General features: G+C 63.8%; 54 protein-coding genes (1 of these 54 only partly in view). 21 read left to right on the forward strand and 33 right to left on the reverse strand.

Features of this window, described 5'->3' with window-relative positions:
* Positions 1–22 precede the first annotated feature (22 nt).
* The 3 genes from dinB (at position 23) to H0P51_RS27685 (ending at position 3,510) form a co-directional block, all read left to right on the forward strand.
* Positions 23–1,222 carry a DNA polymerase IV gene (gene dinB, locus H0P51_RS27675; protein WP_180919274.1) on the forward strand — a complete coding sequence of 400 codons (1,200 nt, stop codon included), beginning with the start codon at positions 23–25 and terminating at the stop codon, positions 1,220–1,222.
* 177 nt (positions 1,223–1,399) lie between these two features.
* On the forward strand, positions 1,400–2,254 hold the full coding sequence (locus tag H0P51_RS27680; RefSeq protein WP_180915947.1) for an SDR family NAD(P)-dependent oxidoreductase: 855 nt from the start codon (positions 1,400–1,402) through the stop codon (positions 2,252–2,254).
* Between the two features lie 212 nt (positions 2,255–2,466).
* Positions 2,467–3,510: a zinc-binding dehydrogenase gene (locus H0P51_RS27685; protein ID WP_180915948.1), complete on the forward strand. Its 1,044-nt coding sequence runs from the start codon at positions 2,467–2,469 to the stop codon at positions 3,508–3,510.
* A gap of 15 nt (positions 3,511–3,525) precedes the next feature.
* On the opposite strand, the gene H0P51_RS27690 is transcribed toward H0P51_RS27685, so the two are convergent.
* The 15 genes from H0P51_RS27690 to H0P51_RS27760 form a co-directional block, all read right to left on the reverse strand.
* Positions 3,526–3,906: a hypothetical protein gene (locus H0P51_RS27690; protein WP_246398259.1), complete on the reverse strand. Its 381-nt coding sequence runs from the start codon at positions 3,904–3,906 to the stop codon at positions 3,526–3,528.
* 14 nt (positions 3,907–3,920) lie between these two features.
* Positions 3,921–4,379, reverse strand: coding sequence for a hypothetical protein (locus H0P51_RS27695; protein ID WP_246398261.1), 459 nt, complete (start codon positions 4,377–4,379; stop codon positions 3,921–3,923).
* Between the two features lie 63 nt (positions 4,380–4,442).
* On the reverse strand, positions 4,443–5,033 hold the full coding sequence (locus tag H0P51_RS27700; protein ID WP_180915949.1) for a hypothetical protein: 591 nt from the start codon (positions 5,031–5,033) through the stop codon (positions 4,443–4,445).
* Positions 5,030–5,707, reverse strand: coding sequence for a hypothetical protein (locus H0P51_RS27705; protein ID WP_180915950.1), 678 nt, complete (start codon positions 5,705–5,707; stop codon positions 5,030–5,032). The genes H0P51_RS27700 and H0P51_RS27705 overlap by 4 nt, the downstream gene beginning before the upstream one ends.
* 24 nt (positions 5,708–5,731) lie before the next feature.
* A complete protein-coding gene (locus H0P51_RS27710) occupies positions 5,732–6,376 on the reverse strand; it encodes a hypothetical protein (RefSeq protein WP_180915951.1) in 645 nt (214 codons plus the stop codon).
* 44 nt (positions 6,377–6,420) lie between these two features.
* Entirely contained in the window at positions 6,421–7,380 is a 960-nt protein-coding gene (locus tag H0P51_RS27715) for an MlaD family protein (RefSeq protein ID WP_180915952.1), read from the reverse strand.
* A complete protein-coding gene (locus tag H0P51_RS27720) occupies positions 7,377–8,306 on the reverse strand; it encodes an MlaD family protein (protein WP_246398934.1) in 930 nt (309 codons plus the stop codon). Before H0P51_RS27720 ends, H0P51_RS27715 begins: the two co-directional genes overlap by 4 nt.
* A gap of 131 nt (positions 8,307–8,437) precedes the next feature.
* Positions 8,438–9,529 carry an MlaD family protein gene (locus tag H0P51_RS27725; RefSeq protein ID WP_180915954.1) on the reverse strand — a complete coding sequence of 364 codons (1,092 nt, stop codon included), beginning with the start codon at positions 9,527–9,529 and terminating at the stop codon, positions 8,438–8,440.
* A complete protein-coding gene (locus H0P51_RS27730; RefSeq protein ID WP_180919277.1) occupies positions 9,529–10,488 on the reverse strand; it encodes an MlaD family protein in 960 nt (319 codons plus the stop codon). Before H0P51_RS27730 ends, H0P51_RS27725 begins: the two co-directional genes overlap by 1 nt.
* Complete coding sequence (locus tag H0P51_RS27735) at positions 10,485–11,534, reverse strand: MlaD family protein (RefSeq protein WP_180915955.1); 1,050 nt, start codon at positions 11,532–11,534, stop codon at positions 10,485–10,487. Before H0P51_RS27735 ends, H0P51_RS27730 begins: the two co-directional genes overlap by 4 nt.
* Positions 11,531–12,385, reverse strand: coding sequence for an MlaD family protein (locus H0P51_RS27740; RefSeq protein WP_246398265.1), 855 nt, complete (start codon positions 12,383–12,385; stop codon positions 11,531–11,533). Before H0P51_RS27740 ends, H0P51_RS27735 begins: the two co-directional genes overlap by 4 nt.
* A 201-nt stretch (positions 12,386–12,586) precedes the next feature.
* The gene (locus H0P51_RS27745; protein WP_180915957.1) at positions 12,587–13,450 is read right to left on the reverse strand and encodes an MlaE family ABC transporter permease; all 864 of its coding nucleotides are present in this window, start codon (positions 13,448–13,450) and stop codon (positions 12,587–12,589) included.
* Positions 13,450–14,355 (reverse strand): ABC transporter permease, encoded by a 906-nt coding sequence (locus tag H0P51_RS27750; RefSeq protein ID WP_180915958.1) that lies wholly within the window; start codon positions 14,353–14,355, stop codon positions 13,450–13,452. Before H0P51_RS27750 ends, H0P51_RS27745 begins: the two co-directional genes overlap by 1 nt.
* Before the next feature lie 405 nt (positions 14,356–14,760).
* Positions 14,761–15,441: a helix-turn-helix domain-containing protein gene (locus tag H0P51_RS27755; RefSeq protein ID WP_180915959.1), complete on the reverse strand. Its 681-nt coding sequence runs from the start codon at positions 15,439–15,441 to the stop codon at positions 14,761–14,763.
* Positions 15,442–15,513: 72 nt separating this feature from the next.
* A complete protein-coding gene (locus tag H0P51_RS27760) occupies positions 15,514–16,695 on the reverse strand; it encodes a thiolase family protein (protein ID WP_180915960.1) in 1,182 nt (393 codons plus the stop codon).
* Positions 16,696–17,160: 465 nt separating this feature from the next.
* Between H0P51_RS27760 and H0P51_RS27765 the strand changes: the two genes are divergently transcribed.
* The gene (locus H0P51_RS27765) at positions 17,161–18,627 is read left to right on the forward strand and encodes an aldehyde dehydrogenase family protein (protein ID WP_180915961.1); all 1,467 of its coding nucleotides are present in this window, start codon (positions 17,161–17,163) and stop codon (positions 18,625–18,627) included.
* Here the strand turns inward: H0P51_RS27765 and H0P51_RS27770 are convergent.
* From H0P51_RS27770 to H0P51_RS27790, 5 genes are all read right to left on the reverse strand, one after another.
* Entirely contained in the window at positions 18,624–19,649 is a 1,026-nt protein-coding gene (locus H0P51_RS27770; RefSeq protein ID WP_180915962.1) for an LLM class F420-dependent oxidoreductase, read from the reverse strand. The genes H0P51_RS27765 and H0P51_RS27770 overlap by 4 nt on opposite strands.
* A 47-nt stretch (positions 19,650–19,696) precedes the next feature.
* Positions 19,697–20,464, reverse strand: a complete 768-nt coding sequence (locus H0P51_RS27775) for an SDR family NAD(P)-dependent oxidoreductase (protein WP_180915963.1) — start codon at positions 20,462–20,464, stop codon at positions 19,697–19,699.
* A gap of 139 nt (positions 20,465–20,603) precedes the next feature.
* Complete coding sequence (locus tag H0P51_RS27780; protein WP_180915964.1) at positions 20,604–21,329, reverse strand: acetoacetate decarboxylase family protein; 726 nt, start codon at positions 21,327–21,329, stop codon at positions 20,604–20,606.
* Between the two features lie 17 nt (positions 21,330–21,346).
* Complete coding sequence (locus tag H0P51_RS27785) at positions 21,347–22,477, reverse strand: LLM class flavin-dependent oxidoreductase (protein ID WP_180915965.1); 1,131 nt, start codon at positions 22,475–22,477, stop codon at positions 21,347–21,349.
* Positions 22,478–22,548: 71 nt separating this feature from the next.
* Entirely contained in the window at positions 22,549–23,289 is a 741-nt protein-coding gene (locus tag H0P51_RS27790) for an SDR family NAD(P)-dependent oxidoreductase (RefSeq protein WP_180919278.1), read from the reverse strand.
* A gap of 147 nt (positions 23,290–23,436) precedes the next feature.
* On the opposite strand from H0P51_RS27790, the gene H0P51_RS27795 reads away from it, so the two are divergent.
* Together H0P51_RS27795 and H0P51_RS27800 are read left to right on the forward strand one after the other, a co-directional pair.
* On the forward strand, positions 23,437–24,729 hold the full coding sequence (locus H0P51_RS27795; RefSeq protein WP_180915966.1) for a cytochrome P450: 1,293 nt from the start codon (positions 23,437–23,439) through the stop codon (positions 24,727–24,729).
* Between the two features lie 67 nt (positions 24,730–24,796).
* Entirely contained in the window at positions 24,797–25,447 is a 651-nt protein-coding gene (locus H0P51_RS27800; protein ID WP_180915967.1) for a TetR family transcriptional regulator, read from the forward strand.
* A 7-nt stretch (positions 25,448–25,454) separates the two neighbouring features.
* Here the strand turns inward: H0P51_RS27800 and H0P51_RS27805 are convergent, their stop codons facing one another.
* The 5 genes from H0P51_RS27805 to H0P51_RS27825 all read right to left on the reverse strand — a co-directional run bounded on the left by H0P51_RS27805 (position 25,455) and on the right by H0P51_RS27825 (position 31,169).
* A complete protein-coding gene (locus H0P51_RS27805) occupies positions 25,455–26,993 on the reverse strand; it encodes an acyl-CoA synthetase (protein ID WP_180915968.1) in 1,539 nt (512 codons plus the stop codon).
* Positions 26,990–28,594: an AMP-binding protein gene (locus H0P51_RS27810; protein ID WP_180915969.1), complete on the reverse strand. Its 1,605-nt coding sequence runs from the start codon at positions 28,592–28,594 to the stop codon at positions 26,990–26,992. Before H0P51_RS27810 ends, H0P51_RS27805 begins: the two co-directional genes overlap by 4 nt.
* Positions 28,591–29,559: an alpha/beta hydrolase gene (locus H0P51_RS27815; RefSeq protein WP_180915970.1), complete on the reverse strand. Its 969-nt coding sequence runs from the start codon at positions 29,557–29,559 to the stop codon at positions 28,591–28,593. The genes H0P51_RS27810 and H0P51_RS27815 overlap by 4 nt, the downstream gene beginning before the upstream one ends.
* The gene (locus tag H0P51_RS27820; RefSeq protein WP_180915971.1) at positions 29,529–30,350 is read right to left on the reverse strand and encodes an enoyl-CoA hydratase/isomerase family protein; all 822 of its coding nucleotides are present in this window, start codon (positions 30,348–30,350) and stop codon (positions 29,529–29,531) included. The genes H0P51_RS27815 and H0P51_RS27820 overlap by 31 nt, the downstream gene beginning before the upstream one ends.
* A 102-nt stretch (positions 30,351–30,452) precedes the next feature.
* A complete protein-coding gene (locus tag H0P51_RS27825; protein WP_180915972.1) occupies positions 30,453–31,169 on the reverse strand; it encodes a TetR/AcrR family transcriptional regulator in 717 nt (238 codons plus the stop codon).
* 178 nt (positions 31,170–31,347) lie between these two features.
* Here H0P51_RS27825 and H0P51_RS27830 point away from each other — a divergent pair, with 178 nt between their 5' ends.
* From H0P51_RS27830 to H0P51_RS27875, 10 genes are all read left to right on the forward strand, one after another.
* The gene (locus tag H0P51_RS27830) at positions 31,348–32,568 is read left to right on the forward strand and encodes a 3,4-dihydroxy-2-butanone-4-phosphate synthase (protein WP_180915973.1); all 1,221 of its coding nucleotides are present in this window, start codon (positions 31,348–31,350) and stop codon (positions 32,566–32,568) included.
* Between the two features lie 88 nt (positions 32,569–32,656).
* Entirely contained in the window at positions 32,657–34,324 is a 1,668-nt protein-coding gene (locus H0P51_RS27835) for an AMP-binding protein (RefSeq protein WP_180915974.1), read from the forward strand.
* Between the two features lie 257 nt (positions 34,325–34,581).
* Positions 34,582–36,006, forward strand: coding sequence for an amidohydrolase family protein (locus tag H0P51_RS27840; protein WP_180915975.1), 1,425 nt, complete (start codon positions 34,582–34,584; stop codon positions 36,004–36,006).
* Positions 36,003–37,334, forward strand: coding sequence for a cytochrome P450 (locus tag H0P51_RS27845; protein ID WP_180915976.1), 1,332 nt, complete (start codon positions 36,003–36,005; stop codon positions 37,332–37,334). The genes H0P51_RS27840 and H0P51_RS27845 overlap by 4 nt, the downstream gene beginning before the upstream one ends.
* The gene (locus tag H0P51_RS27850; RefSeq protein WP_180915977.1) at positions 37,331–38,113 is read left to right on the forward strand and encodes an SDR family NAD(P)-dependent oxidoreductase; all 783 of its coding nucleotides are present in this window, start codon (positions 37,331–37,333) and stop codon (positions 38,111–38,113) included. Before H0P51_RS27845 ends, H0P51_RS27850 begins: the two co-directional genes overlap by 4 nt.
* A 12-nt stretch (positions 38,114–38,125) precedes the next feature.
* A complete protein-coding gene (locus H0P51_RS27855; RefSeq protein ID WP_180915978.1) occupies positions 38,126–38,929 on the forward strand; it encodes an enoyl-CoA hydratase/isomerase family protein in 804 nt (267 codons plus the stop codon).
* Between the two features lie 41 nt (positions 38,930–38,970).
* Positions 38,971–40,260 carry an amidohydrolase family protein gene (locus H0P51_RS27860; protein ID WP_180915979.1) on the forward strand — a complete coding sequence of 430 codons (1,290 nt, stop codon included), beginning with the start codon at positions 38,971–38,973 and terminating at the stop codon, positions 40,258–40,260.
* A 47-nt stretch (positions 40,261–40,307) separates the two neighbouring features.
* Positions 40,308–41,558: an acyl-CoA dehydrogenase family protein gene (locus H0P51_RS27865; RefSeq protein ID WP_180915980.1), complete on the forward strand. Its 1,251-nt coding sequence runs from the start codon at positions 40,308–40,310 to the stop codon at positions 41,556–41,558.
* A complete protein-coding gene (locus H0P51_RS27870) occupies positions 41,558–42,673 on the forward strand; it encodes an acyl-CoA dehydrogenase family protein (protein WP_180915981.1) in 1,116 nt (371 codons plus the stop codon). Before H0P51_RS27865 ends, H0P51_RS27870 begins: the two co-directional genes overlap by 1 nt.
* 6 nt (positions 42,674–42,679) lie before the next feature.
* Positions 42,680–43,108 carry a nuclear transport factor 2 family protein gene (locus tag H0P51_RS27875; RefSeq protein ID WP_180915982.1) on the forward strand — a complete coding sequence of 143 codons (429 nt, stop codon included), beginning with the start codon at positions 42,680–42,682 and terminating at the stop codon, positions 43,106–43,108.
* A gap of 15 nt (positions 43,109–43,123) precedes the next feature.
* Here the strand turns inward: H0P51_RS27875 and H0P51_RS27880 are convergent, their stop codons facing one another.
* A complete protein-coding gene (locus H0P51_RS27880; protein WP_180915983.1) occupies positions 43,124–44,128 on the reverse strand; it encodes a PHP domain-containing protein in 1,005 nt (334 codons plus the stop codon).
* Entirely contained in the window at positions 44,128–44,553 is a 426-nt protein-coding gene (locus H0P51_RS27885; RefSeq protein WP_180915984.1) for a hypothetical protein, read from the reverse strand. Before H0P51_RS27885 ends, H0P51_RS27880 begins: the two co-directional genes overlap by 1 nt.
* Positions 44,554–44,592: 39 nt before the next feature.
* On the opposite strand from H0P51_RS27885, the gene H0P51_RS27890 reads away from it, so the two are divergent.
* A complete protein-coding gene (locus H0P51_RS27890) occupies positions 44,593–45,441 on the forward strand; it encodes an LLM class F420-dependent oxidoreductase (protein WP_180915985.1) in 849 nt (282 codons plus the stop codon).
* Between the two features lie 144 nt (positions 45,442–45,585).
* Here H0P51_RS27890 and H0P51_RS29060 read toward each other — a convergent pair whose 3' ends face one another.
* The 4 genes from H0P51_RS29060 to H0P51_RS27905 all read right to left on the reverse strand — a co-directional run bounded on the left by H0P51_RS29060 (position 45,586) and on the right by H0P51_RS27905 (position 53,235).
* Positions 45,586–45,720: a hypothetical protein gene (locus tag H0P51_RS29060; RefSeq protein WP_281374070.1), complete on the reverse strand. Its 135-nt coding sequence runs from the start codon at positions 45,718–45,720 to the stop codon at positions 45,586–45,588.
* 180 nt (positions 45,721–45,900) lie between these two features.
* Positions 45,901–47,355, reverse strand: coding sequence for a glutamate synthase subunit beta (locus H0P51_RS27895; RefSeq protein ID WP_180915986.1), 1,455 nt, complete (start codon positions 47,353–47,355; stop codon positions 45,901–45,903).
* Complete coding sequence (gene gltB / locus H0P51_RS27900) at positions 47,348–51,931, reverse strand: glutamate synthase large subunit (protein ID WP_180915987.1); 4,584 nt, start codon at positions 51,929–51,931, stop codon at positions 47,348–47,350. Before gltB ends, H0P51_RS27895 begins: the two co-directional genes overlap by 8 nt.
* A gap of 1,013 nt (positions 51,932–52,944) precedes the next feature.
* Positions 52,945–53,235 carry a hypothetical protein gene (locus tag H0P51_RS27905; RefSeq protein WP_180915988.1) on the reverse strand — a complete coding sequence of 97 codons (291 nt, stop codon included), beginning with the start codon at positions 53,233–53,235 and terminating at the stop codon, positions 52,945–52,947.
* On the opposite strand from H0P51_RS27905, the gene H0P51_RS27915 reads away from it, so the two are divergent.
* The gene (locus H0P51_RS27915) at positions 53,154–54,278 is read left to right on the forward strand and encodes a MinD/ParA family ATP-binding protein (protein WP_246398941.1); all 1,125 of its coding nucleotides are present in this window, start codon (positions 53,154–53,156) and stop codon (positions 54,276–54,278) included. The two genes, H0P51_RS27905 and H0P51_RS27915, sit on opposite strands and share 82 nt — an antisense overlap.
* Here the strand turns inward: H0P51_RS27915 and sigI are convergent.
* On the reverse strand, positions 54,267–55,163 hold the full coding sequence (gene sigI / locus H0P51_RS27920) for an RNA polymerase sigma factor SigI (protein WP_180915991.1): 897 nt from the start codon (positions 55,161–55,163) through the stop codon (positions 54,267–54,269). The two genes, H0P51_RS27915 and sigI, sit on opposite strands and share 12 nt — an antisense overlap.
* Positions 55,164–55,289: 126 nt before the next feature.
* Here sigI and H0P51_RS27925 point away from each other — a divergent pair, with 126 nt between their 5' ends.
* Complete coding sequence (locus H0P51_RS27925; protein WP_180915992.1) at positions 55,290–56,144, forward strand: NAD(P)H-binding protein; 855 nt, start codon at positions 55,290–55,292, stop codon at positions 56,142–56,144.
* Positions 56,137–56,592: a nitroreductase family deazaflavin-dependent oxidoreductase gene (locus H0P51_RS27930; protein WP_180915993.1), complete on the forward strand. Its 456-nt coding sequence runs from the start codon at positions 56,137–56,139 to the stop codon at positions 56,590–56,592. The genes H0P51_RS27925 and H0P51_RS27930 overlap by 8 nt, the downstream gene beginning before the upstream one ends.
* A gap of 120 nt (positions 56,593–56,712) precedes the next feature.
* On the opposite strand, the gene H0P51_RS27935 is transcribed toward H0P51_RS27930, so the two are convergent.
* A complete protein-coding gene (locus H0P51_RS27935; protein WP_180915994.1) occupies positions 56,713–57,003 on the reverse strand; it encodes a WhiB family transcriptional regulator in 291 nt (96 codons plus the stop codon).
* 533 nt (positions 57,004–57,536) lie between these two features.
* Here H0P51_RS27935 and H0P51_RS27940 point away from each other — a divergent pair.
* Positions 57,537–57,553, forward strand: the 5' end (the start) of a protein-coding gene (locus H0P51_RS27940; protein WP_343061804.1) for an FHA domain-containing protein. It continues 904 nt past the right edge of the window; only the first 17 of its 921 coding nucleotides appear in the window; the start codon lies at positions 57,537–57,539; the stop codon falls past the right edge of the window.

The following is a 57,553-nucleotide window of genomic DNA, read 5'->3' on the forward strand; positions in this document are numbered from 1 at the left end:
TGTCGTACCCGCATGCGAACATCTGTTCGTGCGCGGTGAGGCCTCGATCCTGCACGCGGATCTGGATTCGTTCTATGCCTCCGTCGAACAGCGCGACGACCCCGGACTGCGGGGCCGTCCGGTCATCGTCGGTGGCGGGGTAGTGCTGGCCGCCAGCTACGAGGCCAAAGCCTACGGCGTACGCACCGCGATGGGCGGGAGCCAGGCGAGGCGACTGTGCCCACAGGCGGTGGTAGTGCCGCCGCGCATGCGGGCCTACTCCAAGGCCAGCGACGCCGTCTTCGAGGTGTTCCGGGACTGCACTCCACTTGTGGAACCGCTGTCGGTGGACGAAGCCTTCCTCGACGTCCGCGGGCTGGGCCGGGTGTCCGGCACGCCGGTGCAGGTCGCCGCGCAACTGCGTGCCGAAGTGCGCAGGCGGGTCGGCCTGCCGATCACCGTCGGCGTCGCACGGACCAAGTTTCTGGCCAAGGTGGCCAGCCAAGAGGCGAAGCCGGACGGGCTGCTGTTGGTCCCACCGGACGGCGAGCTGGCCTTCTTGCACCCGCTGCCGGTGCGCCGGCTGTGGGGCGTGGGGGCGGTGACGGCCGAGAAGCTAGGTGCGCACGGCATCACCACGGTCGCACAGGTCGCCGAGCTGACGGAATCGATGCTCGGCTCGATGGTCGGTCATGCGATGGGCCATCAGCTGTACGCACTGTCGCGCAACATCGACCACCGACGGGTGAACACCGGGGTGCGGAGACGATCGGTCGGCGCCCAGCGAGCACTCGGCCGCGCCGGTGGCACCATGTCGCCCGCCGAACTCGACGCGGTGGTGATCAACCTGATCGACCGGATTACCGGACGGATGCGCGCCGCTGGGCGCACCGGTCGCACTGTGGTGCTGCGATTGCGGTTCGACGACTTCACCCGGGCTACCAGGTCCCAGACGATGCCGTGGGCCACGTCGTCGACGCAGCCGATCCTGGCCGCGGCCCGACGGCTAGTCGCGGCCGGGGCGGCGTTGATCGCCGAAAAGGGGCTCACCCTAATCGGATTCGCGGTATCAGGTATCGACCGCAGCGGCGCACAACAACTGACATTTCCATTCGACGGAGAATCGCGCGCGGTTGATGCCGCCATAGACGAGGTTCACCGTCGCTATGGGAAGTCCGCGCTCACCCGCGCGGTGCTGGTCGGCCGTGACCCGGGGCTGGAGATGCCGCACCTACCCGACTGACAAAGCACCGCGAAGCACTCGCCGCCCAAGCCTTGCCAACACGGGCAAAATTATGACAGTATCTCCTAGTATGAAGCGTCTTTCAGAAGCAGACAACTCGACTTGGGGCCGGTCATCGGGCGCCGAGACACTCTTGGCCCCTGCGAAATTGGGCGTTCTGGAGATCGGGGCGGGCGCATGACCGCCACGGCTTCCCCGCTACCCGGCCGGCAGCCGCGGCTCAGCGGCAAGGTTGCGATCGTCACTGGCTCGACACGAGGGCTCGGTGCCACCATCGCAGCTCAACTTGCCGAAGATGGCGCGCGGGTCGCGATCACCGGCCGGTCGGCCGACACCGGCAACCAGGTGGTGGCCGCGATCCAGGCGAACGGAGGTGAGGCTCTTTGGGTCCCACTTGATGTCACGAACGAATCGAGCGTGATCGACGCGGTCGCAACCATCGATCGTCATTGGGGCCGGCTGGATGTGGTGGTGAACAACGCTGCGGCCACCGACGCCATCGAGCAGGGCGGCGACGGGCGGTGCGAAGAGCTTGAACTCGCGGCATTCGACCGCATCATCCAAGTCGGGGTGCACGGCGCGTTCTTGGTGACCAAACACTGCATCCCGTTGCTCCGACGATCGGGCGGAGGGTCGGTCGTCAATATCTCCTCAGTAGCGGGAGCCGCGGGTGTGCCCCACATGTGCGCCTACTCCGCGTCCAAGGGGGCTCTCGACGCCATGACTCGCCAATGGGCCCAAGACCTGGGCGGCGACGCCATCCGGGCGAACTCCATCACCGTGGGCTTCATGGCTTCGGGCCCCGCTCAGGAAGCGATTCTCGAGCACCCGGTTCTCGGGCCGATGTTCGAGTCCGCAACTCTGTTGCGCCGTCGTGGTAGCGCCGCAGATGTGGCGAATGCCGCCGCTTACCTAGCGTCTGCAGAGTCGGCGTTCGTTACCGGCACGAGGCTGGTTGTCGACGGCGGCGCGACGGCCCGATCAGGCTTCCCCGATGCCGACGCCGTGTTCTTGGCGTCGGCGGCGCCCTAACTACCGTTCCCACCGGAGCTGCTAGCCGCGCCGGTGCCATCAATACGACAGTTACTACTACTTACCAGTTACAATTATATTCTTCTATCATCTATTTTTAGTTCGCGGCCTGCCCTTCGCCGTCGTCCATGACGCAACGGGCCTACCCATCGGCAAGTCGATGACGACCGCGAACGCAATACCAAAACCGACCCGGAAGGTGGGGAGAGCTGATGCGTGCCTCAGTACTCAGGAACGGACGGATGCACTTCCGGGACGACGTGCCCGAACCTGTGCCGGGCCCCGGCCAGGTGCTGGTCGCAGTACGCGCATGCGGGATATGCGGTTCCGACCTGCATTTCGCGAGCCACGGCGCCGACGTGCTGTCCTTAACTGAGCAGATGACGGGTGGTGCCGGCGACGGTGGTATGGGGATCGACTTGAAGGAGGGCATGGGAGTCGACCTCGATCGCGACATCTTCATGGGACACGAATTCTGCACCGAGATCCTCGAAGCCGGACCCGACACCGACACCTATCGACCCGGAACTTTAGTCACTTCGATTCCGGTGCTGTTGTCGCCCAACGGCGTTGAGCCACTCGTGTACTCCAACGCCACGATCGGCGGCTACGCCGAGCGGATGCTGCTTTCGGCGCCGATGCTGCTGCCAATCCCCAACGGCCTGCCTCCCACGCATGCCGCCCTGACCGACCCGATGGCCGTGGGATTGCATGCCGTCAACCGGTCCGGAATCGAGCGCGGCGAAACGGCGCTAGTACTGGGCTGCGGGTCGATAGGCATCGCCATCATCGCCGCACTGCGTGCACGCGGCATCGAAACGATCGCCTGCGCCGACTTTTCGCCGAAACGACGCGAGCTGGCCAGCGCCATGGGCGCACATCAGACGATCGACCCTGCACAAGGCTCACCATTCGACACGGTCGCGCCCGCAGTCGTCTTCGAGGCTGTCGGGGTACCCGGCATCATCGACGATGTGATGCGCCGAGCAGCGCCGGGCAGCCGAATTGTCGTCGCCGGCGTGTGCCTCCAGCCCGACACGGTGCACCCATTTTTCGGCATCGCCAAGGAGATCAGCCTGCACTTCAGCCTGGCCTACGACGCGGGTGAATTCGCGGAGTCGCTGCGCGCAATCGCCGAAGGCGAGATCGATGTCGCCCCGATGATCACCGGCGAGGTCGGACTCGACGGTCTCGGTACCGCTTTCGAGGACCTGGCCGATCCGGAGCAGCACTGCAAGATCATCGTCACTCCCTGATCGCACCGACGGTACTCAGGATCTGAAAGGCGTGCTCCCGTAGCATGCGGCATTGCCGACATCGAGGGTGTTCTCGCAGATGATCTTGGAGCGGTAATAGATTCGCACCGTGACCCACTGACCGGGACGCCATGCCGGCAAAGCCGCGATGCTGCTGCGCCAGTCGGCGCGAACCTCCGCGCCGTCCGTGGAGGCGCTGTGGGCATCGATCACCGCCACGCTGGTTCGCCATGGCAGCGGCACGCCTTCCAGCACCTTGCGCTGAGAGTGGTCGAAGTATTCGACATTCGCATTCGCGATATCACGTGAGACAACCTCATACGTCACACTGTCGTCAGCGCGGGCGGCCGGGGCCGTCAGGAGAAGCGAGGCGCACATGATCGACGCGAGCGCCACGGGCCGCAGAGAGATCATTTGTCGCCCGCCAATATCACTGTAATCAGCGTGTAGCCGTTGGTTTCGTTTTGCCGCACGCTGACCCCGAAATCTTTGTAGGAACAATCTGGAATGGTCTTATAGCCTTCCAGCAGAACACCTTTCAAGGCATCGGCCGCATTCTTGTGCGAACCCTGCAGCCGGAACGCCTTGTTGCCGCCGTAGCCGAGATCCTTCAACCCGGGCAGTGGGTCGTCGATCGGGACATGCGTTGCGGCGTGGTTGATGTAGTCGTCGGTCGATCGATTGACGATGTCGGCCGCCTCTTCGACTATCGCGTTGTCGCGCAACGGTGGACATGACGTGCCCGCGCGCATGGACGCTACCGCGTCTTTCACCGTGGCGACCGAATCGGCGAACGCGGACGGTGCCGACAGATTCGCCCCCGACGCAAAGGTCAGGATCGCTGCTGCAATTTTGAGCGACGGGTGCACTTCACCTCCTCGGGTAATGCCCCGGTCAGGGGCGGCCGGCCGGCAGGGTTGATGGTCGAACTATCAAGGCGGACAGGATCCGTAGGCGTTGCAAACATAGGAGCGCCGATCGTTCCAGCCTTTGAACCAAGTACCGGCCGGGGTGATCAGGAACTTGAACTCACCGTGTCCGCAATACGTATTGCTGTCGGGCGTGATCGCACAGGTCGTAGAGTTGTAGCTAACGAAGCTGCGGCGTGGCAGGGTGCGCTCGGCTTGACCGGCAGGAAATTGCATGGCGGCGGTCCACCCATGGTGTACGGCACGATTGCCGTTGAACCACGCGATGTGCGTGTCGTCCGGCGGCGCCCCGGGGATGTCGCCGGCGCAGCCGAAGCCACCCCCGTCCCAGATACCGCAGTTTAGGCCGGAGGGTGTCAAAAACCAGACACCTCCGGGCAGGGAGAATCCGTCCGGGTCCAATTGGTTGTACCACGCCGAGATGTACTCAATGTCCGGGAATGGAGCGACCGGCACGTCGGCGGGCGGGTCCGCGTGTACTGCAGTCTGGCAAGACAGCGTCGCTCCGATCGCCAAAGCAGTCGCCACCGCCAATTGCCGGATGCCGAGATAAATACGCACCTTCACACTCCGCCGGTCATCCATGTCTGTCACTGGCAGACATGGGAACGGTGGATCCTGCTGCCCCAGCGCAGGACTCGCTGCACCGATGGTCCGGTGAACCAGTCCGGCTGATGGCTCTTGATGCCGTCGCTGACGTTCGACAGGTGCTGCCACAGCAGGTAGAAGCTCTTGGCTTCGTAGAGCGGAAAATAGGCGTCGTCGGCGAAGTCTGAGGACTTGGTGAACGCCTGTACCCGCGGCGCCAGGAAGGCCACCGACTGGTCGATGTTGGTGGTGACTATGTCCGCCTGCTGCTGCAGGTCACCGACGCTATAGTCCCAATCCGAACCGGCACCCGTTATCACGCCCGGCCCGTTCGGTGTGATGCGGTGTGCCTGCAACCCGTTGATTTGTCGGGTCAATTCTTCGTATTGCGCGTTGAACCACTGGCACGCCTCGCGCTCGGCATTGATGTCCGCCTCGGTGACGCTTCCCCTCGTTTGGTCATACGGGAAGGGGAACTTCGGCACCCAGTTCGACGGACCGGGCGTGATGACCGACAACGGCTGAGCCGGCCTGTCATAGGCGTCGTATTCAGCCGGGTCTGCCCGGGAAATCGGTCCCGTCAAGGTCGCCGAATAGGACAACACAATTAGCGAGCAAACGAGCGCACGAAGTCGCCTGCGAATCGCGGATCGATTCGTTAGATTCCGGCACGTTGACATTTCTCACCCAGTCCCGCCGGCGACCTATTTCTTGCCCAGCGCGTCGCCGACGCCACCGATGTCGACAATCTGCCAGTCTTTGGTGCTATCGATCGTGACGCTGTAGGTCGCCGTGGACTGTAACGGTTCCGGAGCCTGCATGGTCTTGGTAAGCACGCTCACAAAAGAGTCGACGACGTACGTCCCACCGTTTACTGAACGCACCTTGGCCATGAGCGGACGCGCCGTTGAATTCCATTGCAGGGGCACGAGAATCTGTTCCATCGATGTCGCGGCCTTGGTCAGTTTGTCCTTGAGCTCAGGGCTGGTACCGGCGACGAGTTTCGTCCTCCATGCAGGCAGGTCCTGAAAGTTCATTGCCGCCGCCTCGACCGCGTAGTCGAGTGCGACTTTCTCGGCGCGACTGATGCTTTCAGACCGACGGACCTGCTCCGCGAGCCGATGCTGCGCACCCATATAGGACCAAGTCAGCACGCCGATCACTCCAACAACAGCGACGATCGCCATAACGACCCCGAAGCCCCGCAGCGAAATCGTGAGCTGGCGCCTTGTGGGCTTCGAGGTACGCGGCGTGGGCTCGCTCTGCGCCTCGTCCTCTGTCGCCGTCTCGGCGGAATCCTCCTCGTCCCCAACCACATCCACAATATCGGGTTCTGCAGTTTCAATCATCGCGTACCTTTCTGATTCGCGGTTCGGCCAGCCAGGCCGACTGGCTAGTTCTGGGGTACGGCGACGTGGAGCGTGATCGCCCCGTCTTCAGGCAGTGCCGCCAAGATATTGGCCAGGATCTGACTGGGGTCGAAGTTCAGCAGTGCACCGGCAATGCCTTTGACCTTCGGCAGGAACGCTTCGCCGAGCACTCTGAAGTCACCACCATTGTTGTCCATCAGCTTCTGCAGACGGCCTACCAAATGGTCCAGCCGATAGAGGTTTTCCGGTCCGTGTCCGTAGTCGTAGACCAAGGCTCCCACACCGTCGACCACTGCTTGTGAAGCTTTGGCAAGCGCCTGAACTCCGGGTGTGACCCCGGCCAGCGTGGGGCCCAGCCATCCGGCATTGCGCAACAGAGTCTGAAAATTGCCCAGCAGCACCCTGCCGTGGCCGTGCAGATCGGCGACGGTGTTTCTCAACAACTGCCCGGAACGGGCAAGGTTCGGCAAGACTGAATTCGCCTGCGGCAGTGCCGTATCGACTTCACCGATCATGCGCTCGACGGCACTCGGGTCGAGCTGGTTCAGAACCCGCACGACGCTGACTGCAAGCTCCGTTATCGACGGTGGTTGTTTCACCGAGTCCGGCGCGATGTGCTGACCGTTGCGCAAGACCGGCCCATCCGGACGGCGCGGGATCAGGCCGATATAGGACTCACCAAGTGCGGACAGATTGTCCAGTCGCACATCGCAATCCGCGGGGATCCGGAAGTGGCCGTCGACATAGAAGTTGACAGTTGCTCCGTCGACGGACGACGCGATGTTACTCACCTTGCCGACGGGGACCCCGCGCAGCAGAACATTCGAACCCACCACGAGTCCGTTGACATCTGCGACCGTCATCGAGAGATTGGTCCGGTCGGGGGGAGGTTTGATCGGCATGCCGAGCGAGCCGATGTACCCGACTGCAAACGCGATCATTGCACCGAATGCAATGAACGACAGCAGGTCTCGCAACCTCATGGTGTCGCACCCAAGATCCGTAACACGTCCTGCACCCTTCCCGACAGCTCCCGCCCGTCAGGCCCGATTATCGAAGTGATGTTGATCGCCGGATATTTGTCTGCGGGAAGGAATGAACCGGTGAATAGTTGCCGCCATGCCGGCCACTCTTCTTCGAAGGCCCATTTGGAATGCTGAAAAGCACCTAGCGCATTGCCCAGTGACGAAAACAGCGGGACCAACCAGTAGCCGTTGCTGTACACGCTGCCCATGGATGGCAGGAGCGTTCCGACGTAGCCCCAGACCGAGAAAATGTGGTCAAAGGCCCTCATGCCGTCTTTGGAGAACAGCCGCTGGTATGTCGGAATGTGGTTCGCCATGACATCGGTTGTTGCGGATAGGCCGGCGAGCCACTGGTCCACCAGATTCATGTTCTCCGACAGGTCGCCGAGATCGTTGGCGACCTGGGACGCAATTTTGCGCACCGTCCCCTCTCCGGCCGGCGTGACTCTGTTGATGCCGATGATCGTGTTCTGTATGCGCTGAATCGACCCGCTGGACAGGAAATTCGCCATATGCGCAATCGTGTCTTCCAGAATGGGCGGAGGGGTGGTCTGCGTCAGCGGAATTTTCCCGCCCCGACGCAATGCGGGGCCCGGCGTCTGGTCGTCTTGGGGTCGATCGAGAGAGACGTAAATATCACCCAATACGGTGGCTTGCTGCAGTGATGCATGGATATTCGACGGCACGGTGATGCTGGAATCGATCTGCGAGGTGACGTCGACTTCATGCGTCGTGACGGCGATATGGGTCACGACACCGATCGTCGTACCGTCCATCACCACTTTTGCACGGTCTGGCAAATTCAGGACATGGTCGAATGCGATCACGATGTCGTAGCCGCCCCGGAAGGAATTGCCTGGCTGCGGCAAAGCGTTGACATTGATCGATGCGCATGACGAAATTGCGAGGGCGCTGGCCGTGACGGCGGCGCCCCGGCAGATACGGTAGGTGAACGACGCGCCCTTGGGTCGGCGGACGCGGGGCGAAGCTGCGATCGCTGAATTAGTCCGACGGTTCATCGGCTCGCCTCAGCGAAAACGTACTGCAGCAGCGCGACGTCAACCGCATACGGCTGGCCTGCCACATCCGCACAACTCCCGGGCATGGAGGCGTTCATGATTCCGCAAACGGCAAGTCCATTAGGCGTCCGGATGCGATACATCGGTGGCCGATAGGTGATGTGGAATTCGCGATTGTTGTAGTGATTGGCGATCGTGTTGATCCACCACGGAACCGGATTCAGCAAATTCGCCAGCCGCGGAGCATGTGCACTGACCTTCCGCACCGCCATTGAGGTCGCGTCGAGTGTGAACTGAAGCTCCTCACCGAGGTTGCTCTCGATGTCGCCCGCCGCATCAACCAGGGGGATCAGACCACCGAGCACCCGGCTTCCGCCTTCAACGGCCTTGGCGACGTCGCCGGTGTTCTGTTCCGCATTCAGCATGACCTCTTTCAGCGGGCCCCTGATCTCGACGAGCAGCGAAGTCAGTTCGGCAAGATTGTTGATGACGGATCCGATATCGCCTATGGCTTGATCGGGGCTGTCCAGCACCGCCGACACCTTGGTCATCAACTCGTTGATGCCGGTCCCATTGCTGTGCAGCGCCTGATCGAGCGCGTGAAGGGTGTCACCGACATTCGTCGAACCGTTGGGGTTCACGGTGTTGATGAAGTTGGCGGCCGAGCCAATCACCTCGGACAGACTCTTCGGGGTCGACGATCGGGCTAATGGAATACACTCACCGGCCCCCAGCCGCGGGCCCGGGGCTGGGTTTCCCACCAGTTCCAGTGACCGATCCGCCAGGATCGAGGTGGATCTGATAATTGCCTTGACGTCATGGGGCAATGAACGTCGTTCTGTCACCGTGAAATTCACGCGTACTTCGGTGGAACCGGCAGCGATGTTAGTGACTTTGCCGATTTGATAGCCCATCTGCGTGACGGGATTGCCGACGTAGAGTCCGACGCTATCGGGCATCATCGCGCAGTAGTCGGCATGGATCGCCGGGGTGCTCCGCGCGCAGGACCCGTCCAAGGCGGCCACCCCCAGTGCCGCGAGCGCGACGCCGACTGCCCGACGGAAGCGTCGTGAACTCAACGAAGGCATCAGCACGGACTTCCTGGTATCGGCATGCAAAGATCAGTGGCCAGCAGTTCCGCTGGCGCCTGCTGCGCGTCCAGGATCCGTTCGATCTTGTTCCGCCCCAGACGGAGCGCCCTGATAATCACCCCGTTGCGGTCGGACCACATCCTGGCTTTTCCCAACCAGTCGCGTACCTTGGCCAAAAACTCGCCGCGATGATTTTGGTAGAAGCGTCCAACTGGCGCGAGAGAGTCGATGAGATCACCCATGCCCTGCAATGCGCTTGCAAACCCCTCACTATAAAGAGTCGTTGTTTGCTCGATAATCGACATCTTTCGGACCATGTCTCTTAGCTCGTCTCCGAAATCCCGCAATGATCGGATGTACTCATCGGACATATCCAGGATTGCTGTCACCTGTCCCCGTTGATGCTCAATAGTGGACATCAGACTGTTTCCCGCGTCGATTACCGCCGTGAGCATTCCCTCATTCGTCCCAGTCAGCCCGTTCTGAATCTGGTTGAGCGATTCGTTGATGGGTTTTGGATTGACGGCGTCGATGACCTGTTTCGAGTCCGCCAAAGTTCGCATCAGGTTGTAGGGCATCGTCACGCGTTCTACGGGAATAGGCTTAGTTCCAAGCGGCTTATCCCCCAGCGACACAAGATTCACGTAATAGCCACCGACGACGGTGAGCATGCGGACCTGTATCTGCGACTGGTCACCGACAAATGCACTGCTGTCGACGTGCGCTCGAACCCGCACCTGGTTCGGTTCCAGTGCGAGGTCCGTGACCTTGCCAACGTTGATCCCGGCTATCCGGACCTGGTCACCCCGCCGGATAGTGGCCGCATCCGTGGTGTAGAAGGTGATGTCTTTCTGGCCGGGCGGGTCCAGATAAACCATCGCGGTCACGAGCGAAACAACGCCAAGAAGGACAAGCGCGCCGGCACCCCAAAGAGTCGAGTTTCGCAATATCTTCATCGGTTGCATAAGACCACTCTTCGTCCATTGAGAAGTATGTCCATTTGCTCCGGCAGCTGGGCCCGCCCTTGAGAACACGGCTGCGGCTCACCCGCCCGCGACGGTGGCGGAATGTTCTCCCACATGACCGGAACTAATTTGAACGCGTCCGTGAAGTCATCGAGCACGGTGAACGCGCGATCCAAACCCGCATCAATGTCGGTCGCATCGTGATTCGGTGTCCCATAAACGAATTGGGCACCGCTGTTGGCCCCGCGGGGAAAGCCGATATTCGTCAGAATCCGCAGCACTGCATCGGTGAATTCACCACCGTAGACCTGGGACTTTCTGAATTCATCGAGCACGTCCAGGGCGCCGTTCATAGGGCGGTTGACCCAGTCCACAAGCTGAATCAAGTCTTTCGAATGCGTTTTCATCGTGGCGGCCACGTCCGAGAGATTCCGCATCAAGGTCGAGATGGTTCGCTCGCGGTCGGAGACGAACCTCGTCAGCTTGCGAATGCTCGTCAGCATCGGTGCCAGGCCACCGCCGTCACCGGAGAGGTAAGTGGCCGCATTCGCGGTGAAGGTGTTCAGCTCGTCCGGATTCAGTGTCGCGAGCACCGGTTGCAGGCCGTTGAACAACGCGGTGATGTCAAAGGACGGTTCTGTCATCGCGGTGGACACATGGTTCACCAGTGCCGCCGGCGTGTAATTTTCGGTGGGATTCTGGATATCCACGTATCGCAAGCCGGTAAGCGCCTGGTATTTGATCGCGAGCCGAGTGCCTGACACCACGCCGTAACGCTTCTCGAGCGTAAAGCGGACCGCGGCGATGCTTTGACCGCCCCGGCGTTGCAGTTCGACCGACTGCACCTTCCCGACCCGAACACCGCGCACGCGAATGTCGGCGTCCAAATGCAATCCGGAGGCGTCAGTGAAATCTGCCGTGTACGAACGCACATCCGTCGCAGTGGGTTGCGTAATGGTATTCGCCACCAGAACGAACAAGACGATCGCTACCACCGCGCTCAGCGCGAGGCGCCACGAAGCGGCCGGAGGCTTCATCCCGCCCCCCCTGCGGCCGCAAGCGGTGCGGCAACACCGGGCAGGCTATCGAGCACTATCCGAACCTGCAGAGCACGCTGTTCGGGCGTCCCACCGTACATCTTTTCAAGCCGGGAACGCAGCTCGACGAGCATCTGCGAGATGCCCTGCGGCCTGATCAACGGCGGCACCACATCCGTGAGCAACGTGATCGAATCAATCATCGGCAATAGATCACCGACGTGCGTGCTCTCCAATCTGCCCATGGCGCCGAACAAGCCGACCGAAGCCTCTTTCAGATATGCATCAAACATACGTTTGAAGGTTTCGTCATCCACGTTCCAGGTTCCATAGTTCGCGTAATTGGTCCCGCTGATTGATGAGGCGGCAAAGTCCGTCAATGCATTTAGCAGGGGCGGAAACGCGGTACTCAGTCCGGTCGCGTTGGCTAGTAGCTGTGCCGTCCGTACCGTTTGTGTGTCCGCGACTGCGTTGGCAGCGATTAACATCGTCTCGGTTATCGGAGCCAACGCGTCGGTGTACTGGGCGGTTCGGTCGATCACCTGGATCAATCGCGTGGTCAAAGCGCCGGTGGATAACCTGCCGAGCCGCGAGAGCAATGCCTGCAGAGTGAAGTTGCCCTCGGGCTTTACGGCGATCCGGACACCGCTTCGGAGCGGTTTGCCGCCCTCGCGTGCGATCAAATTGATGCCGGTTACACCGAAATAATTGATCGGCTGAAAGTCAATACCCATTGTGTCGGTTAGTCCGGTCACGGGCGCTTTGTGCAGATCGGTCTCGAGTCGAACGCCGCCGCGTGGTAGGCCGGAGATTGCCGTGACTTCGCCGACCTTGACCCCGTGCAGGACCACCGCGGTACCCTTCGCGACGCCCTGTCCGACATATGGGGTGTCGATTACCACCGAGATTCGATTGCCGGGCCGGCCGCCGAAAGGCGTGCCGACCCAGAACAGGACACCCAGCACAACGAGAAATGAGGTCACTGCCACGCCGACAGTGATTAGTGTTCGCTTCTCTTTCTCTTCGGAAGCTTGGAATAACATTTCGCGCCCCTAGCCCTTGAACACGAATACCGGTTGTACGCCCCACAGCGTCACGGTCAATGTGAAATCTAGGACCATGATCGTGACCAGACTGGTCCGCACGGCACGTCCCGACGCGCGGCCAACGCCAACCGGTCCGCCCTCGGCGAAGTAGCCGTAGTAGCAATGGACAAGCGTTACCGCTGCGCAGTAGATGGCGACTTTGATAACGGAGTATGCGAGGTCCCTTGGTGTCAAGAACTCGACAAAATAGTGGTTGTATGTTCCGCCGGGCTGGCTGTGGAACACCCGAATTACGGTGTCCATTATCGCGAAATTTGTTACCAGCGTTATTGCATAACCCGGAATAACGCACGACATGGCCCCGACAAGACGGGTTCCAACCACAAAAGGTATGGGTCTGAGCGCCATCGCCTCTACGGCGTCGATTTCTTCGGAGATGCGCATGGCTCCGATCTCTGCCGTCATTCTGCATCCCGCTTGAGCCGCGAAGGCGATACCACCGACCAGCGGCGCGATTTCACGAACGCTGCCAATTCCAGCGACAATTCCGGCCAGGGATCCGAAACCGATGATGTTCAGGACGGCGAACGACTCGACCGCCAGCGACGCACCCACTGCAATACCGAGGAGCAGCAAGACGCTTACTACGCCGCCGTCGACGATGATCGAACCGCGGCCCCAGGCCAGGCTGTTCATTTGCTGCAACGTCTGTCGCCGGTACTTCTTGAGGGTCAGCGGTAGTAGCCATAGGGTTTGCGCGATGAACACCGTCCACTGACCAACCGTCTGAAGAATCGTGCTGACCGGCCTGCTGATTGCGACAGCCTTGGCGAAGTAGGGACTGGGAGCGGCAGTAGTTGCGGCGGTCATCAGGCCACTTCCATCGGTACAAACATCGTCTGGAGTTGCGTGATAGCGAGATTCGCGAAGACGATGCAGACGACGTTGATGACGACCGCGGAATTCACTGCGTCCGCCACACCCCGCGGACCGCCTTTCGCCTCCATGCCGCGCAGTGACGAAACGATTGCCACGATCGCGCCGAAGACAACGGTCTTGCCGATGGCGAACCAGACGTCGGCAACCTTGGCAAATGTTCCGAAAGACATCCAGAAGCTTCCTGGCGCCACATCGGAGGCTCCGACGGCCATGATGAAGGCCGCCGCGGTCCCGGCCACCACGATGAGGATGCAGAGAATCGGGGATATCAACAGCAGCGCCAGAAATCGCGGTACTACCAACCGGCGTACCGGGTCGACGCCGAGAACCCGCATTGCGTCGAGCTCCTCGCGAATTGCCCGTGCACCGAAATCCGAAGATATGGCGGACGCGGCTGCGCCGCCCATCAGCAGTCCGGCGGTGATCGGCGCACCCTGCCGAACGACGCCTACTCCCGCCGCGGCTCCGAGCAGGGAGCTTGCCCCCAGCTGATTGACAAGCCCCGATGTCACAACGGTTGCCATGGCACCGAATGGAATTGCCATCAGCAGGCCGGGCGTCGCTGTGACCTTGAGCAACGTCCATGCCTGAACCACGACCTCGCCGATCGGGAGCCGCAAGGAGATGGCGTCGGTCACGACATAGCGCAGCACAGATGCGAAGAGCTGCATGCCGCGACCTGTAGTGGCTGCACTTCGGCTGGGAATCGTGGCGACGTGCAATCCCCCCCGCCGCGCGCGTGCCGAATAGGTGTCGGTGATCGGTTTGTTCTGCTGACCGGAGCTTGACTTCCCAAGCTGCTGCGGTCGGTATTCACCGACGCGAGTGGTTGTCATCGGCCACCGTCGCAACGCGGCGACGTCGTCCCCCGGCGCTGTGGTTGCGCGCCGGGCACGGTATCCGTGTTGTGCTGCTGCACAGCGGGAATCGCTCCTGGGCGGACCGGTGGAACATCCATCGCTGTCTAGCCTCCATGCTAGTAGGCACCACACTTGCTCGCAGACTTTATTGCGTGAACGCTCACTCGTCAACGGCTTTCTGCGTGAACGCTCATTCTTTAGCGCAGCGGTTTCGTCGGCGCTCGATTCGGATTGCACCCAAGCCGGCAGAACAGCCTGTCCCGCGGGGTGGATGAGCCGTCACCCTGACGTTAAGGGCCTTAACGAAGAGCGCGCGCGACGAGGGGTGCGGAGATGCGAGACGGACCCCAGCGCGGTCCCAGGGTCAGAATCCATGCCAGCTCACTCCACAGCCGTTGGCAGCCGGGGCCAGAATCCGCGTTGCGTGATGTTCGCGAGCGCGACAATGGTTGTCGCCAAATCGCTTTCGGCCCGATATCGCTTGTCCAGAGAGACCGCAATCGATATGCCCAGGCAAGCCAGGACGACCTCACGCGCTGTGTAGTCAATCGCGTGCTCGTCATAGATCCGCTGCCAGGCGGCGGCCAACTCGTCGACCGCTTCGGTGAAGGGGCCCTGATAGAACGCGCGGGCACGCTTGGTCTCACCGAAGAGGACCAGCCCCATTAGCGGAAAGACCTCTTGCATCGCCGTGATCGTGGTGGTCCAGAACCGTTGGGTGAGTTCAGGAATGTCGCTGTCATTGGCCAGTATCGGGTTAAATTGACCAGCTTCGTCGAGGATCGTGGCGACCGCGGTCCGCAGCGGCTCGACAATCGCTTCGAAGAACAGTTCGTCCTTACTCACGAAATGCTGGTAGATCACGCTCTCGCTGACCTTCGCCGCTCTCGCGATCGCGCTGATCGTGGTGGTATTCGGGTCACCTGTCCTAGAGAACGCGCGGCGAGCAGCCACCAAGATCACACGTCGGCGTTCCGGCGCCTTGAGCCGCCGCCTGACCGTGTTGGCTCGCCGGTGCTGCGGCTCTTCGTCGCCTTCAGAGTGGGCACTGCTGTTCGTCACCGAGTTCACGCTGCCCCTCGTGCTTTGCAGGGTCGGCCGGAGGATTGTTTGCGCCACTGCATCGGGCCGGTCCTAGGGACGCTCGATGATCACGGCGGCGGCGGCACCGCCCAGCTTCCAGTTCACCGAAAGGCCGAACCGGCCGCCAGTGTCTTCCAGCGCAGTCAGCATCGTGGTCAGCTGTCGAACGCCCGCCGCCGGACCCGCGTCGCCGAGCGCGATCGCGCCGCCACGCGGGTTGAGGAACTCCGGGTGCACTCCGACAGCGGCCTGCCATGCCAAAGGAACGACGGCCAACGCCTCATTCACTTCGACGTGGTCTAGCTGGGCGGCCATTACACCGGCTCGGTCCATGGCTACGAGACTCGCCTTTGTGGTTCCCGCGCAAGCGAATTCGGGAGCGGCGGTGACGAGGGCGAAGGAACGGAACCGCGCGCGCGGAGTGAGACACAACTCCCGGGCGCGCTGCTCCGACATGATCAGCACCGCGGCGACACAGTCGGCTGGTGGCGCCGCGTGCGCTTGGTTCACCTGGAGATCCGACCCGCCTCGGGCATCGAATGACCGATGTTCACCCGAGCGATGGTCCCGTACGAGGTATTCGCCCGTTGCGATCTCGTCGGAAATCCCGCACTCGGTATTACCCTCCCCGCGCAACCGGACTGGAGTGACTTCGCGGTTGAATTCACCTGCCCGGTTCACGGCCGCGGCCCGGTCGAAAGAGCGCAACGCGAATGCGTCCAGTTCCTCGCGGGCAATACCGCATCTTTGCGCCATCGCCTCGGCAGCGATTGCTGCCGAATTGGCCTCGCGCGCATTGCAGGAGAATTGCTTTGCTGTGCGGGGATCGCTGCCCTGCCAGCGCGGACGTGCGCCAGCACTGCACATGCTCTGGATGCCCGCCGCAATCACGACCTGATAGGTCCCCGCCAACAGACCTTGCACGGCAATGCGGGTAGCCAGTTCCGATGAACCCGCGACTTCGATCGCCGTCGCCGGAAGGGGTTGCGAGGTCACCGCGCCGTGCCAGACGCGACGCCCAATGGCGGGCGAGTGTTTTGCCTCCCGCGCGGAGCAGGCGGTGATGACGGCCTCTATTTCAGTGGGGTCGATGCCGACTCGGTTGACCAAGCCCGACAGGACTTGAGCCAGCAGGTCGGTGGGATGGACGAGGCGCAGCGGGCCGCCGGTCGCGCTAGTGCCCATCGGACTGCGCACCGCATCGATGACGACAGCGTCGGTGATGGCGCTCATGCTGGTTTCGCGGTGTCTAGGAAGGTGAGATGCGGCACCCAAGTCACATCCGGATACCCATCCGCCGCGATCCGTCTAGTCACCGCCGTCACCTCGGTCACCTCCGTCACGGGATCGATGATGACAGCGAAAGGCGCCGTCCGCAATACGTTAATGAGTGAACGCATATTTATTATGGCGATCGGACGGTGACACTTGCTCCATATCTCGAAGCCACCACGGTCTGGTTGCAGCCTGCTTCCAGCTATCTCGGCCGTACGGCAACCCCGGCGTATCGCCGTAGCGATTCGCAGACCCCGCCGTCGGCGCCGCGTAACGTATCCCGGCTCGCCGCAACTGGACGGGGCACCCGGGCAGCGAGTCTCGATACCCGGGCGACCACGGCCGAAGCCCGCTTTGACGAATGAGCGTTCACGCAATAGAGTTTGGCGCAACTAGCGTTGGCAACTATGATGAGGTGGCCCAATGGCGATAAGTGCGGGTGTACTTCCACAGGCGTTGTGCCTCATCGGAGACGAATGGGTCAGCACTGATTCCGGGGGGGTCCACGCACACGTAAACGCCCACTCCGGCCGGGTTCAGCAGGAAGTCGGGCTGGCGGGTCCGGCCGAAGTCGATGCCGCGGTCGCTGCGGCACGTGCCTCTTCCGACGGCTGGCGCCGCACACCAGCAAACATCCGACGGGAACTACTGCACAAGCTCAGTGCGCTTCTGCTGGATCACGCCGACGAGCTTGCCGACATCGCAACACTCGAGAACGGAACGCTGCGCGCATTCACTCCGAAGATTGCGGCGAGCGTGCCCGCAGAGTCGTTTGCCTACTACGCGGGCTGGTGCGAAAAGCTGATCGGAGAGACCCATCCGGTTTACCCGGCAAACGTGCTCGACTACACCCGGCTGGAGCCTTACGGGGTCGTCGCCGTCGTCGTTCCCTGGAATGCCCCGTTGTGGGCCGTCGGCATAGCCGGTGCACCCGCGCTGGCCGCCGGGAACTGCATCGTCGTCAAACCGCCCGAATTGACCCCGTTCACTTCTGTCCGGTTCGGCGAACTTGCGCTGGAGGCCGGGCTGCCGCCCGGCGTCGTCAACGTGATCCCGGGAGCGGCTGCAGCGGGTGATGCTTTGGTGCGTCATCCGGGTGTCGACAAGATCGCCTTCACCGGCGGGGCGGTAACCGGGCGAGGAGTGTTGCGGGCCACGGTGGACAATCTGACCCCCGTATTACTGGAATTGGGTGGGAAGTCGGCCAACATTGTCTTCCCCGATACCGACGTCCGCAGTGTGGTGTCCAACGCCGCCTATTACGGAGCAGTGGCCTACAGTGGCCAGGCTTGCAGCCTCCCGACCCGGCTGCTGCTGCACCAGGACATCTATGACGACGCGATTGACACGATCATCACGGTCCTGAACAACATCAACGTCGGCGACCCCGCCAGTCCGCACAGCCAAATGGGGCCGATAGTCAACGACGTGCACACCCGGCGCATCCTCGCGATGATCGAGGACGCCATTGCCGATGGCGCAGAAGTGCTGACCGGCGGCGCGCGCCTCGGGGGCGAACTCAGTGACGGCTGCTACATCGCGCCGACCGCCCTCGCGGTGGATCCGGCGGCGCCGATCGCAACGCAGGAAGTGTTCGGTCCGGTGCTTTCCGTGCTGAAATTCCGGGACGAAGACGAGGCCACCAGCATCGCGAATGATTCAGCTTTCGGGCTGGCCGGATATGTGTGGACCGACGATCTTCGCCGTGGGCACCGCGTCGCCGCGGGGTTGGCCGCCGACTTCGTCGGAATCAACGGATATCCGGGCCCCGGCATGCCACCATCAGTTCCCTTCGGCGGTCGCAAAGGCAGCGGGTGGGGCAAAGAGGGCGGCTGGGCCGGAATCGCAGAGATGCTTCGCGTCAAAAATGTCTACGCGGTGCTGGACTAGAGCCAGCTGCGTAGCCGCTCCAGGTCGCCGACCGGGTCCGGTCCGATCGGATGCACATTCAGGATCGTCACACCGGCCTGTCGATACGCAGCTAACCGCTCCTTGACGTATCCCCTCGGCCCGATCAGTGACATACCTTCCAGGAGTTCGGCCGGCACCGCCGCCGCGGCTTCATCCTTGAGGCCCGCGAGGTAGAGGTCCTGGATGCGTGCAGCCGCACCCTCATGACCGAGTTTGGCGGCAATGTTGAAGTAGAAGTTGCGTTTTCGGGCGCCCATCCCACCGATGTAGAGAGCAAGCTCCGCCCGCAACCTGTTTCGCAGGTCGGTGACGTCCTCCCCGATTGCCAGCGGGCCGCCCGCGGCGATCCGTAAGGGGCTCAGCTCTTCGGCGCGGGCGGCCAATCCGCGTCGTAGTGCTTCGCCCCAGATCTGGTCGACATACTCCGGGACGAACATCGTCGGGAGCCACCCGTCGGCAACTTCCGCGGCGAGTTGAACGTTCTTGGCCCCCAGTGCCGCAACGAAAATCGGGATCGATGGACGAATCGGGCAGTTGATGATCTTGAGCGGCTTACCCAACCCGGTGCCCTGACCCGACGGCAGCGGAATCGGGTAAATACCCTCGTTGCGCAGTACCTCACGCCGCCACACCCGTCGGCAGATCTCTATGATCTCCCGGGTGCGTTCCAAAGGCCGGTCGTAGACCGCACCGTGCCAGCCCTCGACGACCTGCGGCCCAGATGCGCCCAGGCCAAGCAGCGCACGGCCGTCAGAGAGATGGTCCAGCCCGGCCGCAGTCTGCGCGAGCAGCGCAGGCGAGCGGGAGTACAGAGGCAGAATCCCAGACCCGATCTGTACCCGCTCTGTGCGGGCGGCTAGGTAACCCATCATCGTCACGGCGTCATAGCCATAGGCCTCGGCCACCCAGGCCACGTCGAGCCCGGCCTTCTCGAAAGTCCTTACCCGCTCTATCGTCTCGCGTACATTGCCCGCGTAACTGACGGTGGTACCCAGCTGCATCTAAACCTTCCCGGACGCTCGTTGCCAAATAAAGACGCCGCGGAACGCTACCGGGGTGGCAGACGGACGGCGCCGTCGAGCCGAATCACCTCTCCGTTCATGTAGCTGTTTGTCACCACTTCCACGGCGAGTGAGGCGAATTCGTCCGCGTACCCGAGCCGTTGCGGAAACACGACGCTCGCACCGAGTTTCGCCTTGAATGCGGTGGCATGTTCGCCGGTGCCGTAGATCGGGGTATCGATGAGCCCAGGGGCGATGGTGTTGACCCGGATGCCATGCGCGGCCAGATCGCGGGCCATTGGCAGGGTCATGCCGCATATGCCTGCCTTGGCGGCGGAGTAGGGAGTCTGTCCGATCTGCCCGTCGAAGGCTGCAACCGAGGCGGTGTGCAGGATGACACCGCGTTCACCGTCGGCCTGGGGTTCGGTTCGCGTCATCGCGGCGGCCGCCAGCCGGGCGCAGTTGTAACTGCCAATCAGGTTGACGCGGATGACGAACTCGAACTTGTTCAGCGGGATTGGCGTTCCGTCACGGTCGACGATCCGGCGGGCCGGCCCAAGGCCCGCGCAATTCACCAGCACCCGCAGCGGCGCGGCGGCTGTCGCGGCATCGACCGCGCCCTGCACCTGCTCTTCATCGCTGACGTCCGCGAGGGCGAAACTTCCGCCGATCTCCGCGGCGACATCGCGGCCGATGTCCTCCTGGCGATCCAGGATCACGACGTGGGCACCCCGGGCCGCGAGGCCACGTGCGGTTGCGGCGCCTAGACCGGAGGCACCGCCGGTTACGATCGCTGATGAGGCGGTAATGTCCATCGGGTCTCCTGGGTCGGAAATGAATTGCGGGTTCGACTGTGCGCCGGTCCACGATGGCCGAAGATGCAGCGCAGCTTGGGCTTTCGCGCTCAGGCCTGTGTTAGGCGGGCCGGCCCGGTTCCGCCTAACACAGGGGCCGTTATTCGTCGATCTTGTCGACACCCCGGATCGGAGACGTGTCCCAGTAGAGCGCGTAGACAAGCTTCGGCAGGGTGATATCTGCCGCGACGAGCGATCCGGAAACCCGAAAGATCGGAAGTACGCCGCGCTCGCCCCAAGCAGCCGCGTCGAATGCGCGCATCCGCGGCTCGCCGCGTTCGGCCTTTTCCGGGACGATCACCGGCTCCACTTGCAGTAGGCGAAGACCGCGCGGGCTGTCAACCGTATGAAGATTGGGATCGAAGATCACGTCACCCGGTCCGACGGGAACCGGGTCGAGCAGTCTGACGTCCAACGTGACTTGCTCTGATTCGGTGACTATCAAGGCGATCTCGTCGAAACGCCGGCGCAGATTCACCGTCCCTGGGCGGCACGGATAGCCCCAGCCGCGCTCTAATGCTTCTGCCGCATCGGCGTTGTCAACCACCGCCGAGACGACGAATGACCGAAGACGGTGTGCTGCACGGCAGCCAAGCCGAAGCTGAACGAGTTGGAAAGCACCCCAAGGACTTTTCGGGCACTGATAGGCCATGATCGTCGCAGTCGGCGGGAGGGAGGGGTGCAGCGCGGGTGGCAGCAGGTCGTCGACCGCAGCAGGGTCCACTTCGAACATGACGCTGTAGATCGTGGCACCCTCGAGCAGCACCGGTTCGGCCGCAAAGCTGGGTAAGCGGGTGGCCCGTGCGGATAACGTGGCCTCACTCATGGAACCGCTTCTGGGCATCAGACCACCGCCGCTTCCACGGCCTGCGCGGAGGAGCGCTCACGACGGTCGAATTCGGGCATTACTTCGGAGGCGAACAATCGCATGCTGGCCAGCACGTCTTCCTGGGGAAGGATCTCGTACATGTTGAGTAGGAAGTTCACCCGGTCGACGCCCACCGACTCCCAACGCTTGAGCTCTGCAATGATCCGCTCGGGATCACCGAGGGCCATCCCCTCGGGCATCGCTGGGAGCCCGGGTTCACTGGGTTTGGCGTGCTTAGCCGCCTCACGAAGGGCCGACAATAGACCCCCGGTCGGATAAGACTGACTTGGAAAGGCATCGCGCGCCATTACGATCTGGGCGGCCAGGTAGTTGAACATTCCAGCGATCTTGCGGCCCGTTTTCATCCCAGTCTTGCGGTCTTCATGGCAATACAAAAAGTTCGTCGTATTGACCTGGTTGACCACCATCTTGCCCACTGGATCGCATTGCTGGATGCGGGCGCGGTAGTTCTTGATTCGCTTCTCCTGCTCCGCGAAACCACCGAAAGTCAAACCGAGACTCCCGCAGCCGCGGGAGGCGGCTTCCAGCTCAGTACCCGGTGAGGTGACCGCCACCCACAGCGGCGGATGCGGTTGTTGAATGGGTTTGGGCAGGACACATCGCGGGGGGCACGAGAATGTCTGCCCATCCCAGGAAAACCGCTCCTGGGTCCACATCTGCGGAAAAGCCCGCAGGTATTCGTCCCACGATTTCTTCGTACGTTCCGGATTTGCGCCAAATGCGCCCAGCTCCATCCAGCTGGCCGACCGACCGGTTCCTACGTCGACGCGGCCGCCGCTGATGACGTCGAGGACCGCGATCCGTTCTGCGATTCGGATGGGGTGGTTGATTTCTGGTACGCACACCACGATGCCGTGGCCGAGCCTCAAGCGCGTCGTCTGTGCGGCGATCGCTGAGAGCAGAACCTCTGGCGACGAGCAGTGCGAGTACTCCTCGAGGAAGTGGTGCTCGACCGCCCAGGCGATCTCGAACCCTAGTTCATCGGCCAACCGAGCTTGTTCCAAGCAGTTTTCGTAAACGGCCTTCTCAGCCCCGACAGTCCAGGGCCGGGGAACCGATAGTTCGAAGACGACCCCGAACCGCATGCTTACCTCCTTGACGATTCCATAATAGGACTCACTACTAAGTAGGAGACACTATCACATTCTTTCGGGCGCTACACCATGGTCAGCCCACCACTTGCGCTAAGTACTTGGCCGGTGATGAACGAGGCGCGACTCGAGGCCAGGTAGACGATCGCGTCAGCGACCTCCTGGGCGGTGCCGAGCCGTCGGAACAGGTTCGCGCTAGCGAGTCGTTCTTGCATGCGCTCTGGCTGACCGGAGTAGTACAGGGGCGTATCGGTTGGGCCCGGGCACACACAGTTCACGGTGATGTCGAAACGGGCCATCTCGCGAGCCAGGGACTTCGTGAACGCGAGGACGGCGCCTTTTGCGCCCGCGTAGACGGAGTCGCCGAGGCTGCCAACCCGCCCCGCGTCGCTGCCGACGTTGACCACCCTGCCGCGGCGCCGCTCGATCATCGGGCCTAGAAACGCGTGGCAAACCTGAACCGTGCCAAGGTAATTGATCGCCACTAGGCGGTGCCACAGCTCAGGTGGGTTTTCCATGAACGGCTGGTTCGTCGACCACCCTGCGACGTTCGCGAGGATCGAGACTGGTCCAACCGATTCCTCGATATCTGCGGCGAGATGTCGGACGGCGTCGAAGTCGGTGATGTCGACCTCTCGCGGTACCGCAACCTTGCCGGCTGCACGTATCCCGTCCGCCGTTGCCTGGGCCCCGGAGGCGCTGAGATCGGCGATCACCACGGTCGCGCCCAGCTCCGCATACGTCAGCGCGGCGGCCTTTCCAATGCCCGAGCCACCTCCGGTGACGAGGGCGATCTCACCGGTCATATCGATGAATGTCATCGCGCCAGTTAACATCATTTCATAGTTGTATGCAATTGACATTGACAGTCATGTTTGTATGCTGAAGAAGGTGGGGCGGTAGCCGGTGCTCACCACACTCGGACTGCCGGATGACGACGGGATGGGGTGGACATGTTGGCAACCGGGCTCGATGAGGGATTCGACGAGATCATCACCGCACTGCCGCAATCACTGATCGGCCCCAGTGACCACGCACTGCTGGCCGGCCTGGACGAACTCGACAGCGATCCATACTCGATCCTGACCACGCTTCGCCGAGAGCACGGGCCGGTGCTGCGGTTCGGCGCCGATGGCACCTATCACGGTGTGCGGATCCCGAACGGTTGGATGCAGGACGAGAACCATCCTCAGTTCATCGTGCTGGGATGGGATGCACTCCGCGAGATAGTGCAGAATCCCGCGGTGTTCCACAGCGGCGACGGAGCGGGCGGGCCCTCCGTCGAATCGCTGGGCGAGATCGTCACGTTTCTAGATGGGGATGCCCACGACAAGCATCGCCGTCTGCTCAACCAGGCTTTTGGCCGGCGTGCGATCGAACGCATCCGTGAGACCGTCATCGACCCCATCGCGCTGTATTTGGTCCGCCGAGCCAAAGACCGCCTGCAGCAAGGACAGCCGGTCTGCTTCGGCAAGGACATCGGGCTCCCGATGGCGTACAAGACCATGACCTCGCTGCTCGGACTGCCGCACGATCGGTTCGCCCATTTCGTCGAGATCAGCTCGGCTCTGCATCAAACCGCCGCCGATGCCGAGCGCGCCATGCATGCCGCGGCTGAACTGGCCGAGATGTGGCGAGAGCAACTCGCGCAACGCCGTCGGCAGCCCCGAGAGGACCTGCTGACCTGGATGGCTCAGGCCGAGGAGCAAGGCAAATTCACCGACGAGGAGGTTGTCCGATACGCGACGATCTTCTTGCCGGCCGGTGTCGACACGACCTCGCGCCAGATTGGCCTGACCGGGCTGGCGCTGCTCTCGCATCCCGATCAGTACGCGGCGGTGGTGCACGACCACTCGCTGATCGACGCGGCGATCGACGAAGCCACGAGGTGGTCGCCGAGCGCAATGCTGGTACCCCGGCGCTGCATGGAAGGCACCGTCGTGGCCGGGGTCCCCATTCCGAAGTTGTCTTCACTGACCCTGTGGACGTCGATTGCCAATCGCGACCCCGCGCGGTTTCCCGATCCTGACGTGTTCGACATTCATCGCGGTCCAAAGCGCAATCTCGCGTTCAACGCGGGAGTACACCACTGCCTCGGTGTCAACCTTGCCAAGTCCGAGCTTCGCGCCGTGGTCTCGGCGTGCGTCACAGAGCTACCTGAACTGCGCCTCGCGGTGCCGCCGGGTGCGGTCGACGTCCGCGGCATCTTCGTGCGCTCGCCTATGCGTATCCCGGTCAGCATCTGAAACCTGCCGGCGGCGAGCTGTCATCCTGCAGTCAGCACCACATAAGAGTCACTACACAAATGATACGATGAGCCGCGTGGATGACGGTGGCGCGAAACTTGGCTTGCGAGAGCGCAAGAAGGTCAAGCTTCGGGAAAATATCGTGCGGTGCGCCGTCGAGCTTTTCGAACAGCGCGGGTTCGACGAGACTTCCATCGACGAGATCGCCGAACGGGCGGAGATATCGCCGTCCACCTTTTTCCGCTACTACGCGACCAAGGAAGAGGTTCTCCTCGGCGCCGACGCCGCCCTGCTGCAGATACTGATCGGTTGTGTCTCCGAGAGTTTCGGGCGCCGACCGAGCCTCAACGGCGTGATGGACGGATTCCTCGAGTTTGCACAGCGGTTCGACGGGATGCAGGACGACCTGTCGCGCCGGCGCGCGCGCCTTCTCTCGGTCAGTGAGTCCGTCCAGGCGCGAGCGGCCCACAGCCAGCTGCTCTGGGAGCGTGCCGTGGCCGAGGAACTGGCGCGGATCGACCGCCTCAGCAAACCAGAACTCCGGCACGAGATCCTGGCGTCCACCGTGATGGGCGCCTACAGCGTGGCGGTGGTGCGATGGCGTAAACAGCGACGCGAACGACTAGTTGAGCTGTTGCGCGCCGCGTTTGCCGAACTCCTCGGCCTACTCGGTGATTCTGACGGAGAAAGCGCGCGCGACGACGCCGCCGGGGGCTGAACCGGGCTCACTGCGTAGCCGTCTCCACCACTCGCCTGGCCCAGAGCAGGTCGGCCTTTCCGGCCGGCGACCTGGATACCGAGGGAACGAACACGATTGTCCGCGGCACCTTGTAGTCGGCGAGGTGGGCACGAACGTGAGCGCGGATGTCGTCGGCCGCGACCGCGGTATCCGGACGCGCCTCCAGCACGGCCGCCACTTGCTGGCCCCAGCGCGGATGCGGTATGCCGACAACGATGGCATCTGCGACATCGGGGTGCTTCTTCAACGCAGCCTCGATCTCGTCCGGGTACACCTTCTCACCACCGGTGTTGATACAGGAGGATCCCCGACCCAGTAGCGCAATGCTTCCATCGAGCTCGACGACCGCGTCGTCGCCGGTGATGGCCCAGCGAACACCGTCGATTACCGGAAATGTGCGTGCCGTGCGATCCGGGTCACCACGGTAACCGAGGGGAACGTGTCCTCGACGGGCCAATTTGCCGACCCGGCCACTGCCCGGAGCAACGGCACGCTGGTAGTCATCGATCACCAGCGTGTCCGACCCGATCACAAATCGCGGGCGCCCGCCGGAGGCATCACCGATCGCATGGCCCTGTGCTCCGGTCTCCGACGACCCGTAGCCATCCAGGATCGTGAGGCCCGGCAATCGACGAACCAGCTGTTCCTTCACGGTCTCCGATAACAATGCCCCGCCGCTCAGGACGGTCTGCAGCTTCGGTAAATCGCCGGTGAAAGTTACCAGCGCCTCCCCCAGTGGTCGAGCGAATGCGTCGCCCACCAGTCCGATCGCCGTTATTCCCTCGCTCGCCGAAAGGCGCAGGGCCCGTTCGGCATCGAATCCTTGCTGATCGTCCAGGACGATCGTGTGACCGCCGAAAAGCGCGTTGAACGCACCCCAATGTGCTGCACCGTGCATGAGCGGGGACAGCAACAGGAAGCGTGCCTGACCTCCGCGCTCCGCTCGGCGACCCACCTCCTCGGCATCGGTGACATCGGCGAGGCGAGGTCCGCCCAGGGCGGCGAAAAAGATGTCCTCGTGGCGCCAGATCACGCCTTTCGGATATCCGGTGGTACCGCCCGTGTAAAGGATGTATTCGTCATCGGGTGAGCGCGGAGCGAAATCTCGGGCACTAGATTGGCGCGCCAGTGCAGCCTCGTACTCGATTCCCACGGTGAGCACCGCGGCCCGCGGGGCGGCCGTGCGCGCATCCGCCGCAAACTCCGCGGCAGCAATGACGGACTTCGGATCACTGTCCCGGAAGAGATAGGTAAGTTCTGCCTTTTGGTACCGGTAATTCACATTGATCGGAACCGCGCGAATCTTGAACGCGGCGAGCATCGCTTCCAAATATTCGGGCCCGTTACGGCAGTAAATTGCCACATCGTCACCGTGCCCAACGCCATGTTCTGCTAGCCAGTGCGCCAGCTGAGTCGCCCGGTCGTCGAGCGCCCGGTATGACAGGCGCCGTTCTCCGCAGACCACCGCCTCGCGGTCCGGAATGCGGTCGACAACGCGCTCGAAAGCGTCTGCGATGTTGATCATTTGGGAAGTTCGACGCCGGCGAGCTCGCGATCCCAGGTGCGATCGGAGTTTCCGAGTTTGCGTAGTTCGGCTTTTCGTATTCGCTGGGTCGGCGTCTTGGGCAGCGCGTCAACGATCTCGATGAAACGCGGGATGGCGTAGCGCGCCAGCCGAGGTATCAGGAACGTGATGAGGTCCGTCGGTTCCAAGCTCTTGCCTGGACAAGGCACGATGAAAACCTTGACCTCGTCTTCGAGAAACTCCCCGGCCGCGGCGACCGCGGCGGATTCGAGGACGTCCGGATGCTCGTTGACGGCTTCTTCGATCTCGAACGAAGAAATGTTCTCTCCGCGACGCCGGATCGCATCCTTGATCCGGTCCACAAAGTAGTAGTTGCCGACTTCGTCACGGCGGAACGCGTCACCGGTGACGAACCAGCCATCCCGCCAGACCTGCGCTGTCGCCTCCGACATGCGCCAATAGCCGCGGTTGAGCCGGCGCGGCGGCTTGACCCGTACCAGCAGCTCACCTGTTTCGCCGACCGCCACGTCACGGCCCGTCGCGTCGACCAGACGAACTTCGAATCCTTCGTTGACGTGCCCGCATGACGCCCAGTTGGTTCGGTCGACGGCAAATCCATCCGACATGAAGGCGTGGCCGATCTCAGTCATGCCATAAATCGTGCAAACCTCGACGTTGAACCGTTTCTTGAAGGTGTCGACGTCGGGGAGGATGGGGGCCATCAACACTCCTCTGAGTGGATTTATCCCGTCATCCGCCGAGGGCGGCTGCTTCATCAGAAAATTCCCCATCGCGCCGACTATCAGCGTTGACGTGCATCCGTAGTTGCGGATGTCGTCCCAAAAGACGTCCGTGCGGAACTTCTCTCGCATCACCACTTGGCCGTTGAGCTGGGCCGCCGCGATTAGTGCTCCCTTGCCCGTCAGGTGGTAGGGAACGAACGGTGCGTAATAAATGAATGGGCAACCGAGCTCGACAACGAATCGGAATACCCCGGGCTTTCCGTCTGCGTGACTCCACTGCGCCCACGGGCACATCACGCCTTTGCTCTGCCCGGTGGTTCCCGAGGTGAAGATGATCGCCATCAGGTCGTCGTCGGCGGGCCGACTCAGCCGGGGCGTAGCGCTGGCGGCGGCGAAGAACGCAGGCCCGGAGATGATCCGGGTCGGCAGCCCGACGTCGAGTTCCGACGGATCGTCGGCGTCGTAGACAACGATCGTTTCGAGCGCGGTCAGTCCCTGCGCAACCTGAGCGATCTGTGGGAGGTAGCGCTGCGCGCAAACCAGCACGCGCGCCCCACTGAGGGCGAGCCCGTGGTGAAGCCACGTGTTGCGCCACGCGGTGTTGATCGGCACCTCGATCGCGCTCAGCCACGCGGCACCCATCCAGCAGTGGTAGGCCTCAAACCCGATCGGCATCAGCGAGGCGACGGTGTCACCTCGGCGCACACCAAGCCCATCCAGGGCTGCGGCCCAGCGCAGATGCGCGGCGTGCAACCCGGAGTAGGTGAGATCACCCTGCTCCACACTGCGGAAAACGATGTCGTCGGGTCTGTCCTCGGCGGCGCGCTCCAATAGATAGGGAAGAATCTTGCTTGTCACGTTGCGTCGTCCTCTGTGCGCTTCGGGGTGATGTCGGCCAGGGTGTTCGCCACAAATGAAGCGGCGGCGCTGATCCGTTCGTCGTGGCCGGCCAGGTGAGGCAGCTGCAGAAACCCGTGCGGCATGTCCTCGACGATCACCAGTTCATGGGGCACGCCGGCCTCGCCCAAGGCGACGGCCATACGAAGGCTTTCGGCAACGGTCGGATCGTCCGCACCCGCGGTGAGGTAGGTAGGAGGGAAACACTCGGGAGCCAGGATGGGGCTAAGCCGCGGGTCGCTTCGCCGTCGCTCATAGTCCGACGGCGTGACATACAGCTGTTGTTCGGCGGCGGCCCGGCCCGGCCGGGCCAGCGATTCAATGGTGGCGTGATAGTCGAAGACGCCGTACAGGAAAAGGGCTGCGCCGACGGCGGGCCGATCCGTCACGGTAAGTGCCCCCGCAGCGATGTTCGCCCCCGCGGAGTCGCCACCGATAGCGATCCGGCCGGGATCTCCGCCATAGGCGGCGACCCCGTTGTAGGTCCACTGAAGCGCGGTCAACGCATCGTCAACCGGGTCGGGGAACCGGTACTGGGGGGCGCGTCGGTAGTCGAGGCTGATGGTGAGCATCCCGGCGGCGGCGAGATCCCTGGTGAGCCTGCGGTGCGTCTTCGGACTCCCCATGGACCACGAGCCTCCGTGCAGAAACAGCAGGGTCGGGTGGGGCCCGGAACCTTGCGGAATCAGGATGTCAGCTTTCAGTTGCCATTCGCCGATCGTGCCGATTGCCACTTCGGCGTGATGCTTGCCCACCGTCGGCAACTCGGCGTTTATCAGTTTGTCCGCGGTACGCAGAAATTCGACGGTGGAGTGTCCCTTTGGCGGCCTCATGGTTCGCATGAACTCGGCCAGATGCTCCCGCAAAGATTCCGACTCGGACGCGCCCTGCGGAGTCACCGCAGTCCAGATCCAGCGCCACGCCATTTGCTCCAATCCGGACGCCGCCGTTCGAGAAAGGCGCTTGTACCTTCCACAATCGCGTCTTCGCTGACGCCCATGTGGATCATCGAGAGGCCGTTCGAGATGGACGGGTAGCAAACGTCCCACCAATGGTTGGCGGTGACTTTGGCCAAATGCAAGCCTTCGGGAGCACGGGCCAGGATCTCGTCGCACCAGCGCAACGTCGCCGCTTCGAGCTCGTCGTCGTCGACCGTCTCGTTCACCCAGCCCCACTCTTCGGCGGTGGTGGCCGAGACGATACGGGACAGGTACGTGATGGCCTTGGCTCGCTTGTCGCCGATGCTCATGGCAAGGAAGTTGGTGCCTCCCAGGACCGGCGCCCAACCCAGCTTGGTCCCGCCCTGCCCGAGGCGCGCCGAGCGGGCTGCGATAGCGAAATCGCTTGCAATCACGAGTTCGTTGCCGCCACCTATGGCGTCGCCATTGACCATCGCGACGACGGGCTTGGGGCACCGGACGATACTCAGCAGCGCCTGTAAGGCGAAGTTGCCGATCTCTACGAGCGTGTCCTTGTCGATGGTCCGCACGTCACCACCAGCGCAGAAAACGCTCCCGGCGCCGGTCAACACCACGACCCCGACATCCTTGCGCCACCCGACCTCATGCATCGCGTCGGTCAGCTGACGGAAGTGGCCGGCGCTCAGCGCATTCAGCACTTCGGGGCGGTTCAGCCGTAACCAGGCGATGCCGTCCTTGACGTCGATGAGTAGATCGTCGGCTCTGGGCTCAGTGTGCTGCACGTCGATGCGAGTCATAGCGTGCAGTCTACTACTAAATCCGATTTACAATCAATTGATAGTAAGCATCATAATTTCGCTATTGCCTCGTGGGACCGGTGCGACGATCCCGGCTGAGCCTCACCCGGCTCCATCGGCGGAGGAGCCTGGCGATGCGGCCTGCGCCTCGCCGTTTGGGCTCGCCCCAACGGGATCGAAGAACCCGGACAGGCCCTGGTAGAGCATGCTGGACATCTCGCGAGCCAGCTCGTCCTTGTCCAGCTTGCCCTTACCTAGTTCGAGTTCGAGCGCCAACATCAGGCACCCACCGACGATCACCCGCGCTGCCATCCATCCGCCAAAACCCATTGACCGGCCACCGCGGTGATCGTCGATGCTCGCACTGAGTTGGTCGAGCGACGATGCGAAGGCCTCCTCGTAGAACCGTGACGCCAGTTTCCGGTCGCCGAGCAGAAGGCTCAATATCGGCAGCGACCCACTCCACGTTTCGGTCACCGAGGCGATGAAGTGTTCCGCGGTAGTGCGACCGCCCTCTCCGGCGGGATCAGACTCGATCATCTGATCCATGTTCGCCTCGCGCATCGACGCAAGCACCGGCTCCACTATGGCGGCAAAGAACAGCTCTTCCTTGCTGGTGAAGTAGTTGTAGATGGTGCCTTCACTCATCTTGCCGGCCGCCGCGATCTCCCGAATTGTCGAAAGCTGACTCGGTCGCGAGGCCTGGCCGAACGCTTTGCGCGCAGCCTCGAGAATGCGTTCACGGCGTTCGTCGTTAGGCAGGCGCCGGCGTGGTCGTGCCGAACTGGACGCGGCGCGGGCTCTGGGTTGTTTCGCCATGTCGAGCAGCTTACATCTGAGTGGACACTCATTTAATGCCACCACCCCCGTCGGTTGCGAAATCGTGGTTGGCCAATGCGGCCGACAGTCCTCCCTCAACTGCCGCGGCTTCGAAAGATTTGCATTGTGCTGGTTACTATCATTTGCCTGTAACTCTGATAATTGCTACGCTTGGCCGATGGCAGCAGCATCGGATCGCTATTCACCCGTCGCACGCGCCATCGCAGATCTCCATGGCGGCAAGGCGATAGTCCTGCTCGCGCACGACGGCTTCGGCGACCTGGTCTTCGCCGCGCAACACGCGACGCCACAGCTCGTGTCATTCATGGTGCGCCACACCTCGGGCTACGTCGCGGTCGCTCTTACCGAACACGCCTGCGACAGGCTGGATCTGCCGCCGATGCACCCGTCTCACACCGATCCGTCCGGGAACGGGTTCACCGTCAGCGTGGACGCCAAAGACGGAGTGCGGACCGGAATTTCGGCAACAGATCGCGCGCACACCATCCGATTGCTCGGCAACAACACCACCCACTCCGCGGATTTGGTGCGGCCAGGCCACGTGTTGCCGTCGAGGGTTAGCGCCGGCGGTGTACTGACCAATCCCGGTCGCGGCGAGGCCGCGGTGGACCTGGTTCGCCTGGCCGGCCTGCAGCCAGCCGGCGCGCTGTGTGAGCTGGTCTCACAACGCGAGATCGGCGAGATGGCGACCGAGGACGAGGTGCGGGAGTTCGCGCAGCACCACAGCTTGGCCCTGGTCACAGTTGCCGAGGTAATCGCGTATCGGCGCAGGTTCGAGAAGCAGGTCCAAAAAGCGGCCGTGACCCGGCTTCCCACTGCACACGGGGAGTTCATGGCGTACGGCTACGAAAACGTGCTGGACGGACTGGAATGCATTGCCCTTGTCCGCGGCGAGGTCCGGGGGTGTGACGACGTCCCCGTGCGGTTGCATGCCGAGTGCCTGGCTGGGGACGTATTCGGTTCGATGCGCTGCGACTGCCGGTCGCAGCTGGAGGCCTCATTGGCCGACATCGGTGCAGCCGGGCGCGGAATCGTGCTCTACGTGCGCAACCGCGACGTTGGTGACGTCGGTCCGAGGAACAAGTTGCAGCTCTGCGGGACAAGTGAAATCGACGCCGAGTCCGCGGCTGGAGCCCGATATTGCAGCACCGGCGCACAGGTGCTCGACGAACTTGGCGTGCGCTCCGTCGCTCTGCTGGCCAACAGCGCAGACATCGGCGCTGCGCTGGAAGCATCCGGCCTGCGGGTCGGCAACTATCTCGGATCGCCGACTGAGAGCGCTGAGCCCAACGTGCATTACCTGCCCGCCGTAGACACCTCGGGTGCGTCGCTGGACCTCTCGGAGGGACGGTGCGATCGCTGGGTGTGCTCGGCCTGACTCGGTGACGCGTCGGCGCCGCGGACGGACATCCCACTGAAACGCATGAGCGCCCGGCGCCCTGGAATCCGCGGGAAGGAATCAACTGATGGGCACCGAGTTCAACTTCGGCACGCTGCTCGAGGCAGTTGCAGACGCCTTCCCGGACCGTCTGGCCGTGGTGCAACACGGCCAGGGGCGGCTGAGCTACCGGGATTTTGTGGACCGGTCCCGTCGACTCGGCCGCCTGCTGGCCGACCACGGTATGGGCTGTTTTTCAGAGCGCAGCGTCCTGGCCGGTCATCAGGCCGGACAGGACCGGATGGCCCAGTATCTGCACAACGGACCGGAGTATCTCGAAGGTTTGATCGGCAGCTACCTCGCCCGAGCCGCACCCTTCAATGTCAACTATCGGTATGGGGCAGAAGAGCTGCGTTACCTGCTCGCCGATGCGCAACCCCGCGCGATCCAGTTTCATGGCGCATTTGCACCGGTGCTGGCCGAGGCGCTTGCCACGGTCGCTCAACGCGATCTGCTCATGTTGCAAGTGGACGATGGTTCTGGCCACGCCCTGTTGCCTGGGGCGCTCGACTACGAGGATGCGCTCGCCTCCGTCGAGCCGAGTGTCGACGCAAGGCCCGATCCGGACGATTTGTATCTGCTCTACACGGGCGGAACCACCGGATCACCGAAGGGCGTCCTGTGGAGACAGGCCGACGCGGCGGTAACCGCGCTAGGACTGGTCAACGGCAGCGAGGCTCGCGAGTGGGAGTCGTTGCAGGAGTTCATCGCATCCCGGCGGCGAACTGTCCCGGCCAAGTTCCTCACCTGTGCCCCCCTGATCCACGGAGCAGCTCAGTGGGGCGTGCTGCGGGCGCTCTGCGAAGCCGACACCGTCGTGTTTCCCGCCGATACGCGTGTCTTTGATGCCGCCCAGGTCTGCGACGCGCTCCTTAGCGAGTCGGTGAGCAGACTCTCGATCGTCGGGGATCCGTTCGCGCGCAAACTCATCGAAGAACTCGATCGGCGGCCGCGAGATCTCGCCTCGCTGCGCTTGCTGATCAGCGGTGGGGCACCGCTGCAGCCCGAATACAAGAAGCGGCTGTTGACGTTGGTGCCCGGACTTTCGATTCTCGAGGCCATCGGCGCATCGGAAACCGGTGTGCAAGGTCGAGCAGCGGCAGCCGACGCAGTTGGCGCCGACAAGCGGACATTTCGGCGGGAAAGCGCGACGGTCGTGGTTTCCGAAGACCGCTCGCGCTTCCTGTCCGCTGGGCACCCTGGAATTGGGTGGTTGGCATCTCGCGGACGTGTGCCGCTCGGATACCTCGGCGATGAACACAAGACCCGCGACGCCTTCCCCATCGTCGACGGAGAACGTGTGAGTCTGCCCGGTGATCGCGCCCGGCTGCTGACTAACGACACGGTCGAGCTGCTCGGCCGCGACTCGACGACGATCAACAGCGGGGGCGAGAAGATCTTCGCCGAGGAGGTAGAAGCTGCGGTGAAGATGCACCCCGACGTTGCGGATGCGGTGGTGTGCGGTCGCCCTAGCGCGCAATGGGGATCGGAGGTCGTTGCCATCCTGGCGTGGCTGCCCGACGTATCCGGTGACACCCGTTCGGTGCTGGCGACCTGCGCGCGTCAGCTAGCACGCTACAAGCTCCCGAAGGCATTCATCGTTGTCGACCAGGTGGAACGCAGCCCTTCGGGCAAGCCCGATTACCGCTGGGCTCTCGACCAGGCCGTCAAGCGCAGCCCGATCGCAGATCAATGATCGGATCATCAACCGCGGCAACTTATTACGCATCGGAGTAGCCGGCCGACACGAACGTCAGACTGATCGGCCCGCGGCGCTGGCAACCCGGCGCGACGGACCCTGGGTCCGCGCCGCCGCAGGGGCGCCGTGTCGCGAAAAGTTCGCGGTACCTAGCGCGACGCTGACGATGGACAGGCTACCGCCGAAGGGCTAATGTAATGGGTGAGCGCTCACTCAATAGCCCACAAAACCTCTCCCTAACCGAAGGAGACTCGATGAGTCCGGCGGACAGCGACGTCATAATCCGGCCACAGTCCAAGCGACGGATGGACTTGCCGACAATCCTGCAACCACTATCGACCGAAGAGTTCCGTCCCATTCCCCTCGCGGGAAGGGACCGGCGGGCCCTGGGCCGATGGGCGGCCGACGCCGACGACCACGCCCGCAGCAGAGGCGACGATCCGGTCGTCTACGCACTCAGCAGGTCCGGTACGGCGGCGGCGCTGCTGGAAGTAAACAAAGAGTCTGGTTATCGCTTCTACGACGTGCCCCCGGAAGCTGCCGTGGACGACCAGGCGGCTGCCGAGTGCCTAGGTGGAACCAGCCCGGTGATCGACGTGCAGACGCACTACATCTCCGACCGCCCCGAAGTGGACCCGCTGCGCGAGTCGATGAAGACGGTGATCGGCCTCTTCGCCGAAGACTGGCCGGGCTTGAGCGATGTGACTCGCTACTCCCTCGCCGAGTACCTGCGTTGCATCTATCTACAGAGCGACACAGCCGTCGCAGTCCTCACCTCGTCGCCGGGAAGCGACGGCAAGGGCAGACTGCTGACCAACGAGGAACTCGCCGGCACCCGGGCTCTACTCGAGCGATTCGGCGGTAGCGGACGGCTCCTCAACCATGTGGTCGTCGACCCCAAGAACCCCGCAGACCTCGAGGCGATGGGCACGTGGAGCACGGAGCTGACGTGTGCCGGCTGGAAGACGTACACCATGGGTGTCGTCGACCCCTCGACCGGCTCCTTTCAGGACGGCTCCGGCTGGCGCCTGGACGACGAACAAACAGGAATCCCCTTCCTCGAGCGGGTCCTGGAATGCGGGCCACGGCTGGTGTGCGCCCACAAAGGCATCAGCGGATTCGTCCCGACGGCATCACCCGTCGACGTCGGACCGGCAGCAAAGGGCTTCCCGGACATCAACTTCGTGGTCTACCACTCGGGTTACGAGCCACCGATCGCACCCGGCATGGAAGAAGGTCCATACAACGAGGCCGAAGACAAGGGCGTTAACCGGCTGATCACCAGCCTGGCCCAGGCGGGAATCGGTCGAGGGTCCAATGTGCACGCAGAGATAGGGGCCACCTGGTTCTGTCTTATAAAGAGGCCGGAGCAAGCAGCGCACGTGCTGGGCAAGCTACTGCTCGCGGTGGGCGAGGACAACCTCGTCTGGGGTACCGATTGCGCCTGGTGGGGGTCATCGCAACCGCTGGTCGACGCATTCCGGGCCTTCCAGATTCCGCAGGAATACCAGGACCGCTACGGCTACCCGGCGCTGACTGCCGAAATCAAAGAAAAGGTGCTGACCACCAATCCCGCCAAGTTGTACTCCATCGACGTCGACGCCGTGCGGGCGATGGCGCAGACCGACGACCTTGCGTGGGCGCGAAACATTCTCGCCGAGCAGCAAGGTGGGGCGTGAAAGCTTCCGGGCTTGACGGGGATCTCGACCAAGCGATCTCAGCGATCCCAGACGCGCTCGTCAGACCCCTTGATTCCATGCTCGTCGGTGACCTTCCGGAACTGCGCCGGCCCTACCAGCTGCTGGGCGCACTTCGCGACGAGGCGGGCGCGGTAGTCGCCCAGGATCCCGACGGCACCTTTGGCGGGCAGACCATACCGACTTCTTTTGTGCAACCGCCCGGAACGCCCCTCTACTTCGTCCTTGGCTGGGAGGCCGCCAACGAGGTCCTGCGAAATCCCGCACTTTTCGCAAACGGCGACGGCGCCTACGGGGTGTTCACCGAGACGTTCTCACCCGGAGCCATGCCCAACATCGACGGCGCCGAGCATCGTGACCACCGCAAACTCATGCTGCAGGCGTTCGGTGTCCCGGCAATTGGCCGCTTGGTCGCCGACCTGCTGAATCCGCTGGCCACCTTTCTCGTCGACCGCGTCGCCCGCCGGCTTGACGAGGGCCTGCCGGTCTGTGCGGCGCGCGACATCGGCCTGCCGATGGCCTTCCGGACCATCACCGAGCTTATGGGCCTGCCGCACAACAGGTTTGCCGAATTCATGAGTCTCGCCTGCGACGCGTTCGACGCACCGTCCAATCTCGAGAACGCAATGTTGGCCCATGCCCGGCTGAATGAGATGTGGACGCACGAACTCGCCGAACGCCGACAACGCCCGACTCAGGATCTGATCTCGTGGCTTGCGGCCGCCGAGCTGACATCCGGTCGGCAGTTCACCGACGAGGAAATCTTCAACTACGCGCGCGTCTTCTTGCCGGCCGGCGTGGAGACAACGGCGCGACAGATTCCGTTGCTGCTGATGGCGGTGCTGGAAAACCCCGCCGACTACGCCGCACTGGTCGCTGATCCGGCGCTGATCGACCCCGCTATCGAGGAAGCGATGCGCTATCTGCCTGCGGTACTGCAGGTTCCGCGCCGCGCGACCGCTGATACGACGCTGGCCGGCGTCGCGCTGCCGGCAGGCGCATCGGTCATCGTGTGGACGGGCATCGCCAACCGGGATCCAGCTGCTTTTGAACGGCCCGACCGCTTCGATCTGCGCCGCCCACGGAAGCAAAATCTGACGTTCTCCGCGGGCCCACACTTCTGCCTGGGAGCGCCGCTTGCCCGGACCGAGATGCGGCTGGTCCTGGATCAACTGATCCGCAAGATTCCGAACCTGCGGCTGAACCTACCGGCCGAAGAAATCGACGTACGTGGACTGGGCGTCCGTTCGCCCCAACGCGTACCGCTGGGCTGTCGAAGTAACACCAATCCTCGAAAGGAATGTCCATGAGCACGTCGCCAGGCAGGTATGAAGGCCGGGTAGCAATAGTTACCGGCGGAGCCAGAGGGATGGGCGAAGCCGAGATCAGACGCTTCGCAGCCGAAGGCGCGAAGGTAGTAATCGCGGACATCCTCGACGAGGAGGGGCGGTGTCTGGCGAAGGAGATCGGCGAGTCGGCATTGTTCGTCCACCTCGATGTGACGCAGGAGGACGAATGGGCCCAGGGAGTTGCCGCGGTCGAAGACCACTTCGGCCGGATCGACGTACTGGTCAATAACGCCGGCATCGCGCAGCTCGATCCCATTCAAACGATCAGCGCCGAAGCCTTCATGCGACAGATACAGGTCAACGCGCTGGGACCGTTCCTAGGAGTGCGTACCCTCGTGGAGCCGATGAAGCGGTCCGGGGGCGGGGCAATCGTGAACGTCGCCTCGGTGGCGGCCCTTTCCGGTCTGGAATATCAAGCGTCCTACAGCGCGTCCAAGCACGCGGTTCGAGGCATTACAGCGGTGGCCGCCAAGGAACTCGGCCCCTTGGGCATCCGTGTCAACACCGTGCTGCCGGGCGGCGTCGACACCCCGATGCTGCGCGGACCGCTGGGCGACGACTTCGACTTCGACGCCATGTTGTCGGGCACACCGGTGGGACGGCCCGGCGTGCCCGAGGAAGTTGCAGCCGTGGTGTGCTTCCTGTGCGCTCCGGAGGCCTCGTTCGTCACGGGCGCCGAAGTCGCCGTCGACGGCGGCATCCAAGCCTGCCTCACCCTGCCCCCACCGCGGACTCACTGAGGGCACCGCGGCATGGCTATCACCTCGGGCGTAACGCCCCACCCGGCGTCCGCTGATGTGGACCACGACTGGCTACGCGTCGAGCGCATCGGTCCCGCGGCAGTCGTCGTGTTCGACCGGCCTCAGCGGCGCAATTCGCTGTCCCCGCCACAGGCGCGAGGACTAACCGCACTCCTGGAGGAAATCGGCACCGACCCGTCCATCAGTGGTGTTGTGCTCACCGGAAACGGAGCCTTCTGCGCGGGTGGTGACATGAAGGCGATCGTCCCCATCATCAAAGAGGGCACCGACGCGTTACGCACCGTCGTGTATGGCGCGTTCCAGCGTCTGATGCGCACTCTGGTGCAGCTGCCGGTACCGCTGGTGGCTGCGGTCGACGGGGCGGCAGTGGGATTCGGATTCGACCTCGCCCTAGCCTGCGATTGCCGGTTCATCGGTCCGCAGGGGTGGTTGCAGCAGGGCTGGGCGGTCGGCGGCGCCATCCCCGCGACCGGCGGTGTGCTGTTCCTGGACCGTATCCGCCCCGACCTGCTCTGGCGGCTACTCGACGGCCAGCACCACATCGACGGACCCCAAGCCGAGAAGTTGGGGCTCGGCGAGGCAACGACAGGACCCGCGGTGGACGCTGCGGTGCTCCGGGTGACCTCGTTCGCGCAAATGCCCAGGACGACGCTGCGGCGTTACGTCGACCTGGCCCGCAGCGACCTGCGGGACCGGCTCGAGTCCTACCTCCCAGTCGCCCTGGATCACCAGGTCGCCTGCCTAACCAGCACCGAATTCATGGCCTTCACCGACCGCTTCCGCGCACAGGCCTGAACACCACAAAAACTCACAGCAGCACCAGAAAGGGATGAGTCATGCGAACTGACGACATGATCCTGATCAGCGTCGACGACCACGTCATCGAACCGGCGAACATGTTCGACGGCCATATGCCTGCCAAGTACGCCGACCGCGCCCCCCGCGTGGTCCGAAACGAGCACGGCGTCCAATCCTGGGTCTTCGAAGGCCAGGAAACCTTCAACATCGGCATGAACGCGGTCGTCGGCCGGCCCCGCGAAGAATTCTCGGTGGAACCTGCGTCTTTCGACGACATGCGGCGAGCCTGCTGGGATGTACACGAGCGCGTGCGGGATATGAGCGCTAACGGTGTGCTGGCGGGTGTTCCGTTCCCGAGCTTCCCCCGTTTCTGCGGACAGTTCTTCGCCGGCGCCGACGACAAAGATCTCGCGCTAGCGACCGTCCGCGCCTACAACGACTGGATGATCGGCGACTGGTGTGGTCCGTACCCCGAACGGTTTGTGCCGCTGGCGATTCCGCCGTACTGGGACCCCGAGGCGGCGGCGGCGGAAGTTCACCGCGTGAGCGAACTTGGTTGCCACGCAATGACGTTCTCGGAGAACCCGTACAAGCTTGGACAGCCCAGCCTGCACAGTGAGCACTGGAACCCACTTTGGCAGGCGTGTTCGGATACCGGCACCACGGTGTGTATGCACATCGGGTCGTCTTCACAATTGCTGGTCACGGCACCCGACGCCGCCGCGCACGTGACCCTGGTCCTGGCCCCCGTCATTGCCGTGCTGACCGCTGCGGACCTGCTCTTCTCGCACGTCCTGCGGAAATTCCCCGACCTGCGTTTCGCCTTGTCCGAAGGGGGCATTGGCTGGGTCCCCTATTTCGCCGAGCGAGCGGACTACGCCCACCGGCAGCACACGTGGATCGACGATGGCTTCGAGAGCAGCATGCCCAGCGAGGTATTCCGCAAACAGGTCTACACCTGCTTCATCGAGGACCACGCGGGCGTAGCGCAACGAGACCGGATCGGCGTCGAATCCATCATGTGGGAATGCGATTATCCGCACTCGGATTCGACTTGGCCCAACAGTCCCGAGAGTGCCGCCAGAAGTCTCGCCGGTTGTACCGACGCGGAAGTTGATGCCATCACGCACCTTAACGCGATGCGCCTGTTCTCCTTCGATCCATTCAGTCATCGTCCGCGTGAACGGTGCACGGTGGGGGCGTTGCGCGCTGAAGCCCACGACGTAGATGTCACACCACGCAGCATTGGCGAGAAGGCCAAGGGCGCAATATCGTCCAGCGACCTGTTCTCAAAGGTGCTCCCCAACCAGACATTGACGACCAGTTAGATGGCTCATTTCACCGTGCACGTTTCAGAATTCCGGCGGTGTGCCGGGTGACCATCGCATCGGAGGGTGCTCAGGTTGAGCAGTTCCAAGAACAAGTCCGCAATTGGCTACATGACCAAGCACCCAGACACGGCTGGATCCGCAGGCCTGACTCGCGCAGGCAACGCGGCGGTGCGAACGACGCGGAAGACGCGGCCCTGGTCGCTAAGGCAAAGCAGTGCCAACGGCTGCTCTTCGACGCGGGTTTCGCCGGAATCTCGTGGCCGCAGGAGTACGGCGGCCGGGGGCTGAGCCTGCGCGAGGAGATCGCGTTCAACATCGAAGCCGCGTCCTACGATCTCCCGTTGGGCATTTACGTGATCGGTCTCGGGATGTGTGGGCCGACACTGTTGGCGCTGGGGACAGCAGAACAAAAACAGCGGCACATCACGCCGCTGCTGCGAGGCGAAGAACTCTGGTGTCAAATGTTCTCCGAGCCCGAGGCCGGCTCCGACATCGCGGGACTACGGATGCGGGCGGTGCGAGACGGTGACAGCTGGATCCTCAACGGTCAGAAGATATGGGCATCGGGAGCGCGGCGTTGCGATTTCGGGCTCGTGCTGGCCCGCACCGATCGAAATGTGGCCAAGCACAAGGGCATAACGATGTTCATCGTCGATATGCGCAACCCTGGCGTCACCACCCGCCCGATCAGCCAGATGGACGGCGGCGCACACTTCGACGAGGTGTTCTTCGCCGATGCGCGCATCCCGCACACCAGTGTCGTCGGCGAGGTGAACCAGGGCTGGACGGCTGCGACGGTCACGTTGGCCACCGAGCGGCTGACGTTGGGCGCTGTGCGGACACTCAATGACGCGCCGTCTAGCGAGACGCTCATCGATCGCGCCCGGCACCTTGGGCGGCAAAAGGATTCGGAGCTGCGGCGGCAACTGGTGGAGTTGTGGATCGCGGAGCGGATCGTCGGGTTGCTCTCCGAGCGGATCATTTCCGGGATCATGCGCGGAGCGCCTCCGGGGCCCGAGGGATCGGTCGCCAAGTTGGTGCGGACCGACTACTACCGGCTGTCGGCCCAGGTGGGTGCAGCAATCGCCGCTGCGGCGGCCACCGCTTGGAATCCCCAGACGGAGGCCGCCGATCTCTGGGCCCAGACGCTGCTGTTCGTGCCGTCGCTGTCCATCGGCGGCGGGACCGACGAGGTACTGCGAAACGTAATCGGGGAGCGCGTACTTGGGCTGCCCAAGGAGCCCCAGGTAGATCGGGATGTCCCATTTCGCGAACTTGCTGGAAAGGGGCTGTGATGAGTCTCGTGTTCACTGCCGAGCAGGAACAGCTTCGTGAAAACCTGCGGCGGTTCTGCTCGAAATACCTGACGCCCGTCGATGTACGGCGCACGATGAGCCAGACAGACGGGCTGGATTCAGCGTTATGGCAGCGCATGGCGGCCGAACTCGGCCTGCACGGACTGGCCGTGCCCGAGGAATATGGCGGCGCCGGATTCGGATTGATCGAGCTACTGGTCGTTTTCGAGGAGTTGGGCCGGGCAGTCGCGGCCACACCATTTCTAGGCAGCATCGGACTATCCGCCAATGCCCTACTGGCTTCTGGTGATTCGACCGCAATGGCTGCTCTGCTTCCGGGCATTGTCGACGGGTCGGTGATCGCTGCACTGGCAGTTACCGAAGACGACGGCGCATGGGATCGGCGCGCGTGCACGGTCCGTGCCGATTCGGTGGACGGCGTGCACTTGCTCACCGGGCACAAGAATTACGTGCTCGATGGCGCGGCGGCGAACCATTTCCTCGTGTCGGCCGGCAACGCAGCCGCGCCGAGTCTGTACGCGGTGCGCGCCGACGCGCCCGGTCTGCGATTGCACGTGCTGGACACTCTGGATCTCACCCGCAAGCAGGTCCGCCTCGAGTTCTCAGCCACCCCGGCCCGGCCGATCGGCGACGCTGGCGCAGCCGGTCCGGTACTCGATCGCACCTTGGATATCGGCCTGGTGATGATCGCGGCGGAACTGTTGGGCATTGCGCAATCGTGCCTGGAAATGACGGTCGAGTATGCGAAACAACGCTCCCAGTTCGGCCGCAGGATCGGCAGTTTCCAGGCGGTCAAACACCGGCTTGCGGACATGCTCGTTGCGGTGGAGTCAGCCCGGGTTGCCGTCTACCACGCCGGCTCTGCTGGCACTAACTCGCCCGATGAGCTTCCCGTCGCGGCCGCGATGGCAAAGGCGGTCGCCTCCCAGGCAGCCACCTTCTGCAGCACCCAGACGATTCAACTGCACGGTGGTATCGGGTTCACCTGGGAGCATGACGCGCATCTGTACTACCGACGAGCGCAATCGATGGCGTTGTTCTTTGGCAACCCGGCCCAGCAGCACTGCCGGCTCGCCGACCTACTCAAGGTCTGAGGGAAGATGGAACGAACAGCAATTGCGGTTGCCACCGAATTCTTCGAGCGGCTCAGCGACAACGATTTGCCAGGTGCGATGGGGTTGCTGTCGCAGGACTGCGCCGTCTGGATTGCCAGTACCTCGCCGGGGGGCGCCGGCGACTATGCCGGCACAAGCGTGCCGAAGGATTCGTTCGCGGCAATGATGGCCCGAAGTCAGCAGCTCGCCGCTCGGGGCATGCAGTTCACCATCCACCGGTCGTTGACGGACGACGACACCGCCGCCATCGAAGTCGAAAGCAGAGCCGAGCTCTCGGACGGACGCATCTACAGCAACCGGTACACCTTCTGGCTGATTGTCAAAGATTCGCGCATCACCGGCCTATCTGAGTACTTCGACACGAAGTACGCCCAAGACTTCTTCCTGGGACTACTGTCCGGCGATAAAGAGTGAAACATGTTGCCTGCCTTATGAACCGGCCCACTCCAGCAGTTTCTCGGCCGGCCACGTATTGACGATCCGGTCCACCTCGATTCCCGCGTCCAGCGCGCGCTGCGCACCATAGCCGAGGAAATCGAGCTGACCGGGCGCGTGCGCATCGGTGTCGATGCTGAACACGCAGCCGATGTCGCGGGCGAGTTCCAGCAGCCGCGTCGGCGGGTCCCGTCGCTCCGGACGGGAGTTGATCTCGACCGCGGTGCCGTGGTCACGGCAGGCGGTGAACACCTGCTCGGCGTCGAATTTCGATTCCGGCCGAATGCCGCGGCCCCCCGACACCAGCCGGCCAGTACAGTGCCCCAGCACGTCAGCCTGCCCGTCCGAGACCGCGCGCAGCATCCGGCGAGTCATCGCCGCGGCGTCCATCGAGAGCTTCGAATGCACGCTGGCCACCACGATGTCCAGGCGGTCGAGCAGTTCGGACTCCTGGTCCAGGCTGCCATCGTCGAGGATGTCCACCTCGATGCCGGTCAGGATCCGCATCGGCGCGAACCGATCCTGCAAGCCTTCGATCACTTCGAGCTGCTCACGCAGCCGCTGCGGCGATAGACCGTTAGCGATCGTCAACCGCGGCGAATGGTCGGTGAGCGCGCAGTACTCGTGCCCCAACGCTGCGGCGGTAGCCATCATCTCCTCGATCGGGGCCGACCCGTCCGACCAGTTCGAGTGCAGATGCAGATCCCCTCGCAGCGCCGCACGGATTGCGCCCCCACCGAGATCCTTCGCCGCCGAACGCAATTCGGTCAACTGATCAGGTTCCTGCCCCGCCCAGGCCTGCGCGATCACCTTCGCGGTCTTGGGTCCGATCCCTGGAATCGACTGCCAGCTGTTGGCCTGTCCATGCTTTTCCCGGGACGCCTCGTCGAGGCGTTCGACGATGTCGGCGGCGTTGCGGTAGGCCATCACCCGCCGGGAGTCCTGCCGGTCCCGGTCTTTGTAATAGGCGATCTGACGCAGCGCGTCGACGGGGTCCATCAGAGCAGCTGGCCCTTCACGAATCCGGCCAGCACCACCGCGAATCCACCCACCTCACACAGAATGAGCAACGCCATGAAGAACTCGGTGCCGCGCACCGGCGGATCGAATTGATTCTCGGTGTCGCGGCGTGCGCCGTGCACGATGTAACCGACGATCGCGCCGACGAAGAAGAACACCGCGGCGGCCGTCGCCGCCAGGTTCACCCACGCCGGCCAGGCGCTGAGCTCGACGAATACCGCGAACAGCGCCGTCGCGAACGCATACAGCAGTGCCGCCCGGTGGGCGATGTCAACGTAGATGTGCGCACGATGGTCGTCGGCGACCATGATCTGCCGGTACTTCCAGACCCCGAGTCCCAGAGCCAGCAGGAAGATCAGCCCGGCCGCCAGCAGAGTGAGTTTGGTGTCGATTCCGATTGCCATCGTTCCCTCGAGTCTAGTTGCGCGACTACGGTCGAAATCATGCGATTCGCCTTCAAGACTCCACCACAGAACACCACCTGGGCCGACATGCTGGCTGTTTGGCAGGCCGCCGACGACATCGACGTCTTCGAGTCCGGGTGGACCTTCGACCACTTCTATCCGATCTTCAGCGACTCCACCGGCCCGTGTCTGGAGGGCTGGACCACGCTGACCGCGCTGGCCCAAGCGACGAGAAGGCTGCGCCTGGGCACCCTGGTCACCGGCATCCATTACCGGCATCCGGCGGTGCTGGCCAATATGGCCGCCACGCTGGACATCATCTCTAACGGCAGACTCGAGCTGGGCATCGGCGCCGGCTGGAACGAGGAAGAATCCGGCGCCTACGGCATCGAACTGGGCAGCATCCGGGACCGCTTCGACCGGTTCGAGGAGGCCTGCCAGGTGTTGATCGGGCTACTCAGCCAAGAGACGACCACCCTCGACGGCAAGTTTTACCAACTCAAGGCCGCCCGCAACGAACCGAAGGGCCCGCAGCGACCGCACCCGCCGATCGCGATCGGCGGCAGCGGCGAAAAGCGCACGCTGCCGATTACCGCGCGGTATGCGCAGCACTGGAATTTCGTCGGCGGCACACCCGAGGAGTTTGCGCGCAAGCGCGACGTGCTGCATGCGAGCTGTGCGGACATCGGGCGCGACCCGAAAGAGATCACGTTGTCGTCCCACCTGGGCCTGGGACCGGATAGGAACTATTCGCAAGTAATGGAGACGGCGGCCGCGCTCGGGGCCGAGGGGTTGGACTTGGGCATCATCTATCTCGCGCCTCCGCACGACCCGGCTGTGCTGGAGCCGTTGGCCGAGGCGATTCGGGATTCCGGTCTTTCTGGTTGAAGCGGCGTGCGGTCCGTTGAGGTGGCTTGAGGCAGAATTGTCGCTTTCCAGAAGGCTCCAGCGGGCGTGGCCCGCGAGCGGTCAGCGACGTCCGGATCGGCGCTGAGCAAACTTGTGCTATGCAGCAGCCAGGTCTCCGAAGAATTAGACGGCGAACCGCATCAGGTCTTCGGCCGTGACCAGCCGCTCGTTCTTGGCGGGAAACTCACGACTCTTCACCGGGTGCCGAACCAATGACCAGGCGATTCGGCCCATGCGGGTGCGGGGTACTGGGTTCATGTGCACAGTGATCACTCCTAGCGATCGGTTCGCGATCGATGTCTAAACCGGGCCTCCAGGCGACTCTGCTGCACCTTTGATGTGACGAAGCCCACAGGCAGCAATTAGACACCCGTGCGCTGGCAAACTGCGGACGGCGCGCCGAAGCGATATCAAATGTTTCAGATGTGACTTGTGTGGTTACGTGAGCGGGGCCGCCGTCGGCTTGATCGGAGCCGGCAATGCGGTAGATCCCATCAGGAACCGGTCCACTCCCGCGGCCGCGGCACGACCCTCGGCGATGGCCCACACGATCAAGGACTGCCCGCGCCCCATGTCTCCGGCGACGAATACACCGGGGACTGAAGTGTCGAAGTCGTCGCCGCGGGCAACGTTGCCGCGCTCGGTGAGCTTGACCCCGAGGTCGGTGAGCAGCCCGGCCTTCTCCGGCCCGACGAAGCCCATCGCCAGCAACACCAAATCGGCCGCCAGCTCGAAGTCGGAGCCCTCGACCTTAACGAACTTGCCGTCCTGCATGGTCACCTCATGCGCCTTGAGCGCCGTGACGTGGCCGTCCTCACCGGTGAACTGTTCGGTGTTCACCGAGAAGACCCGCTCGCCGCCCTCTTCGTGTGCCGACGAAACCCGGTACATCAACGGATAAGTCGGCCACGGCGTCGAGTCGGCGCGGGTCTCCGGTGGACGGGGCATGATCTCGAACTGGTGGATGCTCGCCGCGCCCTGACGATGCGCGGTGCCCAGGCAATCGGCGCCGGTGTCGCCGCCGCCGATGATGATGACGTGCTTGCCCTCGGCCGTGATCGGCGGCGGTCCGTCTAAATCCCCCGCCGCGAACCGGTTGCCCCACGGCAGGTACTCCATCGCCTGGTGGATACCGTCCAGGTCACGGCCCGGGACCGGCAGATCGCGCCAGGCGGTGGCGCCGCCGGCCAGCACAACGGCATTGAAGTCGGACAGTAACTGCTCGGCGGTGAGGTCCACCCCGACGTTGACGCTCGTCCGGAATTCGGTGCCCTCGGCGGCCATCTGCTCGAGCCGTCGGTCCAGGACTCGCTTCTCCATCTTGAACTCAGGGATGCCGTAACGCAGCAAACCGCCGATGCGGTCCTCACGCTCGAACACAGTGACCTTGTGCCCGGCTCGCGTGAGTTGTTGTGCCGCAGCCAGACCGGCCGGGCCGGACCCCACCACGGCAACGGACTTGCCGGTCTCGCAGTGCGGCACCACTGGTTCAACCCAGCCCTCGTCGAAGGCCCGGTCGATGATCTCCAGCTCGATCTGCTTGATCGTCACGGGATCCTGGTTGATGCCCAGCACGCAAGCCGGCTCGCACGGCGCCGGACAGAGCCGGCCGGTGAAGTCCGGGAAGTTGTTCGTCGCGTGCAACCGCTCGATCGCGGCGCGGAACTGGCCGCGTCGCACCAGGTCATTCCACTCGGGGATCAGGTTGCCCAACGGACAGCCGTTGTGGCAGAACGGAATTCCACAATCCATGCAGCGGGTGGCCTGTTCCCGCAGCGTCTCGGTCTCGAATTCCTCGTAGACCTCATTCCAGTCCTTTAAGCGCAGCGGAACGGGCCGCCGCTTGGGCAGCTCGCGGTGCGTGTACTTCAGGAAGCCAGTCGGGTCAGCCATGAGCAGCCGCCATGATCGCCTTGTCGACATCGGTGCCGTTGCGTTCAGCCTCGGCTATCGCCTCGAGCACCTTGCGGTAGTCCCGGGGCATCACCTTCACGAAGTGCCGCTGCTGGCTACGCCAATCGGCCAGAATGCGTTGCCCGACGGCCGAATCGGTGGCGTCAACGTGTGCCTGGACAATGCCGTGCAAGAACTCCACATCCTCTTCGTCGAGCGCTTCGGGGTCCACCATCTCGGTGTTGAGGTTGTCAGGCAATTTTTCGTCCGGATCGTAGACGTAGGCGACACCACCGGACATACCCGCGGCGAAGTTGCGCCCGGTGCGCCCCAGAATCACCACCCGGCCGCCGGTCATGTATTCGCAACCGTGGTCGCCCACTCCCTCCACGACGGCGTGGGCGCCGGAGTTGCGGACCGCGAACCTCTCGCCAACCACGCCGCGCAGGTAAACCTCGCCGCTGGTGGCGCCGAACAGGATCACGTTGCCTCCGATGATGTTGTCCTCGGCGACATAGCCGTCCGGGGCGTTGTCGGACGGGCGCACCACGATCCGGCCCCCAGACAAGCCCTTACCTACATAGTCGTTGGCGTCACCGTAGATCCGCAACGTGATTCCCTTGGGCACAAAGGCACCAAAGCTGTTGCCGGCCGACCCCTCGAACGTGATGTCGATGGTGCCGTCGGGCAACCCTTGGCCACCATAGGCTTTGGTTACCTCGTGACCGAGCATGGTTCCCACCGTGCGGTTCACATTGCTGATATTCGTGGAGAAACGGACCGGCTTCTGGGAGTCCAGCGCTTCCCGGCTCATCACGATCAGCTGCTGGTCGAGCGCCTTGTCCAGCCCGTGGTCCTGCCGTGAGCTGCAGTACAGGTCTTGGTTCATGAAAGCCGACTCGGGCTCGTGCAGAACCGGATTCAGGTCCAGCCGGTGCGCCTTCCACAGTGCGCGGGCCAGCGTGGTATCCAGCGCGCCGGCCTGCCCCACCGCCTCGTTGATGGTGCGGAAACCCAACTGCGCCATGTACTCCCGGACCTCTTCGGCGATGAACATGAAGAAGTTCTCCACGAACTCGGGCTTGCCGGTGAAGCGCTCCCGCAGCAACGGGTTCTGGGTGGCAACCCCAACCGGGCAGGTGTCCAGGTGACACACCCGCATCATGATGCAGCCGGCCACCACCAATGGCGCGGTGGCAAAACCGAATTCCTCGGCCCCTAGCAGCGTCGCGATCATCACATCGCGGCCAGTCTTGAGCTGGCCGTCGACCTGAACCACAATGCGGTCGCGTAAACCGTTGAGCAGCAACGTCTGCTGCGTCTCTGCCAGACCCAGCTCCCACGGCGCGCCCGCATGCTTCATCGACGTCAGCGGCGTCGCGCCGGTGCCGCCGTCGTGGCCCGAGATCAACACCACGTCGGCGTGTGCCTTGGAAACCCCGGCCGCCACGGTGCCGACCCCGTTCTCCGACACCAGCTTCACGTGCACGCGCGCGGACGGGTTGGCGTTCTTGAGGTCGTGGATCAGCTGAGCGAGGTCCTCGATCGAGTAGATGTCGTGGTGCGGCGGCGGCGAAATCAGGCCGACGCCGGGTGTGGAGTGCCGCACCGACGCGACCCAAGGGTACACCTTGTGTCCCGGAAGCTGGCCACCCTCACCGGGTTTGGCGCCCTGGGCCATCTTGATCTGGATGTCGGTGCAGTTGGTCAGGTAGTGCGACGTGACGCCGAACCGGCCGGAGGCGACCTGCTTGATCGCGCTGCGCCGCCAGTCCCCGTTCGCGTCCGCGTCGAAGCGCTTGACGTCTTCGCCGCCCTCGCCGCTGTTGGATCGGGCGCCCAGGCGGTTCATTGCGATCGCGAGCGTCTCGTGCGCCTCGGCGGAGATGGAACCGTAACTCATCGCCCCGGTGGAGAAGCGTTTGACGATCTCGCTGGCCGGCTCGACCTCCTCGATCGGCACCGGAGGACGCACGCCCGCACGGAATTTCAGCAGGCCACGAAGCGACGCCATCCGCTCGGTCTGGTCGTCGACCAGCCGGGTGTATTCCTTGAATATCGAATACTGGCCGGTGCGGGTCGAATGCTGCAGCTTGAACACGGTCTGCGGGTTGAACAGGTGGTACTCGCCCTCGCGGCGCCACTGGTATTCCCCGCCGACCTCCAGTTCGCGGTGCGCCCGCTCGTCGGGCCGGTCCAGATAGGCCAGTGCGTGTCGGGTCGCGACGTCCGCAGCGATGTCGTCCAGCGTGATACCGCCTGTCGGACAGGCCAATCCGGTGAAGTACTCGTCGAGGACGTCCTCCGAGATTCCGACCGCCTGGAAAAGTTGCGCACCCGTGTAGGAAGCCAACGTCGAGATGCCCATCTTAGACATCACTTTGAGGACGCCCTTGCCGGCAGCCTTGACGTAGTTGTTGAGCGCCTTATCGCGTTCGATGCCGTCGATGAACCGTCTGTCGATCATGTCGTCGATCGACTCGAAAACCAGGTACGGGTTAACGGCAGCAGCGCCGCAGCCGACGAGCATCGCCATGTGGTGCACCTCGCGGGCGTCACCGGTTTCGACGACGAGGCCCGCGTGGGTGCGCGTCCGATCCCGCACCAGGTGGTGGTGCACACCGGCGACCGCCAACAGCGACGGTATCGGTGCCAGCGTCTCGTCGGAGTTGCGGTCGGACAGGATGATGACTCGGGCGCCGTCGGCGATGGCCGCCGAGGCCTGCGCGCGCACCTCGTCCAGCGCCGCTGCCAGCCCGGCGCCACCCTCGGCGACCGGGTACAGGCAGCGAATCACCTTGGACCGCATGCCATGCGGCCGCCCGTTGACCTCGTCATCGGGGTTGAGGTTGATCAGCTTGGCCAGCTCGAAGTTGCGCAGAATCGGCTGCGGCAGCGAAATCTGGTGGCAGGAGTTCTCGTCGGGGCTGAGCAGGTCACGCTCTCCACCGGTGGTGCCCTGCAAGCTGGTCACCACCTCCTCGCGGATGGCGTCCAGCGGCGGATTGGTCACCTGGGCGAACAGCTGCTGGAAGTAGTCGTAGAGCATCCGCGGACGCTTCGACAGCACCGCGATCGGGGTGTCGGTGCCCATTGACCCAATAGGTTCGGCGCCGGTACGCGCCATCGGGGCCACCAGCAGGCTGAGTTCCTCGTAGGTGTAGCCGAAGGTCTGTTGCCGCACGACCAGCCGGTGATGCGGCATCCGCACGTATTTGTTCGCCGGCAGCTTGTCGATCGGGACCAGCCCTTTGTCGAGCCACTCCTGGTAGGGGTACTCGGCGGCCAGTTCCGATTTGATCTCCTCGTCGGAGACGATCCGCCCTTGCGTGGTGTCCACCAGGAACATCCGGCCCGGCTGCAGCCGCAGTCGCTTGACCACCTTGGCCGGGTCGAGGTCCAGCACGCCGGCCTCGGACGCCATCACCACCAGACCGTCTTCGGTGACCCAGATTCGCGACGGGCGCAAACCGTTACGGTCGAGCACGGCGCCCACGATGGTGCCGTCGGTGAAGGTAATCGACGCCGGCCCGTCCCAGGGCTCCATCAACGACGCGTGGTACTGGTAGAAGGCACGCAGCGCCGGGTCCATCGACTCGTGGCGTTCCCAGGCCTCGGGAATCATCATCAGCACCGCGTGGGCCAGGCTGCGCCCGCCCAGGTGCAGCAACTCGACCACCTCGTCGAAGCGGGCGGTGTCCGAGGCGCCGGGAGTACAGATCGGGAACAACTTCTCCACGTCGGCCTGCGACCCGAAGACGTCGGTCTGGATCAACGCCTCACGAGCCCGCATCCAGTTCTCGTTGCCGGTGACGGTGTTGATCTCGCCGTTGTGCGCCACCCGCCGGAACGGGTGCGCCAGCGGCCAGGACGGGAACGTGTTGGTGGAGAACCGGGAGTGCACGATCCCCAGCGCGCTGGTGACACGGTTGTCCTGCAGGTCAAGATAGAACGCCTTGAGCTGCGGGGTGGTCAGCATGCCCTTGTAGACCACGGTCTGACCGGACAGGCTCGGGAAGTACACCGTCTCCCGACCCGGCCCGTCCTGCCCGGGGCCCTTGGTGCCCAGTTCGTGCTCGGCCCGCTTGCGGACGATGTAGGCGCGGCGCTCAAGTGTCATACCAGAGGCGCCCGCCATGAAGACCTGGCGGAAGGTGGGCATCGCGTCCCGGGAGAGGGCGCCCAGTGACGAGTCGTCGGTCGGCACATTGCGCCAGCCGAGCACCTGCAGGCCTTCGGATTCGGCGATCTTCTCCACTGCGGCGCACGCGGCCGCGGCGTCCTTGGACGACTGCGGCAGGAAGGCGATACCGGTGGCGTAGCTGCCAGCCGCGGGCAGGTCGAAGTCCACGACGGCGCGCAGGAACTCGTCCGGCACCTGAATCAAGATGCCCGCGCCGTCCCCACTGCGCGGCTCGGCGCCGGCGGCGCCGCGGTGCTCGAGGTTGAGCAGGGCGGTGATCGCCTTGTCCACAATGTCGCGGCTGCGCCGGCCGTGCATGTCCACGACCATGGCGACCCCGCACGAATCGTGTTCGTATACGGGGTTGTAAAGCCCGACGCGCTTGGGCGCCATACCCACCTAACCCTTCAACAGACTCACTGCACCGCCGCTTTGCGGATCGACTTTCCTGATCGAGTGGAGCCGCACCCGGAGGTTGCGGGCTGGGACCCCTCGGTCTCGTCGATAGGCTGACCGCCAAGCGGAGATGATCCGGTCAGGACTTCGTCCGTGCAGCTTTGAACGGTGACCCTGTACCTGGTTTCGACAAGTCTTCAAACGATATGACAAAAACCGCCTGACATGCCAACTTACTAATACTATCTTGCGAACTGGCGGCCCCGTAAATTCGCTGTTACCAGCGTTTGACGGCCTCGCGACACAGCGTCCAGGCGGGCGCAATTCCCTGCCGCAGGCCCGATGGCCGCATTCTGTCGCGGATTCCTCCCCCGAGCGGCGCGTGTTTGCTGCCACCTCCCCAAGCGCTTCGAGCGAGGCTACCGGCCGTGGTCACACCCGCACCATGGTGCTCAATAACGCGTGGCAGCCACGCACGCGCGCTCGTCGGTTTCCCTAGGACAGGGTAGGCGGGCCCCCCGCGACAGCGCCCCGGTGAGTTTGCACAGCGCGGGTAGGAACTCGGCCGCGGTGGATCGCGACTCACAGGGTGGGGATTGGCCGGTTCGGCTGGACCGACAGTTGCCCGATACTGGACATCAGCGTCGCCTACCGGCCGACCGACCGTGGGGTTCGTCACCCAAGAACCTTGCCCGGTCTGCCAATGGCCCGACGATCCGCCGCCGTTGCACCCGAGGAGCCCATGAACGAGCCCCAGGAATTCCTGCGTAATCGAGTGCGGCCCGATCATCCGGCGGCCCCACGCCCGCCGGAGCCACCGTCGGCGGGCCCCCGAGCCGCCCAATCCCCCGGCTTTTCGCCGCCGCCCGCTGCACCTGCCGGGGTTCGGCCCCCGCAGCCTGTCCCTCGCCCTACCCCGCCGCCATCGACTCCAACAGCGCCGCCACGCGGGGACGGGCCACCTCCGCCGCCACCACCAACCGAGGCAACTTCCGCCCCAACGGACGACACTAAAACACCTCCCCCGGCGCCGCGCACGGAGTCGCCGCCACACCCGGCGCCGCCGACTCACCAGCAAGCTCCGCCCGTCCCGCATTTCGTCCCGCCACCGGTGCCAGGGGTTCCGGCTCCAGCTGCGGCGCCAGTTCCGGAACCGGCTCCACTACCTCCCCCACCGGTTTCCGCTCCGGCTCCGCGCCCGACACCGGCTCCGCCTGTTCTGCCACCACACGGCAGTGCGCCGCCGCACCCAGCCCCGCACCACCCGCCGGCCCCGCCGCCCCAGCACCGCCCGCCGACACCTCAGCACCATCCGCCGGCCCCGCCCCAACACCATCCGCCGGCCCCGCCGCAGTCGGCTCCGGCTTCCGCGCCCCAATCGCCGGCCCCGCCGCCGAGTTTCTGGCAGGGCCCTGCTGCGGGTGCGGCGCGCAGCGCCTCCCAGCCGACCGACCGCGGCTGGCGGCGCATGGTAAGGGTGGCCACCTTCGGGCTCGTCACGCCCGGACCGTCCGCCGCGCAACGCGACACCGCTCAGTTCGAAGTGGCGATCCGCACTGCCCTGCACGGCAATCACAAAGTCGGCGTGCTCGGCAAAGGCGGCGTAGGGAAGACATCGGTGGCCGCGAGCGTCGGTTCGATTCTTGCCGAGCTGCGCCAGCAGGATCGCGTCGTCGCTATCGACGCCGACACCGCCTTCGGCCGGCTGAGCAGCCGGATCGATCCGCGCGCCACCGGATCGTTCTGGGAGGTCACCGCGGACAAGAACCTGCAGTCGTTCGCAGACATGACCGCACGGGTGGGCCGCAACGCCGTCGGCCTGTACGTGCTCGGAGGAGAGCCTGCCTCGGGCCCCCGCCGAGTGCTCGATCCAGCCGTCTACCGGGAGGCCGCTATGCGACTGGACCGCCATTTCGCGATCTCGGTCATCGACTGCGGATCCACGATGGACGCCGCCGTCACCCAGGAAGTGCTGCGCGATCTCGACGCGCTGATCGTGGTCTCCTCGCCGTGGGCAGACGGCGCCGCAGCGGCCGCCAAGACCGTCGAATGGCTGGCGGACCACGATCTGCGGCACCTGCTGCACCGCAGTGTCGTGGTGCTCAACGACTCCGACGGCCACGCCGACAAGCGCACTCGGTCGTTGCTGGCGCGCGAGTTCGTCGATCACGGCCAGCCGGTGGTGGAGGTGCCCTTTGACCCCCATCTGCGGCCCGGCGGCGTCATCGACGTGACCAACGAGATGGCACCGGCGACGCGCCGGAAGTTCCTGCAAGTCGCGGCCACCATCACCGGCTACTTCGCAGCACCACCCGAGGTCGCGCGAGAACGCTCAGACGCCTGACGGCGCCCGCGCCGACGGGTCGGCCGTCGCCTCGATCTTGGTGACGAGGCCGTCTCGAATTGTCAGCACGACCACAGCGAACAGCCGCCGCTCGGCAAACGCCAACAGCACCGGCTGGCCGGCCGGGCCGCTGACCAGCGTGGCGCCCGGACCGAGATAGCGCAGCAGGTTGGCGGCCACAGCCTGCGGTCCCCGGTTGACCTGGGGAGGCGGCGCCGGATCCGCGAGCACGGTCCCCACCCCCCAGACCGTCGGATCCAGCGCGGCGGCCAGGGCAGTGATGTCGCCGTTGGCACATGCGGTGATGAATTTCTCGGTCACCCGCTGGTGGTCGACGGCCGCGACCGCCGTCGGCGTCGGTTGGGCAGACGGTTGGGCAATGGTGAACTTGGCCCGGGCCCGTCGGGCCAGCTGCCGGCAGGTGCCCACCGGGCGGCCGACGGTTTCGGCGATCGAGTCGAACGGGACGCCAAATACATCGTGCAGCACGAAGGCCACCCGCTCGCTGGGACTCAGCCGGCGCAGGACCTCCAGCAGCGCCGTTCGAATCTCGTCGTCGAGGGTGACCCGATCGGCGGGGTCGGGCAGGCGCGAATCGGCGACGCGCCCGTCGCGGTGGACTTCGCGGTCAAGATCGTCGGGACGCTCGTATCGGGCCCGCGCCGAACGCACCTGGTCCAAGCACAACCGGCTCGCTACCACGGTCAGCCAGCCGCGCACATCGTCGATCTCGTTCAGGTCCGTCCGCGACAGCCGTAGAAACGCTTCTTGCGCAACATCTTCGGCGTCCCCGACGTCACCGATGATCTGGTATCCGAGATTAACGAGGTAGGGACGGTGCTGACGCCAGGCCTGCACGACCTGATCACCCGCGGCTGTGTTCATGAGTTAGCGACGATTCGGTGGCCGGAAAAGTTACGCACATCGACTGTAACTTTCCGGCCCGGACTCCCGTCCTTGGTACACGAGTACGTCCTAATCGTCGCAGCCGTTCTACCGGAGGAGTTCTATATGACCATCGTGATCACCGGGGCGACCGGAAACGTCGGCCGCCCCCTGGTAAACGAACTTGCCGCCGCGGGAGCCCCGGTGCGCGCGGTCACCCGCTCACCTGCCACCGCGCGCTTTCCCGCCGGTGTCGAAGTGGTGAGTTCGGTGTCCGAGGCGCTGCCCGACGCGTCGGCGGTGTTTCTCAATTCTCGCGCCCTCGGCGACAGTCTGGCCGCTGTCGTAGCAGCCTGCGTCCATGGCGGCGTCACCAAACTCGTTGCGCTGTCTGCAATCAACGCGGACGACGACTTCGCCCGCCAGCCGTCGCGGGTACGGGGCGACCGCAACAAGGAGGCCGAGCAACTTGCCGTGGATTCCGGTCTGGCCTGGGTAAGCCTGCGGCCCACGTTGTTTGCGTCGAATTTCGGCGGCATGTGGTCGGCGCAAATCCAGGCCGGCGACGTCGTTACAGGTCCCTTCCCGACAGCGAGCACCGCTCCGATCGAGGACAGCGACGTCTCTGCCGTCGCGGCTCGAGCTCTGCTCACCGACGATCTCATCGGCCACCGGATCCCGATGACGGGTCCGCAAGCGTTCAGCAACGCCGAGTTGGTGGATGTCATCGGCGGGGTGCTAAGACGTCGGCTGCGCTATCGCGAACTGCCACCGGAATCCGTTCGGCGACGATTTGTCAGCTTGGGCTTTCCCGCTGAGTTCGGCGATGCCTACCTGGCCATGCTCGCCGCGACCGTCGACAAACCCGCACTGGTCACCCACGACGTCGAGAAGATCCTTGGCCGTCCACCCCGTACGTTCGCGGACTGGGTGCGGCGCAACCGCAAGCTGTTCACCAGACAAGGCGACCTCAATGTCTGACGCTGACCCGCGCCCGCCCCGCTACCTAAAAGCAATGAACCTGGTGATGAAGGCGGTACAGAAGCTGGGAATCCCGACGGGGCCGGCGATGGTGCTGACGGTGCCCGGACGCAAGTCAGGTCGCCCGCGCAGCACGCCGATGACGCCGTTCGAATTTCGCGGCGGCCTGTACGTGGTGGCCGGTTACCCGGGTGCGGATTGGGCGGCCAACGCCCGGGCCGCGGGTACCGGAACTCTGACTCGCGGGCGCCGGTCCCGGCAAGTGCGAATCGTTGAACTGGCCGTCGACCAAGCGCGACCGGTCCTGCGAGCGTTCCCCAACCGGGTGCCGGTCGGGGTGTCTTTCGCCAAGCGGTCAGGGCTGGTCCGCGACGGAAGCCCCGACGAGTTCGAATCGTTGGCGGGTCGTCTTGCGGTTTTCAGATTCGACCCGGAGCCAGGTAACTGATCCAGCTCCGCCGACTGCGCCAGAATCCTCGAATCCTGGCGCCGTCAACAGTGCTTGCCGTCAAGGGCGCTTGCTGTCACCCCGCCGCGGACCCCTCGAAGCTGCGGCGCGGGCGGCGGGTCATGCCGACTGGGCGGTCACCCGCTCGCGAACCGCCAACCCGTTGCGCTCGGCCAGGGACCGCAATTGGTTCAAGGCGAAAGTACGGGCACGGCCGGAATCGGGGATCACCACACCGGCCCACAGGCCTTCGGCACCCGGCAACTCCACCGCTTCCTTGGCGCACAGCCAGCGACGCGGGCACGCACGACACAGCATCTTGGCTTCCGCGTCGGGAGTTGTCGTCCAGCGGTCAGGGTCTTGGGTGCACACGCCCAGCTGCGGGACCTCATAAAGAGTCGTAGCAGTCATGTTCTTGCGTTCCTCCAAAGCGTTGCGGGTTGTGCCCCTCCGGCTGAGAAGGCTATAGCACTAACCATCGCAGTGCAACAGTTCATTTCCACGACTTCGGGAGGGTGCTACGGCTTTGCAACGCGGCGCGGCGTTATCGCTTACCTACTTTGGGTTGGTCTGGATACCTTCTGTCGGTCTGCTGAGAATCGGCCGTCTATCCGCAGTTCAGCAGCTTGTGGCGTTCACAGCCGTGATTGAGGGGCGGCGCTGCGCTCAGTCGCTGAACCGTAGCGTTAGTCATGTTCAACCCCATGATGTACGGATCTCACTCAGCGGAGAAAGCGTAGCGAAGGTGTTCCCAACGGGCGGGCGCAACAGTTACGATGTTGGTCAGCTGGAGACGCGTCCTGCTGTCCGCACTGATTGCCGCCGATGAGGAAGTCCCCCGATGCCCAACGCACAATCGACCGCCGGACTGGCCGCGTTTCGGTGGCGTCAGGCCTGAGGCGGTGAGATCCGGCAACCGCTCCGTCGGGGACAACCCGAACGGTATGTTCGTCGGCGGAAT

The sequence above is a fragment of the Mycobacterium vicinigordonae genome, from assembly GCF_013466425.1.
GTDB lineage: Bacteria > Actinomycetota > Actinomycetes > Mycobacteriales > Mycobacteriaceae > Mycobacterium > Mycobacterium vicinigordonae.

Excerpts from the sequence above, each read along its gene's own strand:
- H0P51_RS27680 (WP_180915947.1), top strand. The coding sequence starts at position 1,400 with ATGACCGCCACGGCTTCCCCGCTACCCGGCCGGCAGCCGCGGCTCAGC.
- H0P51_RS27685 (WP_180915948.1), top strand. The coding sequence starts at position 2,467 with ATGCGTGCCTCAGTACTCAGGAACGGACGGATGCACTTCCGGGACGAC.
- H0P51_RS27705 (WP_180915950.1), bottom strand. The coding sequence starts at position 5,707 with ATGTCAACGTGCCGGAATCTAACGAATCGATCCGCGATTCGCAGGCGA.
- H0P51_RS27710 (WP_180915951.1), bottom strand. The coding sequence starts at position 6,376 with ATGATTGAAACTGCAGAACCCGATATTGTGGATGTGGTTGGGGACGAG.
- H0P51_RS27715 (WP_180915952.1), bottom strand. The coding sequence starts at position 7,380 with ATGAGGTTGCGAGACCTGCTGTCGTTCATTGCATTCGGTGCAATGATC.
- H0P51_RS27725 (WP_180915954.1), bottom strand. The coding sequence starts at position 9,529 with ATGCCTTCGTTGAGTTCACGACGCTTCCGTCGGGCAGTCGGCGTCGCG.
- H0P51_RS27730 (WP_180919277.1), bottom strand. The coding sequence starts at position 10,488 with ATGAAGATATTGCGAAACTCGACTCTTTGGGGTGCCGGCGCGCTTGTC.
- H0P51_RS27735 (WP_180915955.1), bottom strand. The coding sequence starts at position 11,534 with ATGAAGCCTCCGGCCGCTTCGTGGCGCCTCGCGCTGAGCGCGGTGGTA.
- H0P51_RS27745 (WP_180915957.1), bottom strand. The coding sequence starts at position 13,450 with ATGACCGCCGCAACTACTGCCGCTCCCAGTCCCTACTTCGCCAAGGCT.
- H0P51_RS27750 (WP_180915958.1), bottom strand. The coding sequence starts at position 14,355 with ATGACAACCACTCGCGTCGGTGAATACCGACCGCAGCAGCTTGGGAAG.
- H0P51_RS27760 (WP_180915960.1), bottom strand. The coding sequence starts at position 16,695 with ATGAGCGCCATCACCGACGCTGTCGTCATCGATGCGGTGCGCAGTCCG.
- H0P51_RS27765 (WP_180915961.1), top strand. The coding sequence starts at position 17,161 with ATGGCGATAAGTGCGGGTGTACTTCCACAGGCGTTGTGCCTCATCGGA.
- H0P51_RS27770 (WP_180915962.1), bottom strand. The coding sequence starts at position 19,649 with ATGCAGCTGGGTACCACCGTCAGTTACGCGGGCAATGTACGCGAGACG.
- H0P51_RS27775 (WP_180915963.1), bottom strand. The coding sequence starts at position 20,464 with ATGGACATTACCGCCTCATCAGCGATCGTAACCGGCGGTGCCTCCGGT.
- H0P51_RS27780 (WP_180915964.1), bottom strand. The coding sequence starts at position 21,329 with ATGAGTGAGGCCACGTTATCCGCACGGGCCACCCGCTTACCCAGCTTT.
- H0P51_RS27785 (WP_180915965.1), bottom strand. The coding sequence starts at position 22,477 with ATGCGGTTCGGGGTCGTCTTCGAACTATCGGTTCCCCGGCCCTGGACT.
- H0P51_RS27790 (WP_180919278.1), bottom strand. The coding sequence starts at position 23,289 with ATGACCGGTGAGATCGCCCTCGTCACCGGAGGTGGCTCGGGCATTGGA.
- H0P51_RS27795 (WP_180915966.1), top strand. The coding sequence starts at position 23,437 with ATGTTGGCAACCGGGCTCGATGAGGGATTCGACGAGATCATCACCGCA.
- H0P51_RS27800 (WP_180915967.1), top strand. The coding sequence starts at position 24,797 with ATGAGCCGCGTGGATGACGGTGGCGCGAAACTTGGCTTGCGAGAGCGC.
- H0P51_RS27805 (WP_180915968.1), bottom strand. The coding sequence starts at position 26,993 with ATGATCAACATCGCAGACGCTTTCGAGCGCGTTGTCGACCGCATTCCG.
- H0P51_RS27815 (WP_180915970.1), bottom strand. The coding sequence starts at position 29,559 with ATGGCGTGGCGCTGGATCTGGACTGCGGTGACTCCGCAGGGCGCGTCC.
- H0P51_RS27820 (WP_180915971.1), bottom strand. The coding sequence starts at position 30,350 with ATGACTCGCATCGACGTGCAGCACACTGAGCCCAGAGCCGACGATCTA.
- H0P51_RS27825 (WP_180915972.1), bottom strand. The coding sequence starts at position 31,169 with ATGGCGAAACAACCCAGAGCCCGCGCCGCGTCCAGTTCGGCACGACCA.
- H0P51_RS27830 (WP_180915973.1), top strand. The coding sequence starts at position 31,348 with ATGGCAGCAGCATCGGATCGCTATTCACCCGTCGCACGCGCCATCGCA.
- H0P51_RS27835 (WP_180915974.1), top strand. The coding sequence starts at position 32,657 with ATGGGCACCGAGTTCAACTTCGGCACGCTGCTCGAGGCAGTTGCAGAC.
- H0P51_RS27840 (WP_180915975.1), top strand. The coding sequence starts at position 34,582 with ATGAGTCCGGCGGACAGCGACGTCATAATCCGGCCACAGTCCAAGCGA.
- H0P51_RS27850 (WP_180915977.1), top strand. The coding sequence starts at position 37,331 with ATGAGCACGTCGCCAGGCAGGTATGAAGGCCGGGTAGCAATAGTTACC.
- H0P51_RS27855 (WP_180915978.1), top strand. The coding sequence starts at position 38,126 with ATGGCTATCACCTCGGGCGTAACGCCCCACCCGGCGTCCGCTGATGTG.
- H0P51_RS27860 (WP_180915979.1), top strand. The coding sequence starts at position 38,971 with ATGCGAACTGACGACATGATCCTGATCAGCGTCGACGACCACGTCATC.
- H0P51_RS27870 (WP_180915981.1), top strand. The coding sequence starts at position 41,558 with ATGAGTCTCGTGTTCACTGCCGAGCAGGAACAGCTTCGTGAAAACCTG.
- H0P51_RS27875 (WP_180915982.1), top strand. The coding sequence starts at position 42,680 with ATGGAACGAACAGCAATTGCGGTTGCCACCGAATTCTTCGAGCGGCTC.
- H0P51_RS27880 (WP_180915983.1), bottom strand. The coding sequence starts at position 44,128 with ATGGACCCCGTCGACGCGCTGCGTCAGATCGCCTATTACAAAGACCGG.
- H0P51_RS27885 (WP_180915984.1), bottom strand. The coding sequence starts at position 44,553 with ATGGCAATCGGAATCGACACCAAACTCACTCTGCTGGCGGCCGGGCTG.
- H0P51_RS27890 (WP_180915985.1), top strand. The coding sequence starts at position 44,593 with ATGCGATTCGCCTTCAAGACTCCACCACAGAACACCACCTGGGCCGAC.
- H0P51_RS29060 (WP_281374070.1), bottom strand. The coding sequence starts at position 45,720 with ATGAACCCAGTACCCCGCACCCGCATGGGCCGAATCGCCTGGTCATTG.
- H0P51_RS27895 (WP_180915986.1), bottom strand. The coding sequence starts at position 47,355 with ATGGCTGACCCGACTGGCTTCCTGAAGTACACGCACCGCGAGCTGCCC.
- gltB (WP_180915987.1), bottom strand. The coding sequence starts at position 51,931 with ATGGCGCCCAAGCGCGTCGGGCTTTACAACCCCGTATACGAACACGAT.
- sigI (WP_180915991.1), bottom strand. The coding sequence starts at position 55,163 with ATGAACACAGCCGCGGGTGATCAGGTCGTGCAGGCCTGGCGTCAGCAC.
- H0P51_RS27925 (WP_180915992.1), top strand. The coding sequence starts at position 55,290 with ATGACCATCGTGATCACCGGGGCGACCGGAAACGTCGGCCGCCCCCTG.
- H0P51_RS27930 (WP_180915993.1), top strand. The coding sequence starts at position 56,137 with ATGTCTGACGCTGACCCGCGCCCGCCCCGCTACCTAAAAGCAATGAAC.
- H0P51_RS27935 (WP_180915994.1), bottom strand. The coding sequence starts at position 57,003 with ATGACTGCTACGACTCTTTATGAGGTCCCGCAGCTGGGCGTGTGCACC.